Below are 56,455 nucleotides of genomic sequence, written 5' to 3' on the forward strand. Positions count from 1 at the left end.
TATCCCAAATTAATTGCACATCAGCATCAGCTACCAGACCATTGAGGGTAAGATTAAAACTGCTAGTTTGACTGAGGTTGAAACGGTAAAAATCGTTAGTGTCAGTGCTACCCACCCAATCACTGTAGGTGCTAGCTGTGGAATTTAGGGTGATTTGACGTGCATTGTTGAGGGTATTCCCAGCATAATCGTTAATTGTTGCTGACATGCTCAAGTTGTAGTTGGTGTTAGCACCACCATAGGGATAGACTCGAACGTAGTAGATGCCTGTGTCTAGACTGTAGCTGATAAATTCAGTCGCAGTGCCACTACTAGTTGAACTAGTCAGCACGTTACCACTGCTGTTGAGCAATTGCACATCAGCATTTTCAGTTAAACCGTTTAATACCAGATTGACACTGCTATTAGCGCTAAGGCTGAAACGGTAGTAGTCATCAGTATCAGATGAACCCACCCAATCACTGTAAGTGCTGGCTGTGGAATTTAGGGTGATTTGACGTGCATTGTTGAGGGTATTCCCAGCATAATCGTTAATTGTTGCTGACACGCTCAAGTTGTAGTTGGTGTTAGCACCGTTGTATGGATAGACTTGGATATAGTAAGTGCCTGCATCTAGAGTACGGCTGATAGATTCAGCAGTGATGCCACCCGCAGCAGAACTAGCAAGTGTGTTGCCACTACTGTCAAGCAACTGCACGTCTGCATCAGCGACTAGACCGTTGAGGGCAAGATTGAAACTGCTACTATTGCTGAGACTGAAGCGGTAGAAATCGTTGAGATCGGACGAACCTACCCAATCTGTGAACGTTTGTGTAGTAGGAGTGATATTGAACTCCCTAGCTGACATTAATGTGTTACCAGCTCCATCAATAGTCATAAATATTCCTTTTTCTAAATATTCGGTGTATTTTCCTCTCAAGGAATTGAAAGTAACTTTCTTGAGTTGGATTTTTACAACTCTCTCAAATCAATGAAATATTCTAAGTTCGACTGATATTAGAAAGTAGTGTCTTTTCAAGGGACAACTCTTCAGGCAAAACAAAATTGGCGATTTAATAAGATTAGAACCGCTACTCAACAACCTATAAGATGATTTGTTGCAGTCGGAAGGACACTCCAGGTTCAGGAGGTACAAACCTTTGCCTCATATTACCAAGGCAGCAACAACGATATTTTCTCAAATGTCAGGCAGTCTCGCTCAAGAGAAGCTTGTTTAGTAGCTATCAGAAATCTTCCAAGAAATAGCAGAATGGGTAGATGCATAAGTATTTAATGCTATGTGAAACTATGTGCGATTCCGAGAGAAGTCAAAGAATGTTTTTGACTTGATAATCAATTCTTTGCTATTTTTCTATTTTTAGTAAATCCCAAAATTTACTGAATTGATAAAATCAGTAGAAGAGGGAATTCTTGATGAAGATTTCTTGAAACTTTATAAAGTTAATTTAAAGGAGTTGGTGGAGGCGGTTTGCTTACGAAATCAGGAGAGAAATTTATAGAGAGCATAATTCTACTTCATTTTTACTTTTATGACTTAATAAGATGAAATTCTACAAAAGGCATAGCTATCCACCCAGTCCAAACTTTTTCTAATACCTGTGACTCTAAGTTTCTTGCTTGATCGGGAACGCAGTATATGATTTGAAGTTGATATGTTGCACCTACTTTGAGGTCAGAAAAATAATCAAAGCCATTACCTCCACTAAATCGGTGGCGAGTTTTATTAGGAATTGCAAGTTGAATCTGAACTTCAGGACTTAAGTGGAAACCGCGTTGATTATCAGAAGACTGTCGTCTGAGAGTCAAGTTTTTGTCAAAAAACCATGTTTCTTGTATATTTGTGCCTAGGTCTTCTTTATAACCCCAAAGAAGCATTGATTCTAAATTCAAAAATGCACTTTTTCCTGGTTTAATTGAATAATATTCAGGTTCCTTACTTCTCCATCTTCCTGGTGGATCGCTTTGAGAATTTATTTCTTTACTGTCGTCTCCTATTAAAATTGCTTCTATTGAAGCTTTTTGATAAAAGCGAAAAGTCATGGATGTCTTATTCGTAATATAAATACCCAGATTTACAAGCGTTTCTGATTTAGTGATTTGAAAAGTAGAACTTGGCATTTCTATCTTGAATGTGATTCCATTCACCTCAATTGTATGCTCGTCAGTAGATAATGGCTGAACTAAACGAATATTTAGCCACTGTGTTGATAAGATTCCTGAATGATTTTCCTGTAGAGTTCCTTCTTGTATGATATTATATTTACCAGATAATGTAGTTTCAGAGTCGATATCCAAGATAAATCTCATCTGATAGTTTTTGGCTTCAAGTGCATCAAAACACCAGAACGACTCGAAGTTAACAGGACTAACAAGCTTGTTGTCAGGAACAGTAGGAATTTTTAGCTTTAGGGAGTTATTTTGCCAAAAAAGCTTTGCAGTCCAAGAAAAAATTGTAGATCCGTTAGGTCTGATTCTCCACAATTCAAAGTCTTTCTTCTGATTACCTTTAATTGGTATGTTTGGCGGAGTATTAGTAATAAGTTCTTCAGTAACTAAATGTCCTTGTATTATTTGTCCATTTAATGTCAAAAGCTCTGGAATAAAAGGTTGGTCGGGGTTAAGATAAAGGAAATTTGAAGTGTTGTGGGCGATACGCATATGCAATTTAATGGGAGTATTGACCCCAGGCTGATTTTTTGGAATGGGATAAACCCTGCAAGGAAAGAGTGTTTGGGAGGGTGTCGTAATTTCTATGTGTATATTGTTCGGTTGAGAAGATGTCATGTCAGTAACTCTGTTAGCAGCAACAACAATATTTTCTCAAATATCAGGTAGTCTCGCTCAAGAGAAGCTTGTTCAGTAGCTATCAGAAATCTTTCAAAAAATAGTTGCCGTTCTCGCAACTTAATGTAACTCCTCAAAAACTTATGGCATCATCATTTTAATATAAAAAAATGAAATCAATCTTGCAATCTTTGCATGAATAATGTGATAATCTGAGGACTGAAGATAGCCGTATTACTTATTCTTCTTGAAGCGATCGCGCCAATTAGCGTAACTGGTTAAATTCTTCCTCTGTAATACCTAATTGTTTAAGCTTGTTCTTCGTATTCTTCCTTAATCATGTCAAAAACAAAAACAAGTTCAGCACGAGCTGCATCCGGAGTTTCTCCCCAAGCATGACAGCCAGAAATTGCTAGCAGATAGGCGACAAAAGTACCATTATCATCAGGACGTATAACAATAGTATAGTTTTGTAGAGATTTCATAATACCTAAGCTATAAAAAAGCAGATTATCTTAATTTATCAAATAACTAAATTTATCTGCGTCCATCTGCGTTCATCTGCGGTTAATTATTCTTTCTTCGTGTTTTCATGGTGGGCAATGCCCACCCAAAATAAACTACTTTTTCCCTGCAGTCGGCATACCCAAAATATCCTCAATCCTTGGCATCTGTTCCAACGCAATTACCCTTCCTTCATCCTCAAAACCAGCAATTTGGTCGAAATTCAAATACCGATACAAATCATCAGCAAAAGGATGAATCTTACTCGCCACAATATCCAAATATTCCTGCACAGTAGGAATCCTTCCCAACAGCGCACAAACTGCAGCCAATTCCGCAGAACCGAGATAAACTCGTGCATCTTTACCCATGCGGTTATTGAAGTTGCGGGTAGAAGTAGAAAACACTGTCACGCCATCAGCAACTCGCGCCTGATTACCCATGCACAAACTGCAACCGGGTATTTCTGTCCGCGCACCTGCAGCACCAAAAATACCATAAACACCTTCTTCTTTCAGTTGGTGTTCGTCCATGCGAGTTGGTGGAGAAACCCACAAACGAGTTTTCACTGCACCTGCACCATCCAACACCTTAGCCATTGCGCGATAATGACCGATATTCGTCATACAAGAACCAAGGAACACTTCTTGTATTGGGTCATTAGCCACTTCCGATAATAATTTCACATTATCGGGGTCATTGGGCGCAGCCACAATAGGTTCTTTGATTTCGTTCAGATCGATTTCGATAATTTCCGCGTATTCTGCATCAGCATCCGCTTCTAACAATACCGGATTTGCCAACCACTCCTCCATCTTAGCAACACGCCGCATAATGGTACGGGCATCTTGATAACCTCGTGCTACCATGTTCTTCAACAGCGCTACGTTGGAACGCAGATATTCTGAAATTGTCTCAACACTCAACTTGATAGTACAACCCCCACAAGAACGTTCGGCACTTGCATCAGTCAGTTCAAACGCTTGCTCAACTTTCAAATCTGGCAAACCTTCCATCTCCAGAATCCGCCCAGCAAAGACATTTTTCTTGTTCTTCTTCTCTACTGTGAGCAAACCTTTCTGAATCGCTACGTAGGGAATGGCATTCACTATATCCCTCAAAGTAATACCAGGTTGCAACTCTCCTTTAAACCTTACCAACACAGATTCTGGCATATCCAAAGGCATGACACCCAAAGCCGCTGCAAACGCCACCAATCCAGAACCACCAGGGAAGGAAATACCTAGGGGGAATCGCGTATGGGAGTCTCCACCAGTTCCGACAGTATCTGGTAACAGCATCCGATTTAACCAGGAATGGATGATACCATCACCGGGACGTAAAGCGACACCAGCACGAGAGGCGAAAAAGTCAGGCAATTCCTTATGAGTTTTGATATCAACTGGTTTGGGATACGCTGCTGTATGACAGAAACTCTGGATTGTCAAGTCAGCAGAAAAACCCAGACAAGCGAGTTCTTTCAATTCATCGCGAGTCATCGGTCCTGTAGTATCCTGAGAACCAACAGTTGTCATGATGGGTTCGCAGGATGTACCGGGACGAACTCCAGGTAAACCGCAAGCTTTACCTACCATTTTCTGTGCCAACGTATAACCTTTACCCGTGTCAGTCGGTTGCTGGGGACGGGTAAAGACTGTGCTGGGTTCTAAACCAAGAGCAAGTCTGGTTTTGTCCGTGAGGGTACGTCCGATGAGTAAGGGAATGCGTCCACCAGCACGGACTTCATCAAGAATTGTGTCGGGTTTGAGGGTGAAGGTGGAAATAACTTCGCCGTCTTCGTTGGTGATTTCTCCTCTATGGGGATAGATTGTAATTACCATCCCGGTTTCCATCTTGGTGACATCACACTGGATGGGTAAAGCACCAGCGTCTTCTGCAGTGTTAAAGAAAATGGGTGCGATCGTACTACCTAAAATATACCCACCCGATCGCTTGTTGGGTATGTAAGGAATATCATGCCCAATGTGCCATAACACAGAGTTAATTGCCGATTTGCGGGAGGAACCAGTCCCTACCACATCCCCGACATAAGCTACGGGAAAACCTTTTGTCTTTAACTCAGCAATGGTTTGCAGTGAACCAGGCATTCTACTTTCCAGCATTGCCAAAGCGTGTAGGGGAATATCGGGACGTGTGGTAGCCTGGGTTGCAGGAGACAAGTCGTCAGTATTTGTCTCGCCTGGTACTTTGAAGACAGTCACGTTGATGAATTCTGGTACTATCGGACGAGAAGTAAACCATTCAGCTTCTACCCAAGAGTCAATAACCTGTTTGGCGAAAGGATTGGTTTTGGATAATTCTAGAATATCGTGGAAGGCATCATACACCAAAAGGGTTTTGCTCAATGCCTCTGCTGCATAGGCGGCTATCGGTTCCTTTCCTTGCCCTTTCATCATTAGGGGTGTTTCAGAAGAATCCGATAGGGATGTACTTGGAGTTTGCAGGAGTTCGATTAACGATTGGACGTTGTAACCACCCACCATTGTACCCAACCATTGCACTGCAGCAATCGGTGAAATCAAGGGGCTACTGACTTCCTTTTTGGCAATGGCAGTGAGAAACCCTGCTTTGACATAGGCTGCAGGATCGACCCCAGGAGAAATGCGATCGCTCAACAAGTGTAGTAATGTCTCTTCTTCACCCGCAGGAGGATTTTTTAGTAATTCACATAGTTCAGATGTTTGTTTTGCATCTAATGGTAAGGGGGGGATTCCGAGGGCGGCTCTTTCTGTAACGTGTCTGCGGTATGATTCTAACATTCTGCTCTCCAGATATTCAAATGAGGGGGGCGGGGGTCAGGGGTCAGGCGGAATTCTCTTGTCCCTAACTCCTAATCCCTAACCCCTCTTAACAATTATCGCGGAATTCCCCATTCTCTTATAATTATCACGCTCATAGTGCGTTTACGAGTCAAGCTGTTTTAAGATAAATCTTTTTTTTGCTTTTCTTAATTGGGTTTCTGCCTATTCATAGGATAAAATATTTAACTTGTCTATTGCCAGATCGCTGATAATTCTTTATGCCCAAAACACACACAGTTGAAATTATCTACCAAGGCAAAACTCATACTTTGCAAGTTCCCGAAAATGAAACCATCCTATCAGTCGCTGATGCTGCTAGTTTAGAGTTGCCAAGTTCCTGTCATGCAGGAGTTTGCACGACTTGTGCAGCCCAAATTATTTCCGGAACTGTGGATCAAACTGATGGCATGGGCGTTAGTCCAGACCTTCAAAAACAGGGCTATGTATTGCTTTGTGTTGCTTATCCTCGCTCTGATTTGAAAATTGAAACTGAGAAAGAGGATATAGTTTATCAGTTGCAATTTGGTAAATAATAAAAAATGTGGTACGACGCATCTGTAGGATTATACAGACGCCTATAGCCCCTCCGTACATAAGTTAGGAAGAACACGATGACTACTCATTTTATTACTGCAGAAATTGATTTACAAGAAACTCCCACCGAACTGCAAAAAGCGATTGAAGCAGAACTAAAAAAACAGGGAGAACCCCTCCGTTGGGCTATCACCTCAGTAGACGTTAAAAAGCAAACCTGCTCTGTTGAAGCTGTTGTAACTAATGGATAGTGGTTAGTAGTTAGGGACTTCCAAATAAAGAAATATCCCAGAATTTCTTGTGGTGCGGGCGTCCCCGCCCGCCACTCATACACCCCCCCCCCCCCCCCCCGCCACTCATACAGGACGGGGGGGGGACATCCATCTCACAATATAGGATAAATTATTTCCTAGCAATCCCTTAGTAGTTAATAGTTAACCACTAACAACTCACGATGACAGGCGAGACGCTCGTCCTACACCACTAACAACTAACAACTTTCGTGAATTTATATACATCCATTTTAATTGTACCAACTGGCATTGGGGCATCCATTGGGGGTTATGCAGGAGATGCATTGCCAGTTGCAAAAGCTGTCGCTAGGGTTTGCGATCGCTTGATTACTCACCCAAATGTTCTCAATGGAGCCAACCTGTACTGGAATTTACCCAACGCTCTTTACGTAGAAGGTTACGGGCTTGACAAATTTGCTGCTGGCGAGTGGGGACTACGCCCAGTCTATCAAAATCGAATAGGTTTGATTTTAGACCAAGGCATTGAACCAGAGTTACAGTTGCGGCACTTGCAAGCAGCAGATGCAGCTAGAGCTACACTAGGATTATCTTTGACAGACTATGTTATAACTGATGCACACTTAGAAGTACAATTACAGATATCGGCATCGGGGGCAAGTTGGGGAACAATCGGTAACCCAGATAGCCTGTTACGAGCAGCAGAAATATTAATTGAAAAAGCAGGGGCGGAAGCGATCGCAGTGGTTGCGCGTTTTCCCGATAACATAGATGAGGAAATAGAACAAAAGTACCGCCAAGGGCAAGGAATTGATCCCATCGCAGGTGCAGAAGCAGTCATTAGTCATTTAATCGTCAGAACTTTTCAGATCCCTTGTGCCCATTCCCCCGCTTTTTTGCCTCCTCCCCTCGATCCCAATTTATCTCCCCGTTCTGCGGCTGAAGAATTGGGTTATACTTTTTTAACAAGCGTGCTTGTTGGTTTGAGTCGCGCACCCCAATTTCTGATTGGGGGAAGTCATCAATTGACCGAATCTAAGACCAAAATAAAAACAGGAGACATCTGGGTTAATCAAGTCGATGCGGCAATTGTACCCGCAACTGCTTGTGGTAGTAGCGCTTTACTGAGTTTAAGCCGCAGTCGGCGATGCCAAATCGTGACGGTGGAGGACAATCAAACTCAGATACAAGTACCACCCCAACCTTTGGGGATAAAATCAATACAGGTAAATTCATATCTAGAGGCAATAGGTGTATTGGTCGCGCACCAAGCGGGGATCGATCCATCTACCCTCAGTTCAGAAATATCCCAATTACGATTATTAAAATATGAAAGTTAAATCATGAATTGTTAAGCATTCAGGACTAACATCAAATTAGAATTCACAATTTTTTCCATTTCCCTCCTTGAGGAGACTCCCGTGGCACAACAGCACAAGCACGAGCCAGAAGTTCCATACCTGACACGCACCCAAGTGTTGGTGGCGATGGGAGTAACTGCAGTTATTTTGTGGATAGTCGCTAAACTGTGGTTGCGCTTTGGCAACATTTCTTTAATGTCCTGGCGTTGGCAACAAACAGAGTTAATGCTAGGAGTTTTTTTGGGTTTATGTATCACCATTTTAAGTGGTATAGTTTATCGCCTTTGGACTCCCTACCGCAGAAGCGCAAACTATTACTTAGAAATGGTTTTAAGACCCCTAGCTTTGCCAGACATCATTTGGCTGGGGCTACTACCTGGTTTGAGTGAAGAATTGTTATTTCGCGGTGTGATGGTACCAGCTTTAGGATTCAATCATTTAGCTGTTATTATATCTAGCCTTTGCTTTGGTGTCTTACACCTCAGCAGTCCTCAACAATGGCCTTACGTAGCTTGGGCAACTGTTGTCGGGTTGTTGCTAGGATACAGCGCCCTTTTTAGTGGCAATTTACTGGTGCCAATTATTGCTCATGTGATTACCAACATGATTTCCAGCTTTTTATGGAAGGTTGGACAATCCTCGCTCAGGATATAGTGCTGCAAGAGCGATCGCATCTGGTAAAATGCGATGCTCTTGCACTTGAATCCTAGCATGAAGTGTTTCTGGTGTATCACCGGGCAACACGGGTACAGCCGCTTGCATCACAATAGGACCGCTATCCATTTCCAAACAAATGAGATGCACTGTACAACCAGCAATCTTCACGCCTGCTGCAAGTGCGGCTTCTACAGCATGCGATCCCTTAAAACTGGGTAACAAGCTCGGATGAATATTAAGAATTCTGTTCGGGAAAGCGTCTATTAAAACAGACGTTACCAGTCGCATCCAACCTGCCATAACCACCCATTCCACACCATATTGCCGCAAAGTTTGCACAATTTGTCCGTCTAAATCTTGGCGGCGCTTGTAGTCGCGGTGATTGAGAAGTACTGCAGGTACGCCGCTTTTTGCCGCCCGTACCGCAGCATAAGCATCCGGGTTATTATAAATTAAGACTTGAATCTCAGCAGATAAGCGCCCATCGTCAATCGCTTGAGTAATAGCTTCAAAATTACTGCCATTTCCCGAAGCCATAATCCCCAGTTTGATAGTGCTATCTGTTGATTTGTAGCTAGAAATGCTTGGAGAAATCAAGCTAACATTGAGTGTATCGGTCAGAGAATTTTGATTCATAAAATCTACGGCTGTTTTACATTATGCTTTACCATCGCTCGCACAATCAGGAATTGTTAACATTCAAGACAGAATGCAAACTTTTCAGTAATGCTGGCATTGTATAAGGCTTTGGCAAAAATGCTTTAACACAAGTTATTTCCGGATTGTCTGCTATATTTTGGTTTGATTCCAATCCGCTAATTGCAATAATTTTGACAGATGGATTGATTGTTTGTAAAGCACGCATAGTGTCTATTCCACCTAGAGATGGCATCATTATATCCATCACGACAGCATTAATTTCTTGTTGATGCTGGACGTATAATGCGATCGCCTCAATCCCATCACAACCAGTTAACACCTTATAGTTATGGGCTTGGAGTAAAGATTTGCTAATTTCTCGAATAGCTTGTTCGTCGTCTACAAACAAAATCAACTCTCCATTGCCTGCAATCATCTCGCTATCTTCTGCTACATAAGAAATGCTTCCTTCTAGTGCGGGCAAATATACCTTAAATTGGGTTCCCCTTCCTACCTCGCTGTACACTTTAATAAAACCACCATGATTTTTAGTAATACCAAACACAGTTGCAAGACCCAGTCCCGTACCTTTGCCATGTTCTTTTGTTGTAAAAAATGGTTCAAAGATTCTATCCATTATCTCTGAAGGAATTCCAACTCCTGTATCGGTAACAGTCACAACAATATAGGAGCCTACTTTAGCTTCAGGATTCATTCTGACAAAGTTTTCATCAACAAAAATATTCTCTGCGGAAATACTTAAAACACCACCATTGACCATTGCGTCACGAGCGTTCACACAAAGGTTTAAAAAAACTTGTTGTAATTGAGTCACATCACCTAAGACAACCCCAAGGTTTGATGCCATCTTCACGCATATTTCAATAGATTTAGGAAATGTCTCAAAAGCGACTTGCTGAAACTCTTCCAGTAAATCTTTGATCTGTACCATTGTACTTTGGCTTTCAATTCCGCGTGCAAACTGTAAAACTTGTTTGACTAAGGCAGCTCCTCGTTTGGCACTTAATTCTACGGTTGTTAGTAATTTCTGTTTCTTTTCTTCTGGCAATTTTGTATGTAAGATAAGTTGAGCGGAAGCAATAATTGGGGTTAATACATTATTCAAATCGTGGGCAATTCCACTAGCAAGGGTGCCAATACTCTCCAAGCGTTGTGTCCGCAGAGACTGGGCTTCTAGTTTTTTTGCCTCAGTGATATCAGTATTAACTACCAGAATTGATACTGGTTGCTTAAACCAATCATTCATTAGAGTCCAGCGACTTGAAACAATAATTTCCCGCTTGTTCTGCGCTCTTTGATGTAACTCGCCTTGCCAACTACCTTTTAAAATTACCGTTTCCTTAGCACTTTCAAGATTGAGTACAGTTTTATCATCATATAATAATGTATTGGCATTCTTACTTAAAGCTTCTTCTGCTGTCCAACCGTAAAGATCCTCAGCACCTTTATTCCAAAAAAGAATTTTGTGCTCGTTGAGAGAACGAACTAAAATAGCGTCTTTTGTAATATTTAGTAAGGCAGCCTGTTCGCGAATTTTTTGCTCTGCTCGCTTGCGTTCTGTAATGTCCATGTTGACACCAATCATCCGCAAAGGCTTGTTGTTGCGATCGTGAAAGACTTGACCTTTCACTGCTATCCAATGTTCTTCGCCATCATGCCAACGTATGCGGTACTCCGTGTCTAAATCCAACCCTTCATTGATAGCACGTTGGATTTCTTGTTCTACTCTAGCAAGGTCATCAGGATAAACAGCTTGCGCCCAAAAGTTATATTTACCACTGAAAGCACCAGGTGCTTGCCCATACAGTACTTCAAGTTCTTCTGTCCATATTGTCTCATTTGTTTGAATATTCCACTCAAAAGTTCCAATCTTACCGATCTTTTGCGCTAGTTCCAATCGCTCTTGACTTTTCTGAAGTAATTCCTCATTTGCTTTTTGTAGGGCTGCTTCTGCTTGAAGGCGTTCTGTCATTTGTTGCTGTAATTCGCGGTTTACTGTCTCAAGTTGTGCAGGGCTTGGTAGAGCAAGTGCTTTTGGAACTAATGGTACTAGTGCCAACGCTGTATACAGCGAAACTACTGCAGTTATAGCTTTGATTAATCCCGATAACCAATACATTGGACGCCAAATTGTCCAAATTTCCATTATGTGGGTCGTGCCACAGGCGATAATAAAAGCTCCAAACAGAACAAATATCCAGTTAAAAGGCAAGTCTTGCCGCTTTCGTACAAAATAAACTAGCGCGATGGGAATTGAGTAATACGCAAGTGCAATCAGAGAATCAGATATGATATGCAGCCATACTAATGCTGGTTGCCACAGATAACAATGTCCGTGGGGAATAAACTGTCCGGAAGTTAAAAGATTCTTCAAAAATTCCAGCATAAAATGACGTGTTATATTATAGTTGCTTGTAAACATTGTGAATAACATGACCAACAACGCCTCAAAGCAGTTAACAAAAATTGCGTTGTAAAAAGTTTTTTAAATTTTAGTTATCATTTAATTACTTTGGCAGAGTAGCATAATTTATACATAATGGCAATACATATGCTTAATATAGTCCTCCAAATAATTGGCTTCTTAAAGAAAAAGCCCCTAGTTTAAGCTAGAGGCTGAGATTCTTATTGAGAAGAGAAATGCTGGAGAAGCTTTGCTGTTTCATTTTGACTTAAGGTGGGCTATGAACCCACAATCAAAAGAAGTAGATTATTTTTGCACCTGTCTGTATCTAGATAGAAGAAGACCCCGACAGAATCGGGGTTGTATTCTACGCAGATGATATTCCACAAATACCAATTTTTATTTTCCTTGAGAGGAAACAATTACACTACAGCCAAAAGGTACAAAGTTTAAATAGTTGTCGGTACCCAACTCCCCTGTTCGAGACAGCTAATCACAGGAAAATCCCTCTTCCCCTACTCCCTACTCCCCACTACCCACTCCCCACTTCCTATTTTCAAGCGGTCTGTAAGGATTCTTTGTAGAATATGACAGTTGTATGTACTCTGTGGCGGATCGTGATTGAACGTTATACCTTGCCTGAGATGGGCAATCTTTGGACGGAAGCTTATAAGTTTAAAACCTGGTTGCAAGTAGAAATCGCTGTTTGTGAAGCCCAAGCTGAGTTAGGTTACATCCCAACAGCCGCCGTTGAACAAATTAAGGCAAAGGCAAATTTTGACCCAAAGCGGGTACTGGAAATTGAGGCTGAAGTCCGCCACGATATAATTGCCTTTCTCACAAATGTCAATGAATATGTAGGTGAAGCAGGACGCTACATTCACTTGGGTTTAACGAGTTCTGATGTAGTGGATACGGCTTTGGCAGTGCAGTTAGTTGCAAGTTTAGACATTTTGTTGCGATCTTTAGAAGAGTTGATTGATGCTATTCGTCAAAAAGCCAAAGAGCATCGGAACACGGTTATGATTGGACGTTCCCATGGCGTTCACGCCGAACCTATGACTTTTGGTTTTAAATTGGCTGGATGGTTGGCAGAAGTTCTGCGTCACCAAGAACGTCTGAAAAATGTCTGCAAAACAATTGCAGTTGGTAAGATTTCTGGCGCAGTGGGGACTTACGCTAATGTTGAACCCCGTGTAGAAGCGATCGCTTGTCAAAAACTAGGGCTTCAACCAGATACAGCCTCAACTCAAGTGGTTTCACGCGATCGCCATGCTGATTTTGTGCAACAATTGGCTTTACTAGCTGCATCCATTGAACGATTTTCGGTGGAAATTCGCAATTTGCAAAGAACAGACGTTTTGGAAGTTGAAGAATTCTTTTCCAAAGGGCAAAAAGGTTCCTCAGCAATGCCCCACAAGCGCAACCCCATCCGTTCGGAACGACTGACAGGAATGGCTCGAATTGTCCGCAGCCATGCGGGAGCAGCATTAGAAAACGTTGCACTGTGGCACGAAAGAGATATTTCTCACAGTTCTGTCGAGCGCGTGATTTTACCAGATGCTTGCATTTTGACCCACTTTATGCTTCATGAGATAACCGACCTAGTCAAAAACCTGTTGGTTTATCCCGAAAACATGGAGCGGAATTTAAACTGCTACGGTGGTGTTGTCTTTAGCCAAAAGGTTCTGCTAGCTTTGGTAGACAAGGGATTGAGCCGTGAAGAAGCTTATGCGATCGTTCAACAAAACGCTCATACTGCATGGAATAAGCCCGAAGGTAATTTCCGCGAATTAATTGCCAACGACTCTCGCGTCACTCAACAGCTATCAGTTGCAGAAATTGAAACGTGTTTCGATCCTCAAAACCATCTCAGACATCTGGAGGAAGTTTACCAAAGATTAGGTATTTAGAGGGACTGGGGATTGGGAATTAGGGATTGGGGACTAGGGCGCAAGGCATTGCGCCCCTACAACCGAATGTATATGTATTGCCATATCTCTGGTAGAGAACTTTGCTGTACGGAGTTGATTCTACCTCAGTTCCATTTATGCCACCGTTATACATTCCTAAATTTCTTTGCCAAAGCATTGCTGAAAAGGTAGACAAAATCATACTACAGTTGTATTATTAAAATTAAGTCTCCATTACAAATAGTAAACAACTTCACATGATAGGTAGATTGTCTTCAACCATTAGTAGCGTAATGCATTGCCGACCCAGCCAGGGTTGGATAGATGCAATTGCGCTATTTGTGCTTGAGGGAACATATCTCTTATTAGGTGCAAAGAGTTCAAGTGTCGGTATTTTTGGAGCGATTCTCTCAGAAAGTTTTGCGATCGCCGAATGTCTGAATCAAGACCAATTCATCCAGAGTAGGAGGTGTAAGTGTTTTATAGCACTAGTATGAGTCAACAAGTATCAACTACCTGACCCCTGCTCCTGGATAACTTATCAGAAGCAGGGGTTATTTTTTTAAGGAGTGAATTCACTTATGGAAGCTCAACCACCAAGTCAGCCGTACATACTACAAAATTCAGTGGTAGTGTTCTCTAAAAACTACTTACCACTAGCACGCATCAATATCAAACGAGCAATCGTGCTTTTGGTGACGGGTCAGGCAGAATCTTTGAATTTTGGTACTACAAAACAGTGGGAAGTGCGATCGCCTAGTATCGTACTACAAGTCCCCGAACACATCCGCTTAACGGTTAGCAATCCCGAACGGCACTGGAAAGTACCTGGTGTCAATCGGCGTGAAGTTCTCAAGCGTGATGGTAATACCTGCCAATACTGCGGTAGCACAAAACGTTTAACCCTAGACCACGTGATTCCTCGTTCCAAAGGCGGACAGCATACTTGGAATAACGTTGTCACAGCGTGCGAACGTTGTAACCAAAATAAAGGCGATCGCTTACCCCATGAAGCAGGAATGGTACTGAAAAGTAAGCCCAAAGCGCCAATTCACCCAACCGTCACCTTTGCCGAACAATTTTGGAATACACAACGGCTGACTGAAAACGAGTAATTCACTCTTGTAAACTCTCTCAGAGAGGGCAACATAGTAATTTCCAAACATTGCCCTCTCACTTCAAAAAAAAATTTGTAGTATGCTCTTGACAAGCTTGTAGTACTTATGTAATATAAATGTAATGAAGTACAAAACCTCTGTAAAAGGCATAGCGTTAACACTTCTAAACTTTGAAAAGTTAATAATTGCAAAACCTCCCCCAGCGACTTCAATTCTTGCTTTGGACTTCTCATGGGTTGGTATCCAAGTCTGGTTGAAGGAAGCCGTCTGTAAAACGGATGCCCTTGTGCCTCGTAGGTTCAAATCCTACCCGACCCATCGTGGAGAGATTGCTATTGGCAGGGCAAGCTGTTTGCTAAACAGTCATGAGATTCATCATCTCATTGCGGGTTCAACTCCCTCTCTCTCCGCTTTCCCAGTTTACCGGGATGTAATTCAGCGGTCTAGAAGCCTTGTTTTGGGGACAAGGAGTCGTAGGTTCAAATCCTACCATCCCGACCATTTATTTGCCCCTGTGACGGAATTGGAAGACGTAGCCCGCTTAAACCGGGTTGATTGCTGGTTCAAATCCAGTCAGGGGTACTCGCACCAGATAGAGCAACGGTTAAGGCTCAACGGTTTCATAAGCCGAGGTTCAGTGGGTTCAACTCCCACCTCCGCTACCAAACGCACGACTTCACGGAAGATGCCGCTAAATGGTTGGCAACTGGTCTTGAAAACCAGGGTGGGATAAAACCCAGGAGTTCGATTCTTCCATCTTCCGTTTTCTTCCAGAAATAGAAAAGTCTAGTACTGCATTTGTTTAATTTGAAAGGACTGGCTGCCATACTTATGTGGAAAACTATTAATTTACTCAGAAACACTGATTTTTGTAGAAAATAGGTATACTTATAAACCTAAATAAATACTATGGTGTCAAATTTTAGTTTTTGTGCCAGACTCTAGCAAATGGGGGTAAGTCTAAGTGCCTGCCCTTTTATACATAGTTAAGCGCAATTCAAACATAACTCTATGATTGACATCCTAGCCGCACTATCTGCATCTGCGGCGGCAGGAATTAGAATAGCCCTGCCCCTGCTTTTTATTGGACTACTTCAAGGCAGTAGTCTTTGGTCAGATGTTCCTCTTTTATCCCAGGTTTCGACTCCTTTGTTGCTGTTCTTGCTGACAAGTTGGTCAGTGGTTGAGATATTTGCCTCTAAAAAACTCTTAGGGCAGCGAGTGTTACAAGTATTTCACTTATTACTTGCCCCACTTGTTGGAGCAATTATGGGGTTGGCTGTTGCAAATGCGACATCTACACCAAATTGGTTGATTGCGCTTATTGGCGGTTCATTAGCCTTCGTGCTTCAACTAGTCCAAATCGGTTGGTTTTACCGATTGCGAGGCATACCATTGTGGGCTGTCTTTATTCAAGATGCTTTGTGTGTTGCTTTGGTATTTTTTGCCTTGGATGCTCCCACACAAGGTGGATTAATTGCTTTAATTCTTTTATGGTTTGCTGTTCATAGTGCTAGGATTTGGTATCGCTGGTATCGCAAACGACTCATCAATGGCTCCTAGCGCTAATAAAGTTGCCCTTTGAGCTTCTGTTAAACCAGTGACTCCGGCGATCTTCATTCCTTCATAAGGTGGCGGACTTTTAAGGATTTTTAAGCATTCTCCTGTTTCTATATCCCACAATCGGATAGTTTGATCTTCACCAGAACTTGCCAGAATTGGATGTTTGACTGTGGTAACGTTTGAGTCATAATTAATGAAGGCAACTGCATAAACCCATCGCGTATGTCCTTTTAGAATTTGCAGGCACTGTCCGGTTTTAATATCCCAGATTCTGATAGTGCGATCGCTGCTTCCACTTGCTAACAGTTGACCATTTGGGCTGTAGGCTACGCTGATAACAGCACGAGAATGTCCTTTTAGCGTTAGCAAGCATTGGCAAGTTTCTATGTTCCAAATTTTTATCGTTGTATCTTCACTGCCACTTGCTATAGTTTTCCCGTCTGGACTAATGACAATTGACCAAATTCCATGAGCGTGTCCTACAAAGGTTTTAAGGCATTGCCCTGTGTGTACGTTCCAAGCTTTAATCAAAAAATCTGCGGAACCACTAAATAGGAAATTGCTATCGGGGCTGTATACAACTGATGAGATGACACTATTATGACCTTTTAAAACTTGCAAGCATTCTCCAGTATTGATATCCCAAACACGTATATCTTTATCAGTACAACCACTAGCTAAAGTTTTTCCATTAGGACTATAAGCAACTGAAAGTATCCAGTTAGTATGACCCCTCAAAATATGCAAGCACTCGCCAGTTTGTATATCCCAAATTCTCGCTGTTTCATCTGAACTACCGCTTGCTAAAGTTTTTCCATCAGGACTGAAAGCTAAGCTTCGTACCCAATTGGTATGCCCTTTTAAAGTTTTGATACAACTTCCAGTATTAATATCCCAAAGTTTAACGGTTTGGTCTTCACTATCACTTGCTAAAATTTGACCACCAGATGCATCCTTTGGTAGGATTGCGATCGCCCAAATACCACTACCATATCCTCGAAAAGTTCTGAAACATTGTCCCGTGTGAATATCCCAGAGTTTGATTGTTTGGTCATCATCACTGGCAATTATGGCTTTTCCATTTGGACTAGGAGTCAGCGAGCGAATTGAATTAGTATGCCCTTGTAACGTTTTTAAGCATTCTCCAGTGTGAATATCCCAGATTTTAATGGTTTTGTCACTGCTGCCACTGAACAATATTTTACTATCAATTGTACTAAATCTTACACACCAAATATGTGAAGCGTGACCTTGAAGCGCATGCAAACAATTGCCTGTATTCACATCCCAAACTTTGATAATACCATCAGAGCCACTACTCACTAGTCTTTTGCTATCGCAACTAAATGCAGTAGACCAAATAATCCCTTCATGTCCTTGTAGTGTTTTTAAACACTCACCAGTACTTGTATCCCATAGTTTGACAGTGTGATCGCTACCTCCACTTGCTAGAATTTTACCGTCTGAACTGACAGCGATTGACCAGATCCAATCTGTATGTCCTTGCAATGTTTTCAAACACTTTCCCGTCTGTATATTCCACAGTTTTATTGTTTGGTCCATACCAGTTGGTAATTTTCCACTTCCTGATTGGTGTCTTCTGTTACTTAGGTCGCGAGTGGGAATTGTCTTACCGCCTAGGAATGCGTCCTTGGATTTGCGTAGGATTCAGCGCACCAGTAGCAGCAGCAACAGCAGTGTTCTTAATTTATCCCATCGGACAAGGTTCTTTTTCTGATGGTATGCCTTTGGGAATCAGTGGAACCTTCAACTTCATGTTGGTGTTCCAAGCAGAACATAACATCCTCATGCATCCCTTCCATCAATTAGGAGTCGTAGGTGTTTTTGGAGGCGCTTTTGCTTCTGCTATGCACGGTTCTTTTGTAACCTCTGCTCTCATTCGGGAAACAACTGAAACTGAATCTGCCAACAACGGTTATAAGTTTGGACAAGAGCATGAAACTTACAATATTTTGGCAGTTCATGCTTACTATGGGCGCTTGATATTCCAATACGTTTCTTGGAGAAATAGCCGAGGTTTGCACTTCTTCTTAGGTGCTTTGCCTGTCATTGGTATCTGGTTTACTGCTTTAGGTATCAGCACGATGGCGTTTAACCTCAATGGTTTTAATTTCAACCAGTCCGTAATTGATTCTCAAGGTCGTGTAATTAGTACTTGGGCGGACATCCTGAACCGTGCCAACCTGGGTATGGAAGTGATGCACGAACGTAACGCTCACAACTTCCCCCTTGATTTGGCTTCCAGTGATGTTACTCCTGTAGCGTTACAAGCTCCAGTTATTGAGGGCTGATATTAATTGGATTTTATTGGTCTGCTGTTATGAGTGCTTAACTAAATGCGATGACTAATAAACGCCCCATTCCTGGGGCGCTTTTTTTATTAGCTATTAACCAGTGACCAGTGACCAGTGACCACTACAACAACCCAATCATATGTAGCAGACCGTGACCTGTAATTAACTCAATAATCAATGCAATAAAGCCCAGCATAGCAATACGACCATTCCAAACTTCTGCACTTGTGGTCATCCCCCATTCCCAGCGTTCTGGTGGGTAGATTCTCACCTTCTTCTTCATTTGGGCGGCTTGCGAAAGCTTAAAGCTGGGCGCTTTTAATGCATCAATCACTAAATCGGCGAGTGCTTTCACAAAAACGGGATGCGTATTCAGTGCTGGTACGCGTCGGAAGTTGTGAATCCCTACTTCTTCTGCAAGTTCTCGATACTCGATATCAATTTCTTGCAGTGTTTCAATATGTTCTGAAACAAAACTGATTGGCACAACGACTAAATCTTTGACGCCTTTTGTTCCTAGTTCCTGTATGGCGTCTTCCGTATATGGTTGGAGCCAATCTACCGGACCTACACGACTTTGGTAAGCCAAAATGTAAGGATTTGGTCGGTTGAGGGTTTGCATAACCAAGCGGGTGCATTCCTCAATTTCTTGCTCATAGGGATCGCCTGCTTCTTCAACGTAGCTTTTGGGAACGCCGTGAGCGCTAAAAAAGATATGAACTTCGTCACGATTGGGAAGTTGGTCTAGTTCTTGGGCTATCAGTTCTGCCATTGCTTGGAGATAACCCGGTTGTTTGTACCAGGAGGGAATAACGGTGTAATCGATCTGTTGCAACCCTGGGTCTTCTTTCCACAGCCTTTCTAAAAGTCGGAAACTCGAACCACTTGTACTAATGGAAAACTGGGGATACAGAGGTAGGATAACAAGGTGTTCTATCTTGTCTTGGGTAATTTTGGCGATCGCTTCTTCAGTATAGGGATGCCAGTAACGCATACCAACATAAATATTGGCTTCTTGTCCTTGGGAGGACAGTTGTTCTTTCAAGGCGTCCCCTTGCGCTTCAGTAATGCGCCGCAGTGGTGAACCGCCTCCAATTTGCTTGTAGTTTTCTTGAGATTTTTGAGTGCGTCGTGAGGCAATGAACCAGGCTAGAGGTTTTTGCAACCAGGGGAATGGCAGGCGAATAATTTCTGGATCTGAAAACAGGTTGTATAGAAATGGCCCAACATCCTCTAATTTATCTGGACCACCAAGGTTAAGAAGTAAGACGCCCACGCGACCCATAGCAATTATTATCCCCAATTTTTTCAGCTTTTTTACTAATGTTAACAATATATCTCGATTACATATATAATATGAACTATAATAGTGATGCCCGTGGCAAAAATTTTTAGAATTGCTGAAAAAGCCCTCACCCCCTACCCCTCTCCCATTGGGAGAGGGGGCTTGTTGGTCTGTAATCCCTAATTCCTAACTTCTAATCCCTAATTCCCAATCACTGTTCATTCGGTTTCTCAAGAGGTGTCACCGTTACAGCAGGCGAAGGGACTACTTCTACTGATGATGTTGTCGGTGCTACTTCGGGAGTTAGTATCGGAGAGAAAGTTGGTGTAGGTGTTGGTTCTTCTGTTGAAGAGTTAGATTCAAGGGATGGTGACGGGGGAAATGTAGGTGTCGGTTCTTCTGTTGGCGTTGGGGTCGGTGTTGGTTCTGGTTGTTCGGTGGCTGAAAATGTAGGTTCAGATACAGATGACGGTTCTGGTGCAGGTGCTGTATCAATTTCTGGTTTCTGGCGTTTGATAATAGTTGGTTTTGGCTGGTCAAACTTTGGTGTTAGTGGCGGAGTTATGACTGGTTTATGTTCGGGAAAGGTTAACTGCGTATTAGTTCTAGGTACTGACTCGACGGCTTCTGGTAAAGGAGTTTTAATGGTACTGGGTTGAGATTTGGGAGTATATGACGGAGTCGGTGTGGGTTCCTGCTGCGGAGAAGGTGTAAAGCGATGCCAGTTAGACCAAGCAAAAAATCCTACTGAAGCGAAAATTCCAGCAGTTATGACCCGTTTTGGCGAAAGTAAAGAAGTACTTAGGTATAAAGGTTTATACGAGGGGGAAGCATTGTCTGCAACAAGATTTAGTCGCGTGACTAAATGCTGTGAGGGTAATTGCAGACGGGTTTGCTCGCTCATTTCTGCTTCATCGGGCAAAGTTCTCTGTTGGTTTTCGTCTGGAGATGATGGGAATGAAGAGTTTTTTAGCCAATTCAAATTGTGGTAAGTTGCTGTCACTCCTTTAGTATCACCTAACGATTCTCGTAATTGCACTGCTTTTGTTAAATACTTTTTAGCCGTGCTATTTTCTTCCAAACAAAGAGCACGAATTCCTAATTGGTGCAAAGCCCAAGCTTCATCTGCTCGAGATTGTTCGGCTTGAGATGCTTGTAGTCCCCTGTTCAGTACTTGCTCCCACAAACTCCATCGTCTGCTTAAAGCCAGTGAACTTTCTATTGCTCTAACCAAGCGCAGTATATCTTGCCATCGACTGTTTCTTACAGCCACTTCTAAAATCTGTACAGTTGCATCAATTTCTTCTAACAAATAATTGGGTTGCTTCTGATATCTTTCTGCGAACTTAACAAAATATACTATGGCATTTTCTAATGTCGCTGTTAACTTCCACTCTGGCGGTAAAACTTCAACTATTGCCTGAGTTATTTTGTATCGAGAACTCTGCAACTGTACTAGATTTCTACGCTGAAGCGTTTCTAGTAGCTGGTCAGCATTGTAGATTTGCGCGATCGCGCTAACTTGCTCTTTCTTTAGCCCAACTCTTCCCATCACTAGCAATAATTCTAGAATTGTCTTGTGTGGTTTTGATAGTGATGCTACAGTTTGTTGAATTAAATAAGGAACAGGCTCAGTAGATGGCAGTTGGCTAACTATTTCAGCTAGCGATCGCCCTTCCTCTACTATATTGGCAACTGCCACCTGTATGTGTACGGGATGTCCGTTTAGGAGAGTACAAAGTGATTTTGCCGCCGGAAGTTCTTCCCTTGTTAGAGAACGTCCCAGTTCTTTTTCTACTAAAGAAATAGAATCAATAATTGACAGCGTAGAAAGGGGTAGAGAACGACCCTTTTTCGGAAGACGTTTTTTTGATGAAGCTATTAGAAAAGTCAAATGATTCTGAAAATTTATTAACTCCTGTAATTCTGCTTGTATGAGTTCATCATCATCATCTAAAACTATTAAAGCTTGTTTGTCCTGAATTTGTTCTTTGATTTGGTGATTAGTTGGTTTGTAAGGAATATGACTTTGATAGTATGCGTCCCAAATACACTGTAGTAAATCACCTACATATGGGTGAGCAAGGGATAGTTTAATAACACCATCCGGAAAAAGAGACATAGATTGAATGTCATGTGCTAAGCAACTCAAAAGAGCAGTTTTACCAAAACCAGCAGAACCGTACAGTTCTACTGATTGACCAACTCCAAGGGCTGCGATCGCTTCTGTCAGCAATTCTTGACAACCCAAGAGGTTATCAACAGAACCTTCTTGCACCAACACTGGGGCGGGGCGCGAGAGCTTTGTTGGTCGTTCTTCATCGGTTGCTATATTTGCCATAGCGCCGTGGCTCGAACCAATCTTGATAACGTAATCGCCAACAGCTAGTTGACCAATCGTTTCCCCCTGAAAGTTTGCTATGATACTTTTTTGAGGCATAAGGTTTTTTTCCAGCTTTCTTTAAGCTCTTTTCCCTATTTACACGGTAATGCTGCCGCAACCCATACGAGTTTGACAAATTTTTCTCGATTTGCCAAGTTTTAAGTATCTATACTATAATCACTAACCACTGTACGGGCGCAATGCCTTGCGCCCCTACCACCAACCACTAATCATTCAATTTCCGTTGTAACTGTTTTAAAGCTTGATACATATCTGGTAAGCGATTCAAAACAGCTGATACCTTCAAATATCTTTTATAAGGTATAGCAGGAGCGCCAGAAACAATTTCTCCAGGTCGAACATCATGATGGACTCCTGCTTGTGCAGATGCGATAGACCGATCGCCCATCTTCACTTGATTGCCAACTCCCGCTTGACCTGCTAAGATAACCCCTTTTCCCAGCTTAACACCCCCCGCCATTGCAGATTGACCTGCTAGAGCACAACCTGCACCTATTTGGCAACCGTGACCGACTTGTACTAAGTTATCAATCTTTGTGTTATAACCTACCCGTGTTTCTCCAACAGCAGGGCGATCGATAGCACTGTTGCATCCCACTTCTACACCATCTTCCAAAACCGTACAGCCAGATTGCTCCATTTTTACCCAACCCTTGGCACTGGGAACAAAACCAAAGCCCTCAGCACCAATGACAGCACCACTATGAATGACACAATCTGCACCAATACGGGTGCGTTCGTGAATAGTACAATTGGCGTGTAAAGTTGTGCGATCGCCTATCTTAGAATTTGGATAAATCACCACATTAGGATGGATGCAAACTTCATCACCAATTTCTACATCCGGCTGAATGACAACATGAGCACCAATGTAAACATTCTGACCAATTTTAGCAGTCGGGTGAATAATAGCAGTGGGGTGAATCTCTGAAGCCGGACGCCAAGGTTGGTAAAACAGTTTGATAACTTTAGCAAATGCCAGTCGTGATTCAGGCGCTGCTATCCAAACAATACCTCGCTCTTGTGCTTGTGCTTGCAACGCTTCATTCTTAGGCAAAATTAAAGCGCCAGCGTTTGTTTTCCCAACCCAAGAGGCAAATTTTTCTCCCTCTATGTAGCTAAGATGATGAGTTGTTGCTTCCTCAACAGATGCTAACCCTGTAATTTCCGGGTCAAGGTCTGTGTTGAAAATTAGGCTATTGGAAGCAGCCATCTCACCAAGTTTTTGTATAATTTCGCTAAATTTCATTGTAATAAATAGTTATCGTGAATTGCGTGTTTTGGATGAAAAAGGGCATTGGGTGTTGGACATAGGGCATTGAGTATTAGTATCACCTCTACTCCCTACTCCCTACTCCCTACTCCCTACTCCCTACTTCTTACTCTTTCAGCAATAAATAATATAATGTGCCATTCCCACCTGTGACACCAGCACGATCGCCTGCAATTTTACCAGTACCCATAAAATAATCCACCCGTCCCGGACCTTTGATCGCACTGCCTGTATCTTGGTCGAGCACGTAACGGTTTACAATCCGGTAAGTCAATCGCTCGTTTTCACTGAGGTAGGGAAAGCTAGCGTTAATGAGCGCTAAAGCTCCCGGTGGCATAAGAGATTTGTCAGTCGCGATCGAGCGTTCTGCTGTCACTGGTACGCGAATGCTCCCCCTCGCAGGTTCACCGTTAGTTTCTTTAAAGAAAACAAACCGTTCCCAGCGTGGCAGATAAACATTCATTTCCTTAGGATTTTGCTTGAAATATTTTATCATCACTGGCATCGTTAACCCCTTTGCAGGAAGTCTGCCATCTTTAATGAGTTGTCCTCCAATACTTGTCCAAGGATAATCTGTTGCGCCTGCATAACCAATAGATGTAACAGAGCCATCAGTTAAGTTGAGTTGGGCTGAACCTTGGATGTGTATTAAGTATGCATCCAAGCGATCGCGAAACCAAAATAATTCCAAACCACGCAACCGACTTTGATTACCTAGCAAACCATTTTTTCCTTCCAACTGAACTCGTTTTGGGTGTGGTTTTGCCCACTGCTTAAAATTAGATGGCAAAGCATAAACAGGATACTTATAGACTGATGTGCGAGTTCGACTAGCAGAATATACTGGTTGATAGTAGGCAGTAAACTTAACAGTTCCATTACCATCGTTCCCAACAGACTGGTAGAAAGTAAACTCCCGACTCACAGCAGCTTGCAGATCTGCAGGTGATTTAGCACTGACAACAAGCTCGCGGAAGCGCAGCAGACTTCTACGAACGCGGTCAAGAGTAAACTCTCTAACGGGATAGTTCTGATACGCTGCAATGGCTTCTTTAGTTGCTAGGTAACGCAAGCTGTTGTCTATTGATGTTAACAGCGCCTTCCAATCGCCCTGTCTACCGCCTCCACTCCAAATTTGTTCGTCATAACCCAAACATCTAGATGCTGAGGTACAGTCAACAACAGGATTGATAGGTACTAACGGTAGAAGCTCTTCGGGTTGGCTTGGTTCTGGTGACCAAGTCTCAGGTTGATTTTGTGTAGGATAGGGCGGGTAGCCAGGAACCTGAGCAAAAACTGATAATACCGGGTTGATAAGAGCAATTCCCAGACTTAAAGAAACTAAAGCAAGCGTTTTTTTCATGATTTACGCAAATCTTTCCACACTAGAACTAAAAACAGGTTCCACTCGGATAGCAAGGATCTGAGCTGGACGCACTACCATGTATTCACCTTGAATATTCTTAATCGGTACGCTGATAAAGTCATTAGACGCACTTTTAGGCATAAGCTCGCCACTATACCATTTTTGAAAGTCTTGAATAGTGGGAAAACGCACTTCTTCTCGGTGTCCACCTTCGATAAGTAGGTAGACTGCGTACTCATTCGCTGTTCTGGGCATAACTTTAAACCATATTGAAAAACATCCAACCCATTGTCAACTACGCATCCCCAGAATGGGAAGGGGAATTACCCTGACATAAAGACAAAAGAGATGAGGGAGTAGAGGAGTGGGGGAGAAATTTCCTCCTTCTGTTCCTTGTTCCCAGTTGTCGCCTATGACGGTCACTGACTTGTAAACAGTTCCCGGTGTTGGGGATTTTGGATTTTGGATTTTGGATTTTGGATTGGGCAAGAGTTATTCTCTCTTGTCTCCCCTTGTCCCCCCTTGTCCCCAGTCCCCAGTCCCCAATTCCTAACCCCTACCCGAATACCAAGTTGAAAAAAGAATGCGACAGATCCTAGTGTGAAATGTAGCCCAAGCAAAGCTTTCCCAATCCAAAATCCAAAATCTAAAATCCAAAATTGTACCACCCCTCATAAAGTAAAGTTTAGTTGCAAAAAAAACAACTCTAATTTTAAGGTGTTAATCTAATAATTGAAGCTACAAAGCTTCCCTGGCAGATCAAACAGCTAGTGTGTCAACGTAAACACGTTAAAAAAGAGGTAAAAACGCTGTTCACTTCACATCTGTCTCGTCAAAACACAACAACACCCAAACCGAAAGGTGATATTTCCTCAAGTGGTGAGCAACAGGGGGCACTGTAACTGTTGAATCCTCTCTTTTGTAAAGAGTTGATACACTCAGTACATCCCTAGCTAAAATGAACAAAGAGAGGAAGTCACTCATCTAGTAGAGGTTTGGGTGTTGTTGTTTTTCAAGTAACACTCAGTGTAAGCTTGTAAAAACTTACAAATCGCAAAGAGACAGTTGAAATAGCGCTTTATGTCAATTATTGCTCTAAGAGCATGGTACTTAGAAAATTATGAGCCGATTCACGAACTGGAAAAACGTCCACCAGATCTGCGGCTCAGTAAAAGAAGCCTTTTAAAAACAGGGTTAAGGGCAGACTTTTTAGAAGATATTGAGCGAGTGAAAATCTCAACTTGGTTTGGACGCTATTTGGAAGGAGAAAATATTGAATTTTACATTGAGGGTAGTGGTGGTTACTGCTTGGCTAATATTGACTTGATTAGCCATGAAATGTATTTTACCAAGCAGGTTTTACTAGCACAGTTAGATCCCATCATTTTTTTATGCCATCAAACTGAGTACCCCGTAGCAAGTGAAGCTTTACGAGAAGCAGTGCTTCAAAGTTTGGATATTTTGAATTTGCGATCGCGCATTCCATTATCATTTGTTGAGTCTTACCGACCAAAAGATGCTCCACTCCGACTGAATTCTACAATGATGCGGAAAATCCGCAAGAGTTTGTTATTTATTGCGGATGCTACACCTATTACAAGCATGGATGGGGAGCAAAGCCCTCAACTGCTACCCAGTCCAAACGTCTGTATTGAAATTGGCTATGCCCTTCAATGTAAGAGAACAGAGCAAATTTTACTAGCACAAATGCAGCGTCCTGAATTGCAAGGACAGTTTCCGTTTGATTTACAAAAGGGACAAATCTTGCAATTTCAAGACAACAAAGAAATTAGTAAAATTTTGCCTCAAACAATAGAAAATCAACTTGTTAGATTTAGATTGTTTGTTTAATAAACATATAGGCAAAGACAAAAGCAGCTATGTAAATAAATGTAAAAAATCCGAAAATTCTTACAAATGACAAATGACTCAGAGTTAGTAGAATAGAGTCAGAAGACAATAGTTTTCTTCCAAACCAACCCCAAATTTAGCTGCTTGATTCCAAAAGGCTATGGATTTTGAACCTCAATCTACTGCCCAAACTGCTTCAGAAAAAGTCCCATTTGCTGAACCATCAGTAACCCGCAAGCCGCTAGAATTGCTGCGGGACACAGAGGCTTTGTTGCGCCGCCCAGCTGTAGCGGCGCTCGTACCGATATTACCACCTAAGATAGCCAGGAATGTGGAAACAGCTTCATCTTTTGCAGAAGAGTCTTTAACAGAGGTGGCAAAAATTGACTTAGAGACCATAGGTGATGTTGAACTGCGATCGCCACGGATTAAAGTGGGGTTGAGTTTTGTTGGATTTGGGGCGTTGATGACAGTTGTGCTGCTGCTTTACTTAAACACACTGCATCCTGAATTGAACACCGTTCAGCAGATTGGAAGGTATTGGTATCAGTATGTTTGGTTTGTCTGCTTGGGTGTAGCAGGACTGTTCATTCTTGGTCGAGAAGCAATGCGGCCTACGAAATTATGAATTATGAATTATGAAAGATGATATGCTCTTTAAAGCATACTAATATTCTTAGTAAAATATCTTTCATTCTTCATAATTTCTACTTTAACCTTTATCCTCGATCTCTCCTTCAAATGGTTGAACTCCTATTTCTGGGTAATTGTCATCTCTAGGACCAAAGACTCTAACCGCTGCAGCGAAAATATATCGCGTCACTTGTTGAATGCCTTCTGCAATTGCTTGAATTATTGTGCGGACTTTGTTAGCGATTAGCATAGTTCTCTCCAGTACTGACAAGTTTTTTGTATGTGTAATTAACTAAGAAGGAAAATCAAAAAAGTAGATCAAAAAAGTGAAATATATTTGTCTGCTAATAATGATTGGTAGCCTCACTTGGACTACAATTTCAATATAAGAAAAAATCTTGAGGAAATTGTGAAGATAAAGGAGTAAGCTAGAAATTGACTGTAAAGAATCATGACGATGCCACTCTCAAGAACAAATGACAGTGCCATGCATAACCTGTTGACCCATGCAAACGACTTGATTGATGAAACTTCCTGATTCGCTGCCTGGTCGGTTTCAGCCACAGCCCAAGCTCTACCGCTCCGAATATCCCAATCAAATGATGCTTCTCCACAAAGGTTTTGCGGAGATTGGCGTTTTTGTAGCAGTAGAACAAAAAGCGACGCTAAGGGCAAGTTACTTCTATAAACCTGCTGATAAGTACTGTTATTGGAAGCTTTTACCCTGAAATACTTCTGATAATACGCTTTTAGAACTGGCTTAATAAAGCGAAATCACTTCTGATAATCAGGAAGTACTTCGATAATTGCTCAACTATGGGTCGGATAAAATTTAAACTGGGTAAGCATTACAGGCTTAGCGACGAAAATTGTTCCCTTACTACGAAAACCCCTATATGGAATCCTCAAATTTACGTACAAAACTTTTATCAGAAATCAATCTCATCCCCGAAGATAAGCTGGAAGACTTATATAATTTTATTCATTATTTTCGAGTTGGTGTAGAGGCATCTAAAGATACGCCCAATAAAATTATGCAGTTTGCTGGTTGCTGGAACGATATGTCAGATGAAACATTTGCTGACTTCAGTGAAGAAATAATTGCACGTCGCCAGCAGGCTTTTGTGGGGAGAAGAAGCGATGAAACCCGCTTTGGTTGATACCAACATTTTATCCTTATTTTTTCGCAATCACCCCTTGGTAGTTGAAAAGTTTGATGCATATATTAAAGAATATGGCAAAATCAACATCAGCATCATTACTTATTACGAAATAATTAGCGGATTGAAGCATCGTGACGCACAGAAACAACTAACATCTTTTTTAGAATTTGCCTCATATAATACAGTTGTGTCTCTAACTACAGACTCTGCAACGATTTCTGGTGATATTTATGCCAGTCTTAGAAAAAAGGGAACACCAGTAGATGATATCGATATTCTCATTGCAGGAATCGCTATGACTAACGATTTGATTCTTATAACTAATAATCGGAGAGATTTCGAGAAAATTGATGGCTTGGAAATCGAAGATTGGAGTCATGGATAGGCAGGGTGAACGCATCTAAAAATCAAAGCAGGGGAGGCAGGGGAGGCAGGGGAGGCAGAGGAAGTGGGAAAACAGAAGCACAGAATTTTAAGACATGGCAATGAAAGTTGATTGTGACTATCTGAATACTCATGTCATTACTTATGAGAGAGCACAGAGGGAGTGTTAGGACTGCCATACGATTTTATCACTATCTTTAGTTAGGAGAAATCGTAATTATTTTTCTTTAAGTTTTTTAGTCGAAGCAACTAATATTTTACCTATTTCATTGGTTTCTTGAAGTAAAGAATCAAATTTTTGTTTTTCAACTAGTTCAGATTCAATCAAGATTTCTAGCCAGTACTGAGTTTCTCTGGCTTCTTTCAAAGCGATTTCTAAATTACTTAGAAAATCTTTGTTAGATTGAGCAGACTGTGCTTCTCTCACATTTGCTCCAATTGCTGTTCCCGAACGGAGTAATTGCTTTGAAAGTGTTCCACAAACTCCAGACTTTTCCTCTAAAAAAGAACAAGCCTTAATAATTCTGACCGCAAAATTTTTTGTTTGTTCGGAAATACTAATATTAACTATCATAAATTTTTTCACTAATAATTATCTCATACTTAGACTTTTCATCCGTTCTGGTGTACACAGTTTGCCCAAGGCTACTTATAAAATAGGCGATAAATCTAAGACAAAACCGGGTAACACATCCTCACCAGATAGTGTTGTCGGCGATTGAACAACTTCCACTGTTTGATTGGGGCGATAAATCTCTACTACTTTTCGCTTTGGGTCGATTAACCAACCCAGCCTTGCACCGTTATCGATATATTCCTGCATTTTGGCTTGCAGTTTTTCCAATGAGTCGCTTGGCGATCGCAATTCTACAACAAAATCGGGGCATAAAGGCAAAAATTTCTCCCTTTCCTCTGGCGTCAAAGCTTCCCAACGTTCTATCTTAATCCAAGACGCATCGGGAGAGCGATCCGCGCCGTTGGGCAATTTAAAACCTCCAGAAGAATCAAAAGATTTGCCTAGATCGCTCTGACGGTTCCAACCTCGAAGTTGATAGGTTAAATCGGCATTGCGATAAGCCGGGTACGGCTTGCGCCAAGGGCGAACGCTTGTCTCTCCTCCTGTTGGCGACATAATGATTAATTCTCCCTTGGCAGTGCGCTCAAATCGCAAGTCTCGATTGTTCTGACAGAGTTGAAAGAACTGCTCGTCAGTCAGATTAATTTGCAACTCTAGGGTGGGTGGTAAACTAAGAATTGCCATGTCTTTTAGGTTTATCAATCTGTTAGTAATTTCTAGCTTAGCAAAGTAATTCTTTGACAAAGATTCAGAGCGACCAACCAAGGGCTGCAGCAACTTGCCCAGCTAATTCTAAAGGATTAAAAGGTTTAGCGATCGCAGTCTTTATACCCATTTGAGCATAGCGGCGGCGATCGGATGCCTGTATTTTTGCCGTTAGCAATATCACAGGAATGGTTTTTGTTGCAGGGTTTTCTTGTAGTTTCTCAAAAGTTGTTGGACCATCCATATCAGGCATCATCACATCTAGCAAGATAGCATCTGGTTGGAAATCTTCAGCTTTGCTAATGCCTTCTTTACCAGAACCAGCAGTCACGACTTCCCAACCAGCTACCGTCTCCAAACAAATTTTGGTAACTTCTTGAATGTACTCTTCATTATCAACCACCAAAATTCGCTTTGTTGCCATTATTTTCATCCTTTATAATTCATAATTCGTCATGCGCTGAAGTAAATCCATCACCCTTTGCTCAAACTCTAGTGCTGTCACCTGCCCTTTTTTCAGAATTTCCGTATGCCCTAAATTGAGACGTTGTTTTTCAGAATCATCCAGTTCTTTTGCAGAATATACCATTAAAGGAATTTTATAGAGATGTCTGTGCTGTTTCAACCACTCTACAACAGTAAAACCATCACCCTCAGGCAGAACGAGATCGAGAATCAGCAGATCGGGATTAATTTCTTGGCTCAGACGAATTGCTTCTCTCCCAGTTTTTGCCAGGAAGGCGTCAATATTATGCTGCTCTAACAAAGTAATAAGCACTTCTGCCAAATTGCTGTCATCCTCAACAAGCAAAACGCATACTCGTCTGGAAGTCTTCATCAGTGCTTGCTTGAGAGATTCAAAAAGCGATTTTTCCTCTAATGGTTTGCTCACCCAATCAACAAAATCCGTGCTTGATTTGCTTTTCTTTGTAGGCGTGCAGACACTGCAAATTACGATGGGAATGTTCTGAGTCTCGGGTTGTTCCTTTAATGCTGCTATCACCTCCCAACCATTCATCCCAGGCATAAGCAGATCTAGTAAAATGACATCAGGCCGTTCTGTAGACGCAGATGTGATCGCCTCTTCTCCAGAGCCTACAGTAATGACACGATAACGGCGATTTTCTAAAAGATTCTGGATTTGGGTGCGAGTTTCCGGCTCATCATCGCATACAAGCACCAAAGGAAGATGGGGAGATAAGGACACGGAGACAGGTGAACTTGAAGACAAAGGGAGAGTAAAATAGAAAGAAGCTCCTTCACTTAAGGTGCTTTCCACCCAAATATGTCCGCCATGCTGTTGTACTATGCTACGGCAAATTGCCAAACCCAAACCAGTTCCTTCATGATTGCGAGAATCTGAAGAATCAACTTGCTGGAAGCGCTCAAAAATACTGTCAAGTTTATCAGATGGAATACCCCGTCCTGTATCTTTAACCGTAAATAAAACCTGAGGAGATGAGGGGGATAAAATTTCTCCATTACCTATTGTCCCATGCCCATTCCTCATTTCCGCACCTACCCAAACTGTAGAACCAGGAGTAGAAAATTTAATGGCATTACTGAGCAAATTAGTTATGGTTTGAACAATCCGATCTAAATCTGCCCATACATTCAGGTTTATGCTGGAAACGGATAGGGTTACTTCGGCTTTGTCAGCGAGGGGCTGTATAACGTTCACTGCTTCTTTTATCAGTTCAGAAACGTTACAAGTTTGTTTTTCCATTTTGACTTTGCCAGATTCAATGCGCTCAATATCTAGAACATCATTGATTAACCTTACCAAGCGTTCGGTACTTTCAACGGCAATTTGTAGCAAGCGTTTTCCTTGTTCTGATTCTGGCTTAATCAGATTGCTTGCTAACATTCCTAAAGAGCCATGAATGGAAGTTAGGGGTGTGCGGAGTTCGTGACTGACTACAGAAACAAACTCATCTTTCATCTTTTCTACTTGCTTGCGATCGCTGACATCCTGCAAGTAAACTGTGTATATTGTTTCATCTTTGAGCATTAACTTAGAGATAGAAGCCTCAGCAGGAAACTCCGAACCATCTTTGCGACGACCATAAATTTCTCGCCGTTCGCCCATTCTGCGCGATACTTTCGCCGACCTGCCAAAATCAGAAACATACTGAGAGTGTACATTAGTATACCGCATTGGCAACAGTATATCTAAGGGCTGCCCCAAGGCTTCCTCAGCAGAATAACCAAAAATTTTCTCAGCGCTCAGGTTAAATAAAGTCATGCATTGATTGCCATCAATACAAATAATGGCATCATCTGCAATAGACACAATGCCAGCAAATCGAGCTTGAGAGTTTCGCAGTTCTTCCTGCGTCCGGTGACGTTCATTGAGTTCTGATTGGAGTTGTTCGTTGGCTCGAATCAGTTCAGCCGTGCGTTCTGCTACTCTCAATTCCAATTCATCCTTAGCTTTGCGTAAAACCTCTTCTGTATTTTGTCTTTCAATTGCTGCAGACAAAACATTAGCTACAGATTGAACAAAATGAATGTCATCTTGAGTAAAAGTTTGTGTTTTGCAAGCATATGCCGCTATAACACCATAAAAACTATTGCGTTTGGGTATTGGCACGCTCAAACCACTAATGATTCCATGCTCTTGCAATAGAAAAGAACTGTTAAAACGAGTTTCTGTTCGCAAATCCTCAACAATGACTGGTTGTTGAACGAGCAGGGTATAACCAGCGCCAGAATTTTCTGGGCTGATAATTGCCTTTCCTACAAGCTCTTGATTCCAACCAACTCCCGCACGCAAAACCATTGCATTTTCTTCTGGAAGGAGTTCTAATATTTTACAGTATTCAACTTCCAAATTTTCCACAACTAAAGCAACTGCTTCTTTCATTAAGCTAGAAAGGTCTGTACCAGAAAGAGCCGATTGACCTAACTTAGCAACTGTTGCTTGTTGTTGAACGCGAGTTTGCAAGCTCTTTTGAAACGCGCCATCCTTGATAACTGCAGCTTTGGTAGCTTGAGTTTCGGCAATCCTTTGTCGCAATTTTCTTTTTTCCAAGCGGTTGATAATCCTAGTCACAAGCTCTGGTCCAACAATCGGCTTGCTAACGAAATCATCTGCACCTACAGAAAAGACTTGATTCACAATATTGGCATCATTGTGAACTGTTAGGAACAATATTGGTAACTCACTCCAGTGCGGATCGTTACGTACTACTTTGCAAATTTCAATCCCATTTATTTCTGGAATTTCTACATCTAGTATGAGTAAATCTGGTTTGACCTTTTCTAAAGTTTTCCAAAAGCGCTGCGGGTCTTCTAAGTAAGTGACTTTAATTCCCCAGGGACTGAGCAAGTTTTGCAACACTGCTCCTATCTTGGGATCGTCATCAACAGCTAAAATATGTGCCTCTACATGGGAAGCATCTTGCAAAACTTGTTTGACCGCTTCTAAAATTTGTGCGATCGCCATGGGCTTCTGTAAAAAGAAGTATCCTCCACTACGAGCCACTTGCAATCGATTAGAAAAATCACTTTTTTCCGTGAAAACTATGGCTGGTACTGGCGGTTTGCGTTGGCTTAATTCTGCTAATAAACTAAAGCTATCTTCATGATTTGGAAAGACATCAAGGTCAATCAGCACAACATTGGGATGTTCCCGATCCAGCAAATTTCTTGCTGTCTCCATACTAGTAGCAATTTTTACTCTCAATTCGTAACGACTAGCTTCTTGTTCGATTTGTTCAGCTAATGTCGCCTGCTGTTTTGTTTGTTGGTCAGCATTGCGAGCGATCGCAAGCAGCAAAGGATGTTCATCTATTTGAGATTGTGATGATGAAGCCAACGTCTCATGATGATTTTGCTCTATTTCCTGACGCAATTGCTTAACTAAACTGGAAAATTCAGATGTTTCAGCCACAGTCAAGGCTTTATTTGCTTTCAGAAGATGCTCAATTTTTCTGGCGATTTGGGAACCCAAAGAAAAGCCAAAAGTCCCCAAGGAACCAGCAAGTGTATGAGCTTCTTTTTGGGCTTCTTTCCGTAGTTTTTGATTCAAAGTTTTCTGAGAGGAAGTAGCTGCAGCATGCTCTAGCACAGCGACTTGTTCATCAACCCGTCCTTTAAATCGATTCCAGATAGCAGCAACTCCCACAAAAGCACGCTGTTGAGTCGCTTGCTCTTTAGAAAAAGAGGGCAATAGAGAATCTTCTCCCTTGCGGTAGTGCTCCTCATCTTCCCCTTGTTTTACTTCCGCCTGCTGTCTGAGACGGTAGCCAATACCATAAACTGTTTCTATCAAATCCCCCGGTGCGCCTACACTCTTTAGTTTTTGTCGCAAACCTTTAATATGGGTGCGAACAGCTTCTTCACCTGGCGTATCTTCATAAGACCAGAGATGTTCCAAAATCATGCCACAGCTAAATACGCGACGGTTGTTACGCATAAAAAGCTCTAGCAGTCCATACTCCTTAGGAGTTAATGAAAGTTGTTCTTCCCCATAGGTGACTTCACAGCTTATAGGGTCTAGACGCAAATGACCGCTTGCTAACACGGGCTGTGATGCTACACTACCTCGACGCAAAAGCGCTCGTATCCTAGCAACTAATTCTTCTTTATCAAAGGGTTTGACAAGGTAATCATCTGCACCTGCATCTAACCCAATAGCTTTCTCATGACTGCTACCGCATCCAGTTAACAATAAAATAGGCATTCGCAAACCTTTAGACCGTATTTGACGGCAAAGGTCGATACCATCTATTTTGGGTAAAATAACGTCTAGAAGTATCAAATCATAATCAAAAGTCTCAATCAAATCCCAAGCTGCCTGTCCATCAGAAGCAACCTCAACCACATAGTTCTGATGAGTTAGAACGGCAGCTAGAGCCAGGGCAACAAGCTGGTCATCCTCTACTACTAAAATTTTCATTGGTGAATAAAAATTTGATATATAGTATCCGCTTAGTGGTGGCTAGTTTACAAAATTTAAATCAAGTCGGGAAATATTTTTCCGGCTTTTTATAAAGCGTAACACAATACATCAGTTTGCCTGCGTTGTTCGCAAAGTTTAAAGATAGTTCTTAGGGATTTCCAAGAACTAAATTATCTCCCCAATTGTGGGATAGGCGTCCTCGCTCTTCTTGTAGATTAGACGGGCGAGGACGCCCGTCCCACAAGACAAAGTTGGATATTTGCCTTTTGGGGAATGTTCGTGGCATAATTCATGAAAATACGGTAAATCGATAAACTTAATGTTATTAAAAAATCAACTCAAACAGTTGATGCGTTGACAGGCGTTCAACCATAGGAGTGATAAGGATTCACAATGCTAAAAGACGCTCAAGGACTTGAAGTGACAACAGATTCTCAAGAAACGATCGCAGCTATCAACCGTTTCATCGAACAAGCCCTGGGTTATGGTAAGGATGCGGAAGCTTTTGTTTTAGAGGGAATTGCAGCAGATCCAACTTGTGCAATGATTCATGCATACGCTGCTGCTCATTACCTCTCTCAGGAAAACGCTGCAGCAACTCAGCAAGCGATCTCCCACTTACTCTTAGCACAAAAGTATGTAGCAAAATTGACAAATAGAGAACAGTTATACATACAAGCTATTGCCGCTTGGGGATCGGGAGCCATTGATAAAGCGATCGCATTACATGAAGAAATTACTCAAGAGTTTCCTCGCGATTTGATTTCCGTTCAACAGGGACAGTATCACTATTTCTATTTAGGAGACAAAGAGAGACTGCTCAAAATTGCTCAAAAAGTTTTGTCAGCAAATCGAGACAATCATTACCTGTACGGTATGATGGCGTTTGGTCTGGAGCAGTGCTATCGGCTTGCAGAAGCAGAAACCTTTGGTCGTCTAGCAACTACAATAAATCGTTACGATCCTTGGGCGCATCACGCCATAGCCCATGTGATGGAAACTCAAGGACGAGTGAATCAGGGTATCGCTTGGATGGAAAGCCACGCAGACACTTGGGAAAACTGCAACTCCATGCTTTATACTCATAATTGGTGGCATATAGCGCTTTATTACCTCGAAAGAGGCGACATAGAAAAAGTCTTTTCACTGTACGATACTCGCGTTTGGGGTCGCGCTCAGAAAAACTCTCCCAAAGATCAAGTCGGGGCGATCGCAACCCTGTTAAGGTTAGAGTTGCGCGGAGTAGACGTTGGAGAACGCTGGCAAGAGTTAAGTGTTTATCTTTACCCTCGCATTCACGAACACGCATTACCTTTTCAAGACTTGCATTATCTCTACGCACTAGCAAAAGCAGGGCGTAGGGAATGGTTAACCCAAATGTTGCAAAGTATGGAAAAATACGCTACAACTGTCAATCCATACTTACGTCAAAACTGGTTTGAGATTGCTATTCCGGCTGCTAGAGGTTTGGTTGCTCATGCCATTGGTCATTGGTCAACTGCGATCGCGCAACTAAAACCCGTTTTACCACAACTCTATAAACTTGGTGGTAGCCATGCTCAACGAGTGTTGTTTGAGCAAGTTTATAGAAATTCTCTTGTACGAGATGAAAAGTTTTCTGCGAGTACTTTATATTCCTCTAACTCCACAACCGCAAAACGCTGAACTCCCACTTCTTCCATAACAGCTTGCAGTTCTGCATCTGGCTGAAGTAAAGCCAATTGAAGTTGCTCAATCAAAGATGCACCAAGGTGCTGAGCAACTACTAGAGGTGGTATGGGAGATGGCCCAAGCACCTGTACCACCCGCAATTGATGAGACAATTCTGGAAAGTGTCGAATTTCCTGCTCTAACACAACACTATCAATAGCCGCACAATCTACTCGCCGATTCACTACCCATTCAATGGAACGTTGGTGAGAACCAGATTGTATTGCTTGACTGAAAAAGTTTTTGGAATGCTCGCTTTGAATTAAGCGATCGCACACCAAATTGTAACCGCTATTAGAACCTAAATCGTTGTAGCAAAAACTTTTAAGAGCTAAATCTTCAAACTTTGTCAAACCACTAGCAGCATTGACAATAACATCTGAGAAGTAGATTGGTTGGTTTTGATAGCGCGTTGCTTTCATGACAGGAGCAACCAATACCTGCAACTGATTAGGTACAACCTGACAATACTGAATGAGAGGCAATCCACAGATAAATGCCAGGTCTAATTGGTTTTTTATCAGCAGGGGGTCTTGTAGTGGATCGCATTCACCTTGGTGAAGTTGAGTTTCAACACCTAAAATACGACCCACATAAGCCACAACTGCGTTATAAAAATGGAATAAGTTAGGAGCTAAATATGAGATGGCTCGTAACTTATTCAATTCTGCTATTTGCGAGTGACAGTCTTCCACTCATTGTCTCCAATTTCTTGATGTGCTACAAGTTGCAGCAAACTGCGGCAAGACCAATAAATTTGCAAGAAAATCACGCTGATCGAGGCAAGCAAGGCAATTATCAAAACCGTCCCGTATGCTTTGGTATGCCACCAAAAACGCATGACAAATGCTGTACTTAGCTGTATTACTGTCATTTTTACGACTCCTCTACCCTTAAATTGGTTTATTCTATTTTTAAAGTACGGTAAACCGATATAAATAGTGTTATTTGTTTAGTATTGCACAGTCTATCAAAAAAAGCAAAGATGGGGCTGGTAACCGTAACTTAATTACTCCCCAAAACTTTTCAAATTTACCCTTTTTGAGTAGGTTTACCCGTTTTTATGATTTATGTACTGGCGCTCTAGCTCTCGTGCGATCGCACAACATACTGAGGAAGAGTATTTCTAGACGAGCAATATCTACAAATGCTGCATTCTTATTTAGCCAAAATCTTCTATTTTGTAAAGAAGTTTGAACGAGAGAAGCGCTCTTTCGGCTTGCGCCACGGGCGATCGCTCTGGCTGATGAATCGCCATAGCGTGATTTACTGCTAGAGCGTTATACACTTCTCACCTTGCTACAAAGCTAGATCTTGGTTGAGCACGTCTTTTTATGTGTTTTTATGTGTTTTTGTGTTATCCTGAATTAGCCTATTCTTTATATAAAGATATGTTAAATTCTTTTGACTCTTTATGATAGTTGATTACCATGGTGAGCCAGGGAGCAGGGAAAGATGAAGTTTTGGAGACAGCGACTGAGGTTGTACAACTACGTAGTGGCGGCTGTGCGGGAATTGACGAGATTGGCTGGAGCCACACGTTAGGGAAATGTTAAACGATAACGAATTTCAAGAATTAGTGGAGGATTTGTCTAGTTCAGATGTATCCATACGTGTTGCTACATTAAAGACTTTATACCAAGATCCTTCACAAGATGAACGAGTGTTACCACATCTAGAGGCTTTGTTGAATGACACAACACCATGTATTGTCATGTTACCATATCGCTTTGGAGAAATTCGTTGGTTAGCTGCTAAAGCTTTAGTTGCAGAACGTGCGGCTCTTGGGCATGGTGAGCCAGTACGAATGCATAACGTTGTCCGACCTTTTGATACAGAAGAATTCGCGTTGTTGGCTGCCTCTGCTGGTGTAAAAAGTCGGGGTGGTGTCGAAGGTGTACTGGAAGCACTGGCTACTCTTCGTGAAATGGGAGAGTTGCCATTATTGGTAACATTGAATTTTCTGATACAACCCTGACGACAACCCACGCCAGTCAGAACGCTAAGAAAATTACACTTGGCATTGATAATTTACAGATTGGTCGCACTGGCATCGGAAACTCTGCTCATCCGTTTGATGAAATTTTCCAACACTTAGATCGAGCAAAAGGTTTACGCTATCCAATAGTGCTGACTGACGGCGTGTGGAGCGATCAAGTAAAAGCCATACGCGCTGCTAAGCGTTGCCATCAAGCTGGTATTGAGATTATTGCTGTCGGGTTTGGTGAAGCAGATAGCAATTTTTTGCGGCAGATTTCTTCTAGTGAAAACTTAAACTTCTTCACAAACCTCAGGGATTTAGGTGAAACTTTTAGTTGGATTGCTCAAGAACTAACAGAAGGCGATGGTCATATCGATCCTGCAACAGTGAAGCAACGCCAGAAACGATTGAAGCTATGGGGTTAGTGCATAGACCATTGCTTACTCAGGCATTAGGGGCTGGTAACTGTCACTTAATTACTACCCACATTTACCCAATACTACCCTTTTTGAAGAGGTTCGTTAACTTCAATTAACATGAGGGTCAAACCAGATTCTAAACAAACCGTAATATTTGTTAACGGGTGTCATGTTGACTTTCTGTCAGCGATTAATTTAGATATAGTTAGGACTTACGCATCCTCTACGAATTCTTGGCGCTCTTGGCGTCTTGGCGGTTCGATAAATTAAGGTTCCTAGCAATTTTTGCGTAAGTCCTGTACAAATTACGAATTATGAATTGGATTACCTACCACTCCAATGAATAAATCGTTTCTCAATTAGCAAGAACACTGCATTTAAGGCATACCCCAGAATGCCAGTAATCAAAATAGAAGCATACATATCCTTGACATTCAGGACTTGTTGAGCATCAATAATACGCTTACCCAGTCCCGTTTCGGTACCAATAAACATTTCTGCCACGATCGCAATCACCAAAGCGAGACTGATACCGCTGCGTAATCCAATAAACGTCTGAGGCAGACTTTCCCAAAACAAGACATCTTTAAAAATCTTAAATCGATTAGCACCCATCACCTTCGCAGCTAAAATCCTGTTCTTTGTAGCATGGATAACGCCATAGGCGCTGTTGAACACGATAATCAGTAGAGCACTAAACGCTGCGATCGCAACTTTATTAAATTCACCGATTCCGAAAAAAAGGATGAACATTGGAATCAAAGCACTCGCAGGCGTGGAACGAAAAAAGTCAATCAAAAACTCAAAGCTGCGATAGACAGGTTCTGAACTTCCCAACACGACCCCTAAAGGAACGCCTATGATAGCCGCAATGAGAAATGCTTGGAAGGTTCGCATCACGGTAGCGATGAAATCTTGCATCAGAGTACCGCTAAACGTTGCTTTAAACAGTTCACCCAAAGTATCAATCGGAGTGGGTAGCAAAACCGGATTAATCCATCCTGACTTAGCCACTAACCACCACAGCACAAACAGCAACAAAACACCAATCAGAGGCAACAGTTTGTTACCGATATTCTTCATATCATTTCCGCATTTCTTCACGAAACACGTCTAGACAATGGCTGCTAACACGAATAAACTCTGGTTCGGATAAAATTTCTGGCGATCGCGGACGTGAAGCTTTATAATGAACCATCTCAACCAAAGAGGTAGGGCGCTTACTTAATAGCAGAATCATATCTGCCAGATAGACTGCTTCTTCCAGATTGTGAACCACCATCACCATTGTAAGTGAAGATTCCATAAAAATTTCTTGTAACTTTTCCCGAACGTAGAGAGTTGTTTCAAAGTCCAGTGCGGAGAACGGTTCATCAAGAAACAAAACCTCTGGTTCGGCGACTAGTGCTCGTAAAATTGAGATGAGTTGTTGTTGTCCACCTGAAAAACTGTAGGGATAGCGTTTCAAATCTAATTTAATATCAAAAGCACTTATTAACTTTTCGACTCGCTGTTTACTCTCCCGTTCCGACATCCCTTTTACTTTGAGAGGATAAGCAATATTATCCAATGCACTTAACCAGGGAAATAGTGAATCTCGATAATTCTGAAATACATAACCAATTCGCGCCCGACGAATCGGTTTATCATTAATTAATATCTGACCTTTGTCAAATGGCACTAATCCACTCATCATATTAATTAGAGTAGATTTGCCACATCCGTTGGGACCAAAGATGGAGATGAAATATCCCTTTGGTAAATCTAAATTAAAATTTTCATACAGAACTTGACCTGCAAAAGACTTACACAAGCCTTTGATACTGATATTTGCCCCTGTATCCATAGGATTCACCTTTGGATTGTCAAGTATATCATTAGGCATCCTTATAGATTAAAGAGGTTATGTCTACTTTTTTAGAAAAGACTTGTTTTTCATACATATAATCGAAAAATTTTTGAAAGTACTTCAGGTCTGAATCTGTAAATTCATCATACATTTTGTAGGCGGGTATGGGAACTGCTTTAGCTAATTCTCCCTCAATGGGAGTGTAACCAGCCAAATATTTGCGTGCTTCATTTGGATTGTCACGAATATTTTGAATAGCGCGGCGATAAACTTGTATATATTTCTTCGTGGCTTCTGGATTTTCTTGAATAAATTGAGTACTCAGGGTCGATGAACCACCAAACCAAGGAACACTGGAGTTTCCCAGAATGTATTTAGCAATAACTCCTCTTTCGAGTATCCTTGTAACTTCTTTAAGTTGACCAATCGTTCCAGTAGGCTCTAAGGTAAAGACAGCATCAATTTGACCTGAAGCAATCGCTGGAATGTGTTGCTTTGTTTCCAATTGAATGACTTGAGGATTGTCAATACCGATTTTTTCTAAAATTCCTTTGGCTAACGCCTGATTTTGAGGACCGGGACCCGTACCGAATTTTTTTCCTTTTAAATCGTCAATTGTTTTAATACGACTATCCTTAGCCACAATAATTTCATCCACTACGCTCTGAATATTGCTGGGATTGGATGCAATGATTTTAAATAAACCAGGTTGTAAAATTTCTCCCAAAGCTAGATTACTCGATCCAATAGCCGCCGAACCTTGAACTCGTCCAGCAATTAGCCCTTCAACAACCTGCTGTGCTCCAGGGAATTTGTTGGCGTCTACATCTAATCCGGCTTGTTTAAAATATCCCTTTTCTAGAGCTAAATAGAACGCTAAACTTGCTGATACAGGCCAGTGACCAATAATAATTTTGGGAGCAATTCCTGTTTTTTCTGTTGAAGATGGCGACTTCGTAACTAGTTGGTTTGACGTTTTCTGATTGCATCCATGAATTACAGATGCAAGAACGGCACCTGCACCCATTTGAAGGATAATACGTCTATGAACTTTCATAATTAGATAACAAGATACGGTATTTTAGGGATTTTGTATTTATTAACTTATAATAACCGCACAGTCTATCTGCTGTTCTTGTGATAATTATTTGACTTTATATTCACAACAGCTTTTTGCACCTTTGTCAAGAAGTTTGCACGCGATAAGCCTGGTAAGGCTTGCGCTTCGCGATAAGCCGGGTACAGCTTGCGCCAAGGGCGAACGCCTTTGGGAAAAACTTTTTGGTTTTCTGAACCTAGCAGTTCGGGATGAAGCGGTACAGCAAAAAAGCCTTGGCAGGAAAATAATTAAGAAAATAAAAATTGTTTACATCTCATCATAAATTTCTTATATTTTTTCTTATAGTATAATTTTAGAAATTGGCAAATAAAAATTTCCAAAATTGTCTTGTGGTATGGACATCCTTGCCCGCTCTCATCTGGAATGGGCAAACATACCATTGGTATCAAGTTAAGGTTGGTGCCGTTATGGAAAATTGCCTTACCGACTTTTCCAACCACCAAGAAGTTGCGATGGCGATCGGATTGAAAATTCCCGACTATATAGTCCACACTTTGCACCCTAAACTATGGTAACTAACAAGTATCCAACAATTGGACTAATTGAACCTCCTGCTACGGGACTCTACGATGCAGAAGGCAAAAATTGGACTTCTTTATACAGACATCGTTCCCTAATCAGCAAGCAAGTTTTGATAGCCGATTTGCAAGCAGGAGGATTTGATGCCCAATTGGTCAACCTTAGAGACGATCATCATAGCGAAGAATTTGGAGAGATTGACTGGAAAGGGATAACTTTGCAGAAAACTTATGTTGGGGGCAAAATTTCTGCTCTCAATCCCCACGCATTTGATGCTTGGGGAATTACAGTGAATTTCTCTCAAGACCGTCAAGTCAGTTGTATGGTAATTGAGCATTTGGCTAAGGGGGGGCGTCCCATTGTCGTTGGCGGTTCGGATGCTCTGGCTGAACCACACCACTACTTCAAGGCTGGCGCAACAGCAGTCGTTCAGGATAAATCTGGGGCAGCGAATTGGGCTATTTTTGACTATGTACTGGGAAGACCCCTTCGAGAAGAACTTACGGGTGTTATGCTCGCAGATGGTAAACAGTATCCCAGGAAAACTAAAGCCAAAAGTCCAGATGAGTGGGCGCTACCCTCGTTAGAAGTAGCGCGGGAATGTTTAGGGACACTCCCCAATGTCCAGGGATTTGTGCCAGTCGGTTCGTTAGTCGCTGACATTGGTTGCGATCGCACCTGTGATTTTTGCATGACACCCACCTACGGCACTGGCTTTAGAAGAATGTCACCAGAAACAGCCCTCAAATGGTTGGCTATTCAGAAAGAGGCAGGGGCTGTTTCGATTAATATCGGTTCGGATCAATTCCTCGCTCGCGGACTCTTCCCTGAGGGGCGAGAAGAGATTTTCAAAATTACCAATGGTGCGCGGGAGATGGGAATAACTCTGATGTGGCCGAATGGTTTAGAACTGAGGAAAACAACTCTTGGGGCTGGGCGTAACTACGAAAATACAGACCTCAGACCTGATGAAGAACTCATTGAAGCACTTTTTGGCTGGGATGGCAAAGTAGGTTGTCCATTGGCTTACATTCCTGCCGAACGTCCCGTTTTTGGACGAGAAGCCTACAAGAAACTCCTGCCATGGCAAGAGCATTGTACGTTGATGAAATCTGTAGTCAGAACTGGTGTACCTGTCATCGCTTATGGCATCATTATCGGGCTACCTGATGATGACCATGATGACTTGTTACGTCTTGAGGAAGCGATTTCAGAACTGGTGGATGAACTAGTAGAAATTAACCCGAATCTGGAATTTCAGACTTCCTGCTACAGCATTATTCCCTTGCCTGGAACTCCGCAAGCCCACAATTTACGCAAGGCAGGACTGCTACAGTTTGAAGACACCTGTCTTTGGGGGGTATGGACAACTACTTCCAATACTCATCACCTGAGCTACGCAGAGGTTTCTGATTGGCAAATTCGTCTATCTAATATTCGGAGAGCACCGTCTGAATTTACCAACTATAACGGGGAATATTCAGGGATGGTTAGTGGAGCTTCTTCCACCGACTCAAAGATTGTGTTGGCGAATATGAACTAAACACCATAACTCTTTTGGGTTTCCAAGTAAAAAAAGGTTATTTAACCACCTTCATAACCCTTGCGATTTGCGAAACTCTCGTACCACTTCCTTGACATCGCGCAACTCACCCTCAACTAGACTATTTAATTTTTGTATTTCCTCAGCAGTAATTTTTCCTATAAGTTGAGAAATTGCTGCTTTTAATTCTGGATATTTTTGTAAAGTTTCTTGACGGACAATTGGTACAGCTTCATAGGGAGGAAAATAGCCCAAACTATCTTTCAATACAACTAAACCCAAACGAGCAATTTGCCCATCAGTTGAACTTCCTGCTACTATATCGACCAAACCTTGAGTTAAAGCCCGATAAATTAAATCCAAGCTCATTAACTTAGGCGGCTCTCGAAAACGTAAATTATAAGTTTTAACCAACCCTGCTAAACCATCTGGACGTTCGACAAATTCATAACCAAAACCACCCCGCCATTGAGGAGTATACTTAGCAGCATCCGAAAGATTTGTCAGATTATATTTTTTTGCATCTTCACCGCGAATAGTCATTGCAAAAGTACTTTCATAACCCAAAGGAGGCATAACTTCCAACTTAAATTGCTGCGCGTAAGCTGCTTTTAACTTATCAAAAACCTCTCTAGCACTACTAATAGACTTCTGCTTTAATATTGACGTATAGACAGTACCAGTATAATCAATATAAGCATCTACTTTACCCGCAACGATCGCATTGTGGCAAACAAACAAACCCCCCAACCGAGGTTTTCTTTCCACCTTTAACTTAGTCGTCGCTTCAATCTGCTGCGCTAACAATTCCCCCAAAATATCCTGCTCCGTAAAATCCTTAGATGCAACAACAATATCACCTCCACCTCCACCACTACTGGTCAAATTACAACTAGCAATAGCCAAAATCAAAACCAACCCTAAAACCAAAAATCCCAAAAATCTTTTCATTCGTAACTCCTAACTTCTAACTTCAAACCGCTTTTCCAACCACCCTATCCCAAAATCAGCTAGCAAAGCCATTGCTGCCGCAGGAACAGCACCAGCTAAAATTAATTGATTGTTTACCACCGCAATTCCCCGAAAAATAAACACACCCAATCCACCAGCACCAATTGCAGCACCAATAGTCGCAATCCCAATGGCAATTACCATTGCCACCCTTATCCCTGCTAAAATAACCCCCAATGCTAAAGGAATTTCTACTTGCAATAATAATTGTTTATCCGTCATTCCCATTCCCCTACCAGCTTCAATAATAGCTGCATCTACGCTAATAATACCTGTATAAGTATTACGAATTATAGGTAATAAAGAATATAAAGTTAAAGCCACAATCGTCGGAGTTGCACCAATACCACCAATAACTGGAATCGGAATTAATAAACCAAATAAAGCTAAACTAGGAATAGTTTGCAGGATATTGGCTATACCTAAAATAGGTTTTTGTAAGCTTTTAGTTCGAGTAATCAAAATCCCTAAAGGAAGACCAATAATTGTCGAGGTAGTAATAGAAATAATTACCAAAAATAAATGCTCGCCAGAATGTTGGAGAATTTCTGGAGCATATTTAATTAGAAAAAAATCATTTAAATTCATAATATTCGTCACTTTGCTACGAAGCTAGATCTTGGTCGAGTAGCTTTTTATGTGTTTTTGTGTGTTTTTATGTTATTTTGAGTTAGCTTCTTGAAGAAGACTGTGTTAAACATGGAAGCAAGCTAATCACAATATTATGTCAAATTCATTGCTTCCAAATGAGGGCGCTGTCGGTACTTATTGTGAATTGCTTAAAAAAGGACGTAGAGGCGATAATTTAACACCACATCACATCCCTTCCAATGCGTATATGCAAGTAAAAGTGCTTGGTTATACAAGAGACAAAGGAATCGCAATTATGATGGAGCATTTATCTGCTGGTATGGGTGGACGCCATCGGCAAACTCTATCCTATGGACAGTCCCCCAATTTGGGTTTATCTCCAAGACAAGCGCTGGCTCGTGAGGTATGGGATGTACGATCGATATATCGAAGTCAAAAACTTTATAATTTGGAGATTAAGCATAGCTTACAACAAGTCATTAGACAAAACAAATCGACATGGCAGGGGATTTTTGATAAATAGAGGATTAAACAATGGATGAAAATACATTACTTAGCATCTTGAAAGCTAATAAATTAATGCGATACCGTGAAGAAATTACTGCTTTTGAAAATGCTTTAATGGAACTTGCGGAGAATCCTAATAGTAAATATTTGAGAGAACTACATTTAGTCTTGGACGATAAATGTCAACATCAGGAAGTGATGTTTGGTCTCATTCACTTTTTAGAATCTTTTGATGTAAAAGAGCAACTCCAAGCATTTATTGATGTCATTCCTAGTTTGGCAACTTCAGCACCGGAATGGACAAAGTTACTTCATAACCGTATCTTGAATGATGAGCTGGCCTATCTTTTATATCAAGATATGTTAAATTCTATTGACTCCTTAAAGCGCGATACTGTTAACCGGTTACTAACAGGAATGGCACAGCAATGTCAGCCTGTTAATACATAGCTTGCTTGTCGTCAGAAACCCGGTTTCTTTGAGAAACCGGGTTTCTATGTCTCACGTTTCTTATGTTGACCTACTTAATAAAAGTCCTATTTGATTTTTTGAAATATACGTAGGGCTAGCATTGCTCACCATACAAAGAACCTACAAATCCGGAGTAAATTTCTACTTCAAAAGAAATAAACTGTCAGCTAGTTTCGATCAATTTTATCTGTCAAAAGGAAGAGGTATAAACTTGTGCTCTTCGCAACAATGAGACAGCATTAATACTTTTAGTCTATGTATAGTGACTGAGAGCTAAAACTGATGACAATATTTTGCAGACTAAAATTCATGCGCGAAAGGAGCAATTAATACTGTTAGAACTCCTATCTAAATTCTAAAAATTTGAATGAATCACTCCAGACGCTGAGAACGCAGAGGGAAGAAAGAGAGGATTTCAAGAAACACATACAAATATTAAAACACTCTTAAGTTTTTAGCTTATCTACCCAAAGTATGAAGTCATGCCTATAACTCAATCGTCAAGCTTCGAGCGAAGAATCGTGCAAATCTTCAAACACCTGATGTATTCAATGATATCACCCTGGCAATGTCCGCTACCAGTGGCAGAAAACACAACTGATAAAGTTGCTATCTATTTTTACAAAAATGACAGATGGGTTCCAATACTGCTCGGTTAAGGGAAAGTGAAGCCTAAAATTCCGAAGAAACTGTTCTCGTTTTATTTACGAGAACAAAAATGAGAGAAATTTGTATAAATGAACCCACAAGAGATGAGCAAGTATCTCTCAAGAATGTTTATATTTAATTGAAAAAATCTCTAAACCTTGTCCCTTTTAATTTTCTATCTAGTTCAACTATCTTCTACTACTAGATGATGTCAACTAGCGGTTGTAAAAATTGTAAAAGATAGTTGTTGCCGGGGAGTATAATTATTTCTATGACATCGTTTTTTAGTTTTAAATTTAGAACGAGTTTTCTTGATTACCCTCGGATTAGTTCTGCCTGAGGTTGGTGGTATTTGTAAGTCTAAGATTTCCCAGATTAACCAGCTAAAATATATATTCATATTCTCAAGAGAATGATTAACTTGCTGTTGAAACTGAGGAATAGCACGTCTGACAACTCTTAGAGAACTGGTAAAACTTAAACTTAGGGGAGATATTCCCTTGATTGCTGCACTTTGAAACATTAAATAACGTATACAATAGTGTCCTAGTAACCAACCATAAATTTCTTGGATAACTTCACGAGGATTCTTCGAGCGGATAGGAATTTTACGACCGTTCAGATGGACTTTTAACTCATCCAAGGTGTTCTCAGCTTCCCACCGTTGATGGTATTCTTGGGCTAAGAGCAATGCAGGAAAAGTTGAAATATCCATCAAATCAGTTACTAAACGATACACCTTTTCTACACCCTCAACTTCAATAATATATTCAATGACACGAACAGGTATTTTCGTCGCTCCCTTCTTTCTTGACTTTCCATCAGGAGCAAGCCAACTTAGATAGGAACCATCAGGAAAAGCTTTAACAAACTCAAATTTTACATGAGATGGCACGCGACCAAGAATATGACATTTTTGTTTGATTGCAGCATGAATCATTTTAAATGAGTGCAGTCCTCTGTCCCACATTAACAACATACTCTCCTCAACACTTCTTAATAGCTTTAAAGCTCCTTTTCTCTCTCCAATTCGATATGGACAACAAAATATGTCGATAATTAAATGAGTTCCTGCTTCGACTAAAAAAGTTAACCTAGCTTTGGGAAAAGCCGGATTTGTACCAGGACGAGAACCAGGGTAACCAAATACTTTAGCATTAGTTTCTGTATCAGGAACATCAAAAACTGTGCCATCCAAAGCCATTATTCTCAGTCCACCCAAAAAAGCACCTGGTGTTTTAATTGTTGCTAAAGGTTTTGCAACAATTTCAAATAAACGAGTCATAACAGCAGCACCAATTCGTTGTCTAGCTTCACTTATTGATGAAGATGTTGGTATCTTAAAACGTCTCTTAAAGGGGATTTGCAAAGAATTAAAACCCTGAATGAGATTTTTCAATACATCCACGATTGAATCGGAGGACCAAAAACTCATGGCGATTACTAGAGAGATTACTACGTGTGTAGGAAGTATTCTTTGACGCCGTGCGGTACTACTCGTTGTTGTAATCGCTGCCATAATCGACTCGGTAGGGATGATCTGGTTAAGAGCCAGCAGTAATTGTGCCCGATTTAGGATTTGATTGTTGAATTCAAAGTTAACTAGCATCATTAGCACTCAGTTTTGAAGTGAAATTTCGTATAAGATAATATTGATTAAAACACTTTTTGTTCTCGTAATCTATTCGAGAACTCTATCTTTCCCCAATTCCAATTGATGCCTACGAAAACTGACGATATTATTGCCAGAGCCGAACTCTTACAGCAAGCGATCGCTACTCTACAACTACAAATTCAACAAATTCAAGCTTCAGGAGAAGTTGCACCCGAAGGTTGTTGTGTCCTGCGCTACCAGGCACGCGGTCAAAAAGGAACTTACTGGTACTATAAGTTGCACGCTCAAATGCCGATTTTCCCTACGCAAACTCCTAATAAATTAAGTAAATATAAGCATTTGGGGAAAGCTGGAAGCCCCGCTCATATTGATGCTGTTATGCAAGTTACACGAAGAATGCAAATCGACACCTTAAAAAATACGATTCATTCTCTCAGACAAAACTGGATAGATTTGTACGAAAGTCTCAAAGACAAAAAATAACCTTGCCCATCCGCTTTCAGTTATCGTTTTTAATACGCGAACACATTTGACACTGTTTTACCCTTTATTTCCCTTAACCGAGCAGTATTGAGATGGGTTCCAATTATGTTTTACAAATTGGAAGAAGCGATCGCACTTTACTATCAGTCGCAAAGTTATGAAATGCAAATACAGATATTCCCACCTGAATTAAATCCCAATGATTTTGATTTATCCTCCTACCAGCAAGTTCCACCACACAACAAAATTCCATCACCTTCACTAAGGGTATAACTTATCACCAGTTGCAGAATCAAACACAAATAATCTATCCAAATTAAACTTCAAAGAAAGACGATCGCCCCTTTGGGGAAGTACATCAGCACCAATTTGAACATTCAAAATCACTGACGTACCAGGAAACCCAGTCCGCACCAAAGTCTCCCGTCCCAGAGGTTCCACCACCTTAACCTCCACTGTTAACTCACCAAACTCTTCCTCTGTGCGCCTAGAAGGTTCAACAATAGAAATATGTTCCGGACGAATTCCCAAATCAAAACCTTGTCCCACCCCAGGACGCAATTTTTCCTGAACAGAATTCGGACAGGGTAACGTCTGACCAACAACATCAAAGCCATCACCCGTATACTTTGCAGGTACGATATTCATTGGAGGACTTCCCAAGAAAGTAGCAACCATACGGTTTGTCGGTTGGGAATAGATAATATGTGGTTCGCCAATTTGTTGAATTCGTCCCCGATTGAGAACCACTATCTTGTCAGCCAAAGTCATCGCTTCAACCTGGTCATGAGTCACATAGATAGTCGTAATTCCCAGTTCTTGATGAAGTTGTTTCAACTCAGCCCGTGTATCGTCCCGCAATTGAGCATCCAAATTAGACAGTGGTTCATCCAGTAAAAAAACTTGTGGTTCGCGAGCAATTGCTCTTCCCAAGGCAACACGCTGCTGCTGTCCGCCTGAAAGTTGTTTGGGTTTGCGCTCTAAAAGATGTTCTAGAGAAAGCGATCGCGCCACTACTATGACTCGTTCTTGAATGATTTTCGGGTCAATTTTTCGCATTTGCAGCCCAAAAGCAATGTTTTGCCCCACTGTCATGTGGGGATAGAGGGCGTAGTTTTGAAATACCATTGCCACATCTCGCTGTCTTGCGGGAATATTGTTAACCAACCTCTCCCCGATATAGAGTTTGCCAGATGTCGCAGTTTCCAAACCAGCGATAGTTCGCAAAATGGTAGATTTTCCACAACCTGATGGTCCAACTAACACCCAAAACTCACCATTGGGTATGTCAAAAGTAATGTCATCAATAGCGGTGACATTATTAAATCTACGCTTAATGTTTTCTAGACGAACGGTTGCCATTTTAGATTCGTAGATAGTAGATAGTTGCTAGTTGTTAGTTGCTCTTTGTCAATTATTCTACTACTAACTACTAACCACTAACTACTAACCACTAACTACTAACTCCATGCTGAATGAGATAGTAAAGAAGCCATAACTCTGACGCCCCTGAGTTGGTTGGATAGGGGTAAGTGACCTTTAGGCGCACTGAGGTTCCAGGTAAACTCGTTGGGATATCGAGTCCAGTTATTGCCTTTTTTCCAACCAATTTTTTCCCAAAGATTATCCCAGTTTTTCCCCAAGCTCAACCAAATTTCTCTTTGAACGGAAAAGCCAAATTTGCCTTCTGAGTGAACTACCCATAAGGTGTTTAATGTTTGTAGATCGGTGGCTGGAAAATTCTCGACTTCGGTAAAATACAGCCATTTTCTTTGTATTGCTGTTGGTCCTGCTAATTCACACATTTTTTGTATAGTTATGCGATCGGCGGCTTGAAAATCTTGGGCTGCTAGAAGCTTCTGTATGGGGCTGTAATCTATATTGCAATCCGATTTTAAGGGAACTATTCCTGAAGGAAAATTATTTTGTAAAAATTCCTTGGCTTTGGGTGAATCAGAGGTATAAAGAACTTGATAAACTTTCCCGTCTACCCAAGTGGCTGGATTTTTCCGGCGTTCATATAAAAATTCCATCAGAACATCTAATCCCCCTTCTCCCAGGTTAGCAAGCTGTGGAATCACCTGCTGTTGGATTTGAAGAGACCCAGCGACTAAGGGTTGGCGGAGGGATTCGATGTTGCTAGTAGTGCCTGATACAATCATTGGGTCTGTCATGCAGTAATTACTCGTGAAATGCGATCGGTGAACAAGCTATAAAATTAGGGAGTGGGGAGTGGGGAGTGGGGAGTGGGGAGTGGGGGAAACAACATTTGCATTTGTTGTGGTGTATAAAAGTACATAATGGCGACTAAGAGCAAAGAATAGTTTACACGAAAATGGATTTGAGTTTCTTACTCCCTACTCCCTACTCCCTACTCCCTACTCCCTACTCCAAAGAACACTTCTCACACAGTAGACGAGAAAAGTGTATAAGCGGTAAAATAATAACGGTTTCATCGATCCCAGGCAAGGCACGCCACACACTCTGCGAATAGGGGAAAAAACTCTGCGCTTCATAAATCTACCAAATAAAGACATACAAAAATCTGCTAGCCTTCCAATCATCAGTTTCTCATTTTTGGGTTTAATATCCCAAGAGCGCAGATGTTGCAGCATAGCTAATCAGGAGTGAACTTAGGACATCATGGAACATCCTGACTCTTCTTAATTTTCTTTTTCAGAGAGCGAATTAGCTCTCGGATCACATCGGACTGAGTTCTTTCTGCTACATTGCAATAATCGTTAAGGATTTGCCTTTCTTCATCATTAATTCTGACGTTTAAAATATTTTTCGCCATGAAACCCCCTTGTCGTGTAATCAGTAACGCATTACAATAAAATCGTACAACATAAGGATAGAAATGTTTTTACCGTTAAGTTGACGGTTGGTATATCTCTTTCCTCTGTAGAAGTAGAAAAGATACTGAAATTGTCAAACCGCGTGTTTACTTACCCCAACAGCCACCACACCGAGGACAGGGATTTACACGCATCAATTAACCTCATAAATGCTCGCCTACGATAAATGTAGTAGGGTAGGCTCGATCCGAACAAACACGCTTGTGGACAGTTAGCAGTTGACTGCGCTGGTTGAAGCAAGAATTGTTGAACGATGTCCAATGATGTTTAGTAAATAAAGAGCAGTGCTGAATGTACGATAAAATTACTGCACCCACAACAGGAGCCAAAATCACCTTCAAAAACGGTGAGCCTGTTGTTCCTGACCATCCAATTATCCCTTTTATTCAAGGTGATGGTACGGGAATAGATATTTGGCCGGCTGCTCAAAAGGTTCTTGATGCTGCTGTGGCAAAAGCATACAAGGGCAAGCGCAAGATTAGTTGGTTTAAGGTTTTCGCTGGGGATGAGGCTTTCGAAGTTTACGGGACTTACCAGTATTTGCCTCAGGATACCCTTACGGCAATTAAGGAATACGGTGTCGCGATTAAGGGACCGCTGACAACTCCTATTGGTGGTGGCATTCGTTCCCTTAATGTGGCGTTGCGTCAAATTTTTGACTTATATGCCTGTGTACGCCCTTGCCGATACTACCCAGGTACTCCTTCTCCTCATAAAACTCCAGAAAAACTGGATGTGATTATTTACCGGGAAAATACGGAGGATATTTATTTAGGAATTGAGTGGCGTCAAGGAAGTGAAGTTGGCGATCGCTTAATCTCTATCCTAAACAAAGAACTTATTCCTGCAACTCCAGAACATGGGAACAAGCAAATTCCTTTGGATTCTGGAATAGGTATTAAACCTATTAGCAAAACTGGTTCCCAACGCCTGGTGAGACGTGCTATCAAACACGCTTTGTTACTTCCACTGAACAAGAAAATGGTGACTCTGGTGCATAAAGGCAACATCATGAAGTACACTGAAGGCGCTTTCCGGGATTGGGGCTACGAATTGGCAGTCAGCGAATTTCGCTCTGAGTGCGTTACCGAACGGGAATCTTGGATTTTGAGTAACAAAGAGAACAATCCCAATCTCTCTTTGGAAGATAATGCTCGAATGGTTGAACCTGGGTTTGATGCTTTGACTTCAGACAAGCAAGCCCAAATGGTTGAAGAAGTGAAAACTGTTCTGGACTCAATTTGGGAAAGCCACGGAAAGGGTAAGTGGAAAGTAATGGTAATGGTCAATGACCGCATTGCCGATAGTATTTTCCAACAAATCCAGACCAGACCCGATGAGTATTCCGTTTTGGCGACTATGAACCTGAATGGGGATTACTTGTCTGATGCGGCGGCGGCGATCGTTGGCGGACTAGGTATGGGACCGGGGGCAAATATTGGCGATGAATGTGCTGTTTTTGAAGCAACCCACGGAACCGCACCCAAACATGCTGGTTTGGATAGGATCAACCCTGGTTCCGTGATTTTATCCGGTGTGATGATGCTGGAGTATTTGGGTTGGCAAGAAGCAGCAGATTTGATCAAGAAAGGGTTGGGGGATGCGATCGCAAACCGTCAAGTTACTTATGATTTGGCACGTTTGTTAGAACCACCTGTAGAACCTTTAAAGTGTTCTGAATTTGCTGAGGCAATTATTAAGCATTTTGGTTAGTAGGGGCGCGGCGGCTTTGCGCCCGTATATGGTTAGTAGTAGGGTGGGCAATGCCCACCATTAAATCAATCACAATACCCTATCTACTCGCTAATTCACTCTAGCATAATGTAAAAATATAACTCTTGTGGTGCGGGAATCTTGCCCACCTGATACAAACGGGCGAGACGCCCGTCCCACAAGAACCAAGATTACCAGAAAATTAAGATATTGATTTATAGAATTGATAATTACAGTACGGAAAATAACCCATAAAAGCTACGGTTTTATACACTATCTGAAGTGAAATAGTGCATATATTAAAAGAGTCAGCTTTAGAGATAGAACTCTATACCGACTGTTAAACTTTGAATGAGAGCATCAAGAAGCTAATGACAAAAACCGTAGATGCCAATTGGGAAAGTGTAAATTCCACTGCTGCGATCGGTGGTAATGAAAATACTAAAATTTTAGAACAAGCCATTCTAGAAGCTATTGAGCAAGCCCGTACAGCTTGTGAATTGAAGGGAAATAGTTCAAGTGAATGTGCTGTAGCCTGGGATATTGTTGAAGAGTTGCAAGCAGAGAAATCTCATAAGTTAGCAGCACATCGCAAAACTGCTTTAGAGGAATATTGTGACGACAACCCAAATGCGCCTGAATGTTTAATTTATGATGTCTAAATTTACAGGTGGTTATGTTAATAGTCACTCCAATTAAAGGTTCTGCCTGAAGTGCTAAATCTTCAGGCGTTTTTTGTATAAGAGATGATTTATAAAGTAAAATTTTATTTTATTATTTTGAATATTTTACAAAAATTTACCCAGTAGTATCTATCTTTTGTTACTTAAATAGGTGTGACTCACCTTACCCATAGTTCATCAAATCTTTAGAATGATTTTCCGGCTATTTGCCAAGGTTAATTGAATATTTAATTGGTTTTTATACACGTTTTCTATGATAGAAGACCCTAGAATTCAACTATTAAAAATCAAATTAGGTATGATTGCTGAGGAGATTACAAACAAAGAACAAGAACTAGTGAACAAGGAAATGCAACTTTATACAATACAACAAGAACGTGAGAATTTACAAGCAGAAATTGAGAACTTGACTTATCAAGCTGAATCTCTTGAGAGACAAATTTATGAGTTAGGTGGTTAGAAAGCGCCTTTAAGAGAGTTTAGACATCAGAATTTCTAAACTCTCTTTTACTTGTTGACCATCTTCGCCTATTTCTTCATATGCCATTATTCCAACAATTTTAAGCACTTGTTGATATGCAGCTACAGGAAGACACACTGGAGAACCTGGTTGTTCGAGTAGATTCTTGTTGTCACTCAAAAGATAATAATAAATTTTTTTCAAGTAAATTTCTATCTCACGGCAAAACCCTTCAAAAGCCTTATCTGGTGGTAACCTTGTCTCTAAAATCATTTCTTGCAGTCTTGATGATTTATCATTAAAGACTTGCTGAACTGCTACCCTTGCGATATCTTTTCGTTTAGCTAACCAGTCCGAAGCTGCTATAGTGTGTTGCGGTGCAACACTTTTAAGTTGTTCTTCTAAAGGGACACTTTCTTTTTCTTGTTGTTGAATTTCTGAATACAGCTTTTCTATATCATTACGATACCTGTTTTCTTCTTTTTGAAGCCTGCTATCTTGCTCTCGAAGACTACGATCTTGCTCTCGAAGATTGCTTATTTCTTCTAGTAGTCTACTGTTTTCCTTTTGAAGCCCCCAATCTGAGTTGTGAGTTCCGTTGATTTTTGCCAGAATCTCAAATGCAAACGCACTTGCGTGACGTGCAGCAATTTCTTGCCAGCCAGCTTTATCTGTACCCTATTATCATCAAAAGGTGAACGGAGAACAACTGTTGAACGACCTGTATCAAGGTAAAGACCCCCGCAACATAGGGACTTATAGCGCAGCAGAGGCGGTACACTATTTACGGGTGCCGTATTCAACCGTGCGTTCTTGGGTTTTTGGCGCTCGATATAGGACT

58 protein-coding genes, 5 tRNA genes and 1 pseudogene (2 of these 64 running past the window's edge) are annotated in these 56,455 nt (G+C 41.4%); 32 read left to right on the forward strand and 32 right to left on the reverse strand.

The features are described from left to right. The 4 genes from WA1_RS07535 to acnB form a co-directional block, all read right to left on the reverse strand. Positions 1-877, reverse strand: the beginning of a protein-coding gene (locus tag WA1_RS07535; protein WP_017749386.1) for an SBBP repeat-containing protein. Its footprint begins 1,688 nt before the window's first position; the window shows 877 of its 2,565 coding nt (coding positions 1-877); it begins with the start codon at positions 875-877; the stop codon falls past the left edge of the window. A 650-nt stretch (positions 878-1,527) separates the two neighbouring features. Continuing rightward, complete coding sequence (locus WA1_RS07540) at positions 1,528-2,784, reverse strand: hypothetical protein (RefSeq protein ID WP_017749385.1); 1,257 nt, start codon at positions 2,782-2,784, stop codon at positions 1,528-1,530. Positions 2,785-3,092: 308 nt separating this feature from the next. Then, the gene (locus tag WA1_RS52405) at positions 3,093-3,269 is read right to left on the reverse strand and encodes a type II toxin-antitoxin system HicB family antitoxin (protein ID WP_017749383.1); all 177 of its coding nucleotides are present in this window, start codon (positions 3,267-3,269) and stop codon (positions 3,093-3,095) included. A gap of 135 nt (positions 3,270-3,404) precedes the next feature. Beyond that, positions 3,405-6,068 carry a bifunctional aconitate hydratase 2/2-methylisocitrate dehydratase gene (gene acnB, locus WA1_RS07545; protein WP_017749382.1) on the reverse strand — a complete coding sequence of 888 codons (2,664 nt, stop codon included), beginning with the start codon at positions 6,066-6,068 and terminating at the stop codon, positions 3,405-3,407. Between the two features lie 260 nt (positions 6,069-6,328). Here acnB and WA1_RS07550 point away from each other — a divergent pair, with 260 nt between their 5' ends. From WA1_RS07550 to WA1_RS07560, 4 genes are all read left to right on the forward strand, one after another. Beyond that, positions 6,329-6,643 carry a 2Fe-2S iron-sulfur cluster-binding protein gene (locus tag WA1_RS07550; protein ID WP_017749381.1) on the forward strand — a complete coding sequence of 105 codons (315 nt, stop codon included), beginning with the start codon at positions 6,329-6,331 and terminating at the stop codon, positions 6,641-6,643. A 78-nt stretch (positions 6,644-6,721) separates the two neighbouring features. After that, positions 6,722-6,895 (forward strand): hypothetical protein, encoded by a 174-nt coding sequence (locus tag WA1_RS58050; RefSeq protein WP_017749380.1) that lies wholly within the window; start codon positions 6,722-6,724, stop codon positions 6,893-6,895. A gap of 251 nt (positions 6,896-7,146) precedes the next feature. Continuing rightward, a complete protein-coding gene (locus WA1_RS07555; protein ID WP_017749379.1) occupies positions 7,147-8,235 on the forward strand; it encodes a DUF3326 domain-containing protein in 1,089 nt (362 codons plus the stop codon). 81 nt (positions 8,236-8,316) lie between these two features. Further along, on the forward strand, positions 8,317-8,910 hold the full coding sequence (locus WA1_RS07560; protein WP_017749378.1) for a CPBP family intramembrane glutamic endopeptidase: 594 nt from the start codon (positions 8,317-8,319) through the stop codon (positions 8,908-8,910). Here WA1_RS07560 and purN read toward each other — a convergent pair. Both purN and WA1_RS07570 read right to left on the reverse strand, forming a co-directional pair. Beyond that, positions 8,875-9,549 (reverse strand): phosphoribosylglycinamide formyltransferase, encoded by a 675-nt coding sequence (gene purN, locus WA1_RS07565; RefSeq protein WP_017749377.1) that lies wholly within the window; start codon positions 9,547-9,549, stop codon positions 8,875-8,877. The genes WA1_RS07560 and purN overlap by 36 nt on opposite strands. A gap of 46 nt (positions 9,550-9,595) precedes the next feature. After that, the gene (locus WA1_RS07570) at positions 9,596-11,947 is read right to left on the reverse strand and encodes a hybrid sensor histidine kinase/response regulator (protein WP_201789075.1); all 2,352 of its coding nucleotides are present in this window, start codon (positions 11,945-11,947) and stop codon (positions 9,596-9,598) included. 647 nt (positions 11,948-12,594) lie between these two features. Between WA1_RS07570 and purB the strand changes: the two genes are divergently transcribed. After that, complete coding sequence (gene purB / locus WA1_RS07575) at positions 12,595-13,890, forward strand: adenylosuccinate lyase (RefSeq protein WP_026135305.1); 1,296 nt, start codon at positions 12,595-12,597, stop codon at positions 13,888-13,890. Between the two features lie 19 nt (positions 13,891-13,909). On the opposite strand, the gene WA1_RS56745 is transcribed toward purB, so the two are convergent. After that, positions 13,910-14,092: a hypothetical protein gene (locus WA1_RS56745; protein WP_158516610.1), complete on the reverse strand. Its 183-nt coding sequence runs from the start codon at positions 14,090-14,092 to the stop codon at positions 13,910-13,912. Between the two features lie 379 nt (positions 14,093-14,471). Between WA1_RS56745 and WA1_RS07580 the strand changes: the two genes are divergently transcribed. The 7 genes from WA1_RS07580 (at position 14,472) to WA1_RS07605 (ending at position 16,571) form a co-directional block, all read left to right on the forward strand. Then, positions 14,472-15,005, forward strand: coding sequence for an HNH endonuclease (locus WA1_RS07580; RefSeq protein WP_017749374.1), 534 nt, complete (start codon positions 14,472-14,474; stop codon positions 15,003-15,005). A gap of 236 nt (positions 15,006-15,241) precedes the next feature. Continuing rightward, a tRNA-Tyr gene (locus tag WA1_RS07585) sits at positions 15,242-15,326 on the forward strand. A gap of 4 nt (positions 15,327-15,330) precedes the next feature. Then, positions 15,331-15,418 (forward strand) — tRNA-Ser (locus WA1_RS07590). Between the two features lie 14 nt (positions 15,419-15,432). Next, positions 15,433-15,509 (forward strand) — tRNA-Pro (locus tag WA1_RS07595). 7 nt (positions 15,510-15,516) lie between these two features. Further along, a tRNA-Leu gene (locus WA1_RS07600) sits at positions 15,517-15,590 on the forward strand. A 98-nt stretch (positions 15,591-15,688) separates the two neighbouring features. Next, positions 15,689-15,771, forward strand: a tRNA-Ser gene (locus tag WA1_RS54780). A 248-nt stretch (positions 15,772-16,019) separates the two neighbouring features. After that, positions 16,020-16,571 (forward strand): DUF4126 domain-containing protein, encoded by a 552-nt coding sequence (locus tag WA1_RS07605; RefSeq protein WP_017749373.1) that lies wholly within the window; start codon positions 16,020-16,022, stop codon positions 16,569-16,571. Here WA1_RS07605 and WA1_RS07610 read toward each other — a convergent pair. Beyond that, positions 16,500-18,089 carry a WD40 repeat domain-containing protein gene (locus tag WA1_RS07610; protein WP_272819096.1) on the reverse strand — a complete coding sequence of 530 codons (1,590 nt, stop codon included), beginning with the start codon at positions 18,087-18,089 and terminating at the stop codon, positions 16,500-16,502. The two genes, WA1_RS07605 and WA1_RS07610, sit on opposite strands and share 72 nt — an antisense overlap. A 38-nt stretch (positions 18,090-18,127) precedes the next feature. On the opposite strand from WA1_RS07610, the pseudogene WA1_RS07615 reads away from it, so the two are divergent. Continuing rightward, a pseudogene (locus WA1_RS07615) lies at positions 18,128-18,883 on the forward strand (photosynthetic reaction center family protein); the annotation flags it as partial. 124 nt (positions 18,884-19,007) lie between these two features. On the opposite strand, the gene hemH reads toward WA1_RS07615, so the two are convergent. The 6 genes from hemH to WA1_RS56750 form a co-directional block, all read right to left on the reverse strand. Next, positions 19,008-20,171: a ferrochelatase gene (gene hemH / locus WA1_RS07620; protein ID WP_017749370.1), complete on the reverse strand. Its 1,164-nt coding sequence runs from the start codon at positions 20,169-20,171 to the stop codon at positions 19,008-19,010. Positions 20,172-20,382: 211 nt separating this feature from the next. Continuing rightward, positions 20,383-22,611, reverse strand: a complete 2,229-nt coding sequence (locus tag WA1_RS07625) for a hypothetical protein (RefSeq protein ID WP_017749369.1) — start codon at positions 22,609-22,611, stop codon at positions 20,383-20,385. A gap of 169 nt (positions 22,612-22,780) precedes the next feature. Next, complete coding sequence (lpxD, locus tag WA1_RS07630; RefSeq protein ID WP_017749368.1) at positions 22,781-23,824, reverse strand: UDP-3-O-(3-hydroxymyristoyl)glucosamine N-acyltransferase; 1,044 nt, start codon at positions 23,822-23,824, stop codon at positions 22,781-22,783. Positions 23,825-23,954: 130 nt separating this feature from the next. Beyond that, positions 23,955-25,211, reverse strand: a complete 1,257-nt coding sequence (gene mltA / locus WA1_RS07635; RefSeq protein WP_017749367.1) for a murein transglycosylase A — start codon at positions 25,209-25,211, stop codon at positions 23,955-23,957. Positions 25,212-25,214: 3 nt separating this feature from the next. Further along, positions 25,215-25,469, reverse strand: coding sequence for a hypothetical protein (locus WA1_RS07640; protein WP_017749366.1), 255 nt, complete (start codon positions 25,467-25,469; stop codon positions 25,215-25,217). A gap of 36 nt (positions 25,470-25,505) precedes the next feature. Continuing rightward, complete coding sequence (locus WA1_RS56750; RefSeq protein WP_158516611.1) at positions 25,506-25,703, reverse strand: hypothetical protein; 198 nt, start codon at positions 25,701-25,703, stop codon at positions 25,506-25,508. Between the two features lie 591 nt (positions 25,704-26,294). Between WA1_RS56750 and WA1_RS07650 the strand changes: the two genes are divergently transcribed. Continuing rightward, on the forward strand, positions 26,295-27,065 hold the full coding sequence (locus tag WA1_RS07650) for a hypothetical protein (protein WP_017749364.1): 771 nt from the start codon (positions 26,295-26,297) through the stop codon (positions 27,063-27,065). A 160-nt stretch (positions 27,066-27,225) separates the two neighbouring features. Continuing rightward, positions 27,226-27,693: a hypothetical protein gene (locus WA1_RS07655; RefSeq protein ID WP_017749363.1), complete on the forward strand. Its 468-nt coding sequence runs from the start codon at positions 27,226-27,228 to the stop codon at positions 27,691-27,693. Positions 27,694-27,777: 84 nt separating this feature from the next. Here WA1_RS07655 and WA1_RS58055 read toward each other — a convergent pair whose 3' ends face one another. After that, the gene (locus WA1_RS58055; RefSeq protein ID WP_017749362.1) at positions 27,778-27,948 is read right to left on the reverse strand and encodes a hypothetical protein; all 171 of its coding nucleotides are present in this window, start codon (positions 27,946-27,948) and stop codon (positions 27,778-27,780) included. Positions 27,949-28,222: 274 nt separating this feature from the next. On the opposite strand from WA1_RS58055, the gene WA1_RS07660 reads away from it, so the two are divergent. The 3 genes from WA1_RS07660 (at position 28,223) to WA1_RS07670 (ending at position 29,246) form a co-directional block, all read left to right on the forward strand. Next, positions 28,223-28,426 (forward strand): hypothetical protein, encoded by a 204-nt coding sequence (locus WA1_RS07660; protein ID WP_017749361.1) that lies wholly within the window; start codon positions 28,223-28,225, stop codon positions 28,424-28,426. A 168-nt stretch (positions 28,427-28,594) separates the two neighbouring features. Beyond that, positions 28,595-28,858 carry a hypothetical protein gene (locus WA1_RS07665; protein WP_017749360.1) on the forward strand — a complete coding sequence of 88 codons (264 nt, stop codon included), beginning with the start codon at positions 28,595-28,597 and terminating at the stop codon, positions 28,856-28,858. Beyond that, a complete protein-coding gene (locus tag WA1_RS07670; RefSeq protein ID WP_017749359.1) occupies positions 28,839-29,246 on the forward strand; it encodes a type II toxin-antitoxin system VapC family toxin in 408 nt (135 codons plus the stop codon). Before WA1_RS07665 ends, WA1_RS07670 begins: the two co-directional genes overlap by 20 nt. Before the next feature lie 216 nt (positions 29,247-29,462). On the opposite strand, the gene WA1_RS07675 is transcribed toward WA1_RS07670, so the two are convergent. The 4 genes from WA1_RS07675 to WA1_RS07690 form a co-directional block, all read right to left on the reverse strand. After that, positions 29,463-29,819, reverse strand: coding sequence for a four helix bundle protein (locus WA1_RS07675; RefSeq protein WP_017749358.1), 357 nt, complete (start codon positions 29,817-29,819; stop codon positions 29,463-29,465). A 75-nt stretch (positions 29,820-29,894) separates the two neighbouring features. Next, on the reverse strand, positions 29,895-30,506 hold the full coding sequence (locus WA1_RS07680) for a Uma2 family endonuclease (protein WP_017749357.1): 612 nt from the start codon (positions 30,504-30,506) through the stop codon (positions 29,895-29,897). Between the two features lie 64 nt (positions 30,507-30,570). After that, positions 30,571-30,951, reverse strand: coding sequence for a response regulator (locus WA1_RS07685; protein WP_017749356.1), 381 nt, complete (start codon positions 30,949-30,951; stop codon positions 30,571-30,573). A gap of 12 nt (positions 30,952-30,963) precedes the next feature. Beyond that, positions 30,964-35,430, reverse strand: a complete 4,467-nt coding sequence (locus WA1_RS07690; protein WP_017749355.1) for a response regulator — start codon at positions 35,428-35,430, stop codon at positions 30,964-30,966. Between the two features lie 396 nt (positions 35,431-35,826). On the opposite strand from WA1_RS07690, the gene WA1_RS07695 reads away from it, so the two are divergent. Beyond that, on the forward strand, positions 35,827-37,098 hold the full coding sequence (locus WA1_RS07695; RefSeq protein WP_017749354.1) for a tetratricopeptide repeat protein: 1,272 nt from the start codon (positions 35,827-35,829) through the stop codon (positions 37,096-37,098). Here WA1_RS07695 and WA1_RS07700 read toward each other — a convergent pair. From WA1_RS07700 to WA1_RS59525, 3 genes are all read right to left on the reverse strand, one after another. Continuing rightward, complete coding sequence (locus tag WA1_RS07700; RefSeq protein ID WP_017749353.1) at positions 37,017-37,838, reverse strand: PhnD/SsuA/transferrin family substrate-binding protein; 822 nt, start codon at positions 37,836-37,838, stop codon at positions 37,017-37,019. The genes WA1_RS07695 and WA1_RS07700 overlap by 82 nt on opposite strands. Continuing rightward, positions 37,814-38,017 (reverse strand): hypothetical protein, encoded by a 204-nt coding sequence (locus WA1_RS07705; RefSeq protein ID WP_017749352.1) that lies wholly within the window; start codon positions 38,015-38,017, stop codon positions 37,814-37,816. Before WA1_RS07705 ends, WA1_RS07700 begins: the two co-directional genes overlap by 25 nt. 288 nt (positions 38,018-38,305) lie before the next feature. Further along, on the reverse strand, positions 38,306-38,431 hold the full coding sequence (locus WA1_RS59525) for a hypothetical protein (protein WP_272819097.1): 126 nt from the start codon (positions 38,429-38,431) through the stop codon (positions 38,306-38,308). 142 nt (positions 38,432-38,573) lie between these two features. On the opposite strand from WA1_RS59525, the gene WA1_RS59530 reads away from it, so the two are divergent. The 3 genes from WA1_RS59530 to WA1_RS52410 are packed head-to-tail and all read left to right on the forward strand — an operon-like array spanning position 38,574 to position 39,549. Continuing rightward, positions 38,574-38,699 carry a hypothetical protein gene (locus tag WA1_RS59530; protein WP_272819098.1) on the forward strand — a complete coding sequence of 42 codons (126 nt, stop codon included), beginning with the start codon at positions 38,574-38,576 and terminating at the stop codon, positions 38,697-38,699. Then, positions 38,693-39,121 (forward strand): hypothetical protein, encoded by a 429-nt coding sequence (locus WA1_RS07710; protein WP_017749351.1) that lies wholly within the window; start codon positions 38,693-38,695, stop codon positions 39,119-39,121. Before WA1_RS59530 ends, WA1_RS07710 begins: the two co-directional genes overlap by 7 nt. A gap of 32 nt (positions 39,122-39,153) precedes the next feature. After that, positions 39,154-39,549, forward strand: coding sequence for a VWA domain-containing protein (locus WA1_RS52410; RefSeq protein WP_272819417.1), 396 nt, complete (start codon positions 39,154-39,156; stop codon positions 39,547-39,549). 318 nt (positions 39,550-39,867) lie between these two features. Here the strand turns inward: WA1_RS52410 and WA1_RS07720 are convergent, their stop codons facing one another. From WA1_RS07720 to WA1_RS07730, 3 genes are read right to left on the reverse strand one after another with little or no spacing between them, the layout of a single operon-like run. Further along, positions 39,868-40,626, reverse strand: a complete 759-nt coding sequence (locus tag WA1_RS07720; protein ID WP_017749349.1) for an ABC transporter permease — start codon at positions 40,624-40,626, stop codon at positions 39,868-39,870. Position 40,627: 1 nt separating this feature from the next. Then, a complete protein-coding gene (locus WA1_RS07725; RefSeq protein WP_169886887.1) occupies positions 40,628-41,428 on the reverse strand; it encodes an ABC transporter ATP-binding protein in 801 nt (266 codons plus the stop codon). After that, positions 41,421-42,449, reverse strand: a complete 1,029-nt coding sequence (locus tag WA1_RS07730; RefSeq protein ID WP_017749347.1) for an ABC transporter substrate-binding protein — start codon at positions 42,447-42,449, stop codon at positions 41,421-41,423. Before WA1_RS07730 ends, WA1_RS07725 begins: the two co-directional genes overlap by 8 nt. A 362-nt stretch (positions 42,450-42,811) precedes the next feature. On the opposite strand from WA1_RS07730, the gene WA1_RS56755 reads away from it, so the two are divergent. Together WA1_RS56755 and WA1_RS07740 are read left to right on the forward strand one after the other, a co-directional pair. Next, positions 42,812-43,027: a hypothetical protein gene (locus tag WA1_RS56755; RefSeq protein ID WP_158516612.1), complete on the forward strand. Its 216-nt coding sequence runs from the start codon at positions 42,812-42,814 to the stop codon at positions 43,025-43,027. Continuing rightward, positions 43,021-44,574: a radical SAM protein gene (locus WA1_RS07740; protein WP_017749344.1), complete on the forward strand. Its 1,554-nt coding sequence runs from the start codon at positions 43,021-43,023 to the stop codon at positions 44,572-44,574. Before WA1_RS56755 ends, WA1_RS07740 begins: the two co-directional genes overlap by 7 nt. 51 nt (positions 44,575-44,625) lie before the next feature. On the opposite strand, the gene WA1_RS07745 is transcribed toward WA1_RS07740, so the two are convergent. Both WA1_RS07745 and WA1_RS07750 read right to left on the reverse strand, forming a co-directional pair. After that, a complete protein-coding gene (locus WA1_RS07745; protein WP_017749343.1) occupies positions 44,626-45,525 on the reverse strand; it encodes a glycine betaine ABC transporter substrate-binding protein in 900 nt (299 codons plus the stop codon). Positions 45,526-45,534: 9 nt separating this feature from the next. Continuing rightward, positions 45,535-46,173 carry an ABC transporter permease gene (locus WA1_RS07750; RefSeq protein WP_017749342.1) on the reverse strand — a complete coding sequence of 213 codons (639 nt, stop codon included), beginning with the start codon at positions 46,171-46,173 and terminating at the stop codon, positions 45,535-45,537. 136 nt (positions 46,174-46,309) lie between these two features. Here WA1_RS07750 and WA1_RS07755 point away from each other — a divergent pair, with 136 nt between their 5' ends. Together WA1_RS07755 and WA1_RS07760 are read left to right on the forward strand one after the other, a co-directional pair. After that, positions 46,310-46,699, forward strand: a complete 390-nt coding sequence (locus tag WA1_RS07755) for a hypothetical protein (protein ID WP_017749341.1) — start codon at positions 46,310-46,312, stop codon at positions 46,697-46,699. 11 nt (positions 46,700-46,710) lie between these two features. Next, complete coding sequence (locus tag WA1_RS07760) at positions 46,711-47,133, forward strand: Imm30 family immunity protein (RefSeq protein ID WP_017749340.1); 423 nt, start codon at positions 46,711-46,713, stop codon at positions 47,131-47,133. 880 nt (positions 47,134-48,013) lie between these two features. On the opposite strand, the gene WA1_RS07765 is transcribed toward WA1_RS07760, so the two are convergent. After that, positions 48,014-49,414 (reverse strand): IS4 family transposase, encoded by a 1,401-nt coding sequence (locus WA1_RS07765; RefSeq protein ID WP_026135398.1) that lies wholly within the window; start codon positions 49,412-49,414, stop codon positions 48,014-48,016. Between the two features lie 105 nt (positions 49,415-49,519). Between WA1_RS07765 and WA1_RS07770 the strand changes: the two genes are divergently transcribed. Together WA1_RS07770 and WA1_RS56760 are read left to right on the forward strand one after the other, a co-directional pair. Beyond that, entirely contained in the window at positions 49,520-49,900 is a 381-nt protein-coding gene (locus tag WA1_RS07770) for a hypothetical protein (RefSeq protein ID WP_017750188.1), read from the forward strand. 105 nt (positions 49,901-50,005) lie between these two features. Then, the gene (locus tag WA1_RS56760; protein ID WP_158516613.1) at positions 50,006-50,173 is read left to right on the forward strand and encodes a hypothetical protein; all 168 of its coding nucleotides are present in this window, start codon (positions 50,006-50,008) and stop codon (positions 50,171-50,173) included. Here the strand turns inward: WA1_RS56760 and WA1_RS07775 are convergent. From WA1_RS07775 to WA1_RS07785, 3 genes are all read right to left on the reverse strand, one after another. Next, positions 50,162-51,262, reverse strand: coding sequence for an ABC transporter ATP-binding protein (locus WA1_RS07775; protein ID WP_017749089.1), 1,101 nt, complete (start codon positions 51,260-51,262; stop codon positions 50,162-50,164). The genes WA1_RS56760 and WA1_RS07775 overlap by 12 nt on opposite strands. Before the next feature lie 98 nt (positions 51,263-51,360). Then, the gene (locus WA1_RS07780) at positions 51,361-52,074 is read right to left on the reverse strand and encodes a GUN4 domain-containing protein (RefSeq protein ID WP_017749088.1); all 714 of its coding nucleotides are present in this window, start codon (positions 52,072-52,074) and stop codon (positions 51,361-51,363) included. A gap of 467 nt (positions 52,075-52,541) precedes the next feature. Continuing rightward, entirely contained in the window at positions 52,542-52,697 is a 156-nt protein-coding gene (locus tag WA1_RS07785; RefSeq protein WP_017749087.1) for a hypothetical protein, read from the reverse strand. Between the two features lie 352 nt (positions 52,698-53,049). Between WA1_RS07785 and WA1_RS07790 the strand changes: the two genes are divergently transcribed. From WA1_RS07790 to WA1_RS07800, 3 genes are all read left to right on the forward strand, one after another. Beyond that, positions 53,050-54,471 carry an NADP-dependent isocitrate dehydrogenase gene (locus WA1_RS07790; protein ID WP_066612794.1) on the forward strand — a complete coding sequence of 474 codons (1,422 nt, stop codon included), beginning with the start codon at positions 53,050-53,052 and terminating at the stop codon, positions 54,469-54,471. A 371-nt stretch (positions 54,472-54,842) separates the two neighbouring features. Beyond that, on the forward strand, positions 54,843-55,133 hold the full coding sequence (locus WA1_RS07795; RefSeq protein ID WP_017749085.1) for a Calvin cycle protein CP12: 291 nt from the start codon (positions 54,843-54,845) through the stop codon (positions 55,131-55,133). A gap of 274 nt (positions 55,134-55,407) precedes the next feature. Continuing rightward, on the forward strand, positions 55,408-55,614 hold the full coding sequence (locus WA1_RS07800; protein WP_017749084.1) for a hypothetical protein: 207 nt from the start codon (positions 55,408-55,410) through the stop codon (positions 55,612-55,614). Between the two features lie 9 nt (positions 55,615-55,623). Here the strand turns inward: WA1_RS07800 and WA1_RS07805 are convergent, their stop codons facing one another. Continuing rightward, the gene (locus WA1_RS07805) at positions 55,624-55,887 is read right to left on the reverse strand and encodes a hypothetical protein (protein WP_017749083.1); all 264 of its coding nucleotides are present in this window, start codon (positions 55,885-55,887) and stop codon (positions 55,624-55,626) included. 439 nt (positions 55,888-56,326) lie between these two features. Between WA1_RS07805 and WA1_RS07810 the strand changes: the two genes are divergently transcribed. After that, positions 56,327-56,455, forward strand: the beginning of a protein-coding gene (locus WA1_RS07810; RefSeq protein WP_148662651.1) for a hypothetical protein. It continues 156 nt past the right edge of the window; only the first 129 of its 285 coding nucleotides appear in the window; the start codon lies at positions 56,327-56,329; the stop codon falls past the right edge of the window.

This window comes from Scytonema hofmannii PCC 7110 (assembly GCF_000346485.2).
Taxonomy (GTDB): Bacteria; Cyanobacteriota; Cyanobacteriia; order Cyanobacteriales; family Nostocaceae; genus Scytonema; species Scytonema hofmannii.

Excerpts from the sequence above, each read along its gene's own strand:
- WA1_RS07540 (WP_017749385.1), bottom strand. The coding sequence starts at position 2,784 with ATGACATCTTCTCAACCGAACAATATACACATAGAAATTACGACACCC.
- WA1_RS07765 (WP_026135398.1), bottom strand. The coding sequence starts at position 49,414 with ATGATGCTAGTTAACTTTGAATTCAACAATCAAATCCTAAATCGGGCA.
- WA1_RS07760 (WP_017749340.1), top strand. The coding sequence starts at position 46,711 with ATGGATGAAAATACATTACTTAGCATCTTGAAAGCTAATAAATTAATG.
- WA1_RS07800 (WP_017749084.1), top strand. The coding sequence starts at position 55,408 with ATGATAGAAGACCCTAGAATTCAACTATTAAAAATCAAATTAGGTATG.
- WA1_RS07730 (WP_017749347.1), bottom strand. The coding sequence starts at position 42,449 with ATGAAAGTTCATAGACGTATTATCCTTCAAATGGGTGCAGGTGCCGTT.
- WA1_RS07665 (WP_017749360.1), top strand. The coding sequence starts at position 28,595 with ATGGAATCCTCAAATTTACGTACAAAACTTTTATCAGAAATCAATCTC.
- WA1_RS07710 (WP_017749351.1), top strand. The coding sequence starts at position 38,693 with ATGTTAAACGATAACGAATTTCAAGAATTAGTGGAGGATTTGTCTAGT.
- WA1_RS07790 (WP_066612794.1), top strand. The coding sequence starts at position 53,050 with ATGTACGATAAAATTACTGCACCCACAACAGGAGCCAAAATCACCTTC.
- WA1_RS56760 (WP_158516613.1), top strand. The coding sequence starts at position 50,006 with ATGTTTTACAAATTGGAAGAAGCGATCGCACTTTACTATCAGTCGCAA.
- WA1_RS07655 (WP_017749363.1), top strand. The coding sequence starts at position 27,226 with ATGGATTTTGAACCTCAATCTACTGCCCAAACTGCTTCAGAAAAAGTC.
- WA1_RS56745 (WP_158516610.1), bottom strand. The coding sequence starts at position 14,092 with ATGATTTTGTCTACCTTTTCAGCAATGCTTTGGCAAAGAAATTTAGGA.
- mltA (WP_017749367.1), bottom strand. The coding sequence starts at position 25,211 with ATGAAAAAAACGCTTGCTTTAGTTTCTTTAAGTCTGGGAATTGCTCTT.
- WA1_RS07640 (WP_017749366.1), bottom strand. The coding sequence starts at position 25,469 with ATGCCCAGAACAGCGAATGAGTACGCAGTCTACCTACTTATCGAAGGT.
- WA1_RS07680 (WP_017749357.1), bottom strand. The coding sequence starts at position 30,506 with ATGGCAATTCTTAGTTTACCACCCACCCTAGAGTTGCAAATTAATCTG.
- WA1_RS07725 (WP_169886887.1), bottom strand. The coding sequence starts at position 41,428 with ATGCCTAATGATATACTTGACAATCCAAAGGTGAATCCTATGGATACA.
- WA1_RS07740 (WP_017749344.1), top strand. The coding sequence starts at position 43,021 with ATGGTAACTAACAAGTATCCAACAATTGGACTAATTGAACCTCCTGCT.
- WA1_RS07750 (WP_017749342.1), bottom strand. The coding sequence starts at position 46,173 with ATGAATTTAAATGATTTTTTTCTAATTAAATATGCTCCAGAAATTCTC.
- WA1_RS07720 (WP_017749349.1), bottom strand. The coding sequence starts at position 40,626 with ATGAAGAATATCGGTAACAAACTGTTGCCTCTGATTGGTGTTTTGTTG.
- purN (WP_017749377.1), bottom strand. The coding sequence starts at position 9,549 with ATGAATCAAAATTCTCTGACCGATACACTCAATGTTAGCTTGATTTCT.
- WA1_RS07670 (WP_017749359.1), top strand. The coding sequence starts at position 28,839 with ATGAAACCCGCTTTGGTTGATACCAACATTTTATCCTTATTTTTTCGC.
- WA1_RS07805 (WP_017749083.1), bottom strand. The coding sequence starts at position 55,887 with ATGATTTTAGAGACAAGGTTACCACCAGATAAGGCTTTTGAAGGGTTT.
- WA1_RS07770 (WP_017750188.1), top strand. The coding sequence starts at position 49,520 with ATGCCTACGAAAACTGACGATATTATTGCCAGAGCCGAACTCTTACAG.
- WA1_RS07690 (WP_017749355.1), bottom strand. The coding sequence starts at position 35,430 with ATGAAAATTTTAGTAGTAGAGGATGACCAGCTTGTTGCCCTGGCTCTA.
- WA1_RS07550 (WP_017749381.1), top strand. The coding sequence starts at position 6,329 with ATGCCCAAAACACACACAGTTGAAATTATCTACCAAGGCAAAACTCAT.
- WA1_RS07675 (WP_017749358.1), bottom strand. The coding sequence starts at position 29,819 with ATGATAGTTAATATTAGTATTTCCGAACAAACAAAAAATTTTGCGGTC.
- WA1_RS58050 (WP_017749380.1), top strand. The coding sequence starts at position 6,722 with ATGACTACTCATTTTATTACTGCAGAAATTGATTTACAAGAAACTCCC.
- WA1_RS07745 (WP_017749343.1), bottom strand. The coding sequence starts at position 45,525 with ATGAAAAGATTTTTGGGATTTTTGGTTTTAGGGTTGGTTTTGATTTTG.
- WA1_RS07685 (WP_017749356.1), bottom strand. The coding sequence starts at position 30,951 with ATGGCAACAAAGCGAATTTTGGTGGTTGATAATGAAGAGTACATTCAA.
- WA1_RS07605 (WP_017749373.1), top strand. The coding sequence starts at position 16,020 with ATGATTGACATCCTAGCCGCACTATCTGCATCTGCGGCGGCAGGAATT.
- WA1_RS07755 (WP_017749341.1), top strand. The coding sequence starts at position 46,310 with ATGTCAAATTCATTGCTTCCAAATGAGGGCGCTGTCGGTACTTATTGT.
- WA1_RS07625 (WP_017749369.1), bottom strand. The coding sequence starts at position 22,611 with ATGCCTCAAAAAAGTATCATAGCAAACTTTCAGGGGGAAACGATTGGT.
- acnB (WP_017749382.1), bottom strand. The coding sequence starts at position 6,068 with ATGTTAGAATCATACCGCAGACACGTTACAGAAAGAGCCGCCCTCGGA.
- WA1_RS07580 (WP_017749374.1), top strand. The coding sequence starts at position 14,472 with ATGGAAGCTCAACCACCAAGTCAGCCGTACATACTACAAAATTCAGTG.
- hemH (WP_017749370.1), bottom strand. The coding sequence starts at position 20,171 with ATGGGTCGCGTGGGCGTCTTACTTCTTAACCTTGGTGGTCCAGATAAA.
- WA1_RS07795 (WP_017749085.1), top strand. The coding sequence starts at position 54,843 with ATGACAAAAACCGTAGATGCCAATTGGGAAAGTGTAAATTCCACTGCT.
- lpxD (WP_017749368.1), bottom strand. The coding sequence starts at position 23,824 with ATGAAATTTAGCGAAATTATACAAAAACTTGGTGAGATGGCTGCTTCC.
- WA1_RS07780 (WP_017749088.1), bottom strand. The coding sequence starts at position 52,074 with ATGACAGACCCAATGATTGTATCAGGCACTACTAGCAACATCGAATCC.
- WA1_RS58055 (WP_017749362.1), bottom strand. The coding sequence starts at position 27,948 with ATGCTAATCGCTAACAAAGTCCGCACAATAATTCAAGCAATTGCAGAA.
- WA1_RS07660 (WP_017749361.1), top strand. The coding sequence starts at position 28,223 with ATGAAACTTCCTGATTCGCTGCCTGGTCGGTTTCAGCCACAGCCCAAG.
- WA1_RS59530 (WP_272819098.1), top strand. The coding sequence starts at position 38,574 with ATGGTGAGCCAGGGAGCAGGGAAAGATGAAGTTTTGGAGACAGCGACT.
- WA1_RS07705 (WP_017749352.1), bottom strand. The coding sequence starts at position 38,017 with ATGACAGTAATACAGCTAAGTACAGCATTTGTCATGCGTTTTTGGTGG.
- WA1_RS07775 (WP_017749089.1), bottom strand. The coding sequence starts at position 51,262 with ATGGCAACCGTTCGTCTAGAAAACATTAAGCGTAGATTTAATAATGTC.
- WA1_RS07785 (WP_017749087.1), bottom strand. The coding sequence starts at position 52,697 with ATGGCGAAAAATATTTTAAACGTCAGAATTAATGATGAAGAAAGGCAA.
- WA1_RS07650 (WP_017749364.1), top strand. The coding sequence starts at position 26,295 with ATGTCAATTATTGCTCTAAGAGCATGGTACTTAGAAAATTATGAGCCG.
- WA1_RS52405 (WP_017749383.1), bottom strand. The coding sequence starts at position 3,269 with ATGAAATCTCTACAAAACTATACTATTGTTATACGTCCTGATGATAAT.
- WA1_RS07695 (WP_017749354.1), top strand. The coding sequence starts at position 35,827 with ATGCTAAAAGACGCTCAAGGACTTGAAGTGACAACAGATTCTCAAGAA.